Annotated in this window: 29 protein-coding genes; 8 read left to right on the top strand and 21 right to left on the bottom strand. The window is 65.7% G+C overall.

What is annotated here, in order from left to right:
- Both XARJCFBP2528_RS03440 and XARJCFBP2528_RS03435 read right to left on the bottom strand, forming a co-directional pair.
- The coding region (locus XARJCFBP2528_RS03440) for a transposase domain-containing protein (protein ID WP_211257624.1) at window positions 1–230 on the bottom strand (230 nt) is incomplete at its 3' end.
- Window positions 231–1,419: 1,189 nt separating this feature from the next.
- Window positions 1,420–2,409 (bottom strand): LacI family DNA-binding transcriptional regulator, encoded by a 990-nt coding sequence (locus tag XARJCFBP2528_RS03435; protein ID WP_024940702.1) that lies wholly within the window; start codon window positions 2,407–2,409, stop codon window positions 1,420–1,422.
- Window positions 2,410–2,571: 162 nt separating this feature from the next.
- Between XARJCFBP2528_RS03435 and ptsP the strand changes: the two genes are divergently transcribed.
- From ptsP to XARJCFBP2528_RS03415, 4 genes are all read left to right on the top strand, one after another.
- Window positions 2,572–5,091, top strand: coding sequence for a phosphoenolpyruvate--protein phosphotransferase (gene ptsP, locus XARJCFBP2528_RS03430; RefSeq protein ID WP_026064837.1), 2,520 nt, complete (start codon window positions 2,572–2,574; stop codon window positions 5,089–5,091).
- The gene (gene pfkB / locus XARJCFBP2528_RS03425) at window positions 5,088–6,044 is read left to right on the top strand and encodes a 1-phosphofructokinase (RefSeq protein WP_016904600.1); all 957 of its coding nucleotides are present in this window, start codon (window positions 5,088–5,090) and stop codon (window positions 6,042–6,044) included. The genes ptsP and pfkB overlap by 4 nt, the downstream gene beginning before the upstream one ends.
- A 108-nt stretch (window positions 6,045–6,152) precedes the next feature.
- The gene (locus XARJCFBP2528_RS03420; RefSeq protein ID WP_016904599.1) at window positions 6,153–7,883 is read left to right on the top strand and encodes a PTS fructose transporter subunit IIC; all 1,731 of its coding nucleotides are present in this window, start codon (window positions 6,153–6,155) and stop codon (window positions 7,881–7,883) included.
- Between the two features lie 185 nt (window positions 7,884–8,068).
- On the top strand, window positions 8,069–9,346 hold the full coding sequence (locus tag XARJCFBP2528_RS03415) for a carbohydrate porin (RefSeq protein WP_016904598.1): 1,278 nt from the start codon (window positions 8,069–8,071) through the stop codon (window positions 9,344–9,346).
- 343 nt (window positions 9,347–9,689) lie between these two features.
- Here XARJCFBP2528_RS03415 and secF read toward each other — a convergent pair whose 3' ends face one another.
- The 6 genes from secF to XARJCFBP2528_RS03385 form a co-directional block, all read right to left on the bottom strand.
- Window positions 9,690–10,658 (bottom strand): protein translocase subunit SecF, encoded by a 969-nt coding sequence (gene secF / locus XARJCFBP2528_RS03410; protein ID WP_016903296.1) that lies wholly within the window; start codon window positions 10,656–10,658, stop codon window positions 9,690–9,692.
- A 112-nt stretch (window positions 10,659–10,770) separates the two neighbouring features.
- On the bottom strand, window positions 10,771–12,615 hold the full coding sequence (secD, locus tag XARJCFBP2528_RS03405; protein ID WP_026064509.1) for a protein translocase subunit SecD: 1,845 nt from the start codon (window positions 12,613–12,615) through the stop codon (window positions 10,771–10,773).
- A gap of 168 nt (window positions 12,616–12,783) precedes the next feature.
- On the bottom strand, window positions 12,784–13,137 hold the full coding sequence (gene yajC, locus XARJCFBP2528_RS03400) for a preprotein translocase subunit YajC (RefSeq protein WP_016903294.1): 354 nt from the start codon (window positions 13,135–13,137) through the stop codon (window positions 12,784–12,786).
- 131 nt (window positions 13,138–13,268) lie between these two features.
- The gene (gene tgt, locus XARJCFBP2528_RS03395; protein WP_016903293.1) at window positions 13,269–14,414 is read right to left on the bottom strand and encodes a tRNA guanosine(34) transglycosylase Tgt; all 1,146 of its coding nucleotides are present in this window, start codon (window positions 14,412–14,414) and stop codon (window positions 13,269–13,271) included.
- Between the two features lie 81 nt (window positions 14,415–14,495).
- Window positions 14,496–15,566, bottom strand: a complete 1,071-nt coding sequence (queA, locus tag XARJCFBP2528_RS03390) for a tRNA preQ1(34) S-adenosylmethionine ribosyltransferase-isomerase QueA (protein ID WP_016903292.1) — start codon at window positions 15,564–15,566, stop codon at window positions 14,496–14,498.
- 165 nt (window positions 15,567–15,731) lie between these two features.
- Complete coding sequence (locus tag XARJCFBP2528_RS03385) at window positions 15,732–16,163, bottom strand: Lrp/AsnC family transcriptional regulator (RefSeq protein WP_016903291.1); 432 nt, start codon at window positions 16,161–16,163, stop codon at window positions 15,732–15,734.
- Window positions 16,164–16,284: 121 nt separating this feature from the next.
- Here XARJCFBP2528_RS03385 and XARJCFBP2528_RS03380 point away from each other — a divergent pair, with 121 nt between their 5' ends.
- The gene (locus XARJCFBP2528_RS03380) at window positions 16,285–17,781 is read left to right on the top strand and encodes an aminotransferase class III-fold pyridoxal phosphate-dependent enzyme (protein WP_016903290.1); all 1,497 of its coding nucleotides are present in this window, start codon (window positions 16,285–16,287) and stop codon (window positions 17,779–17,781) included.
- A 241-nt stretch (window positions 17,782–18,022) separates the two neighbouring features.
- Here the strand turns inward: XARJCFBP2528_RS03380 and XARJCFBP2528_RS03375 are convergent, their stop codons facing one another.
- The 4 genes from XARJCFBP2528_RS03375 to XARJCFBP2528_RS03360 all read right to left on the bottom strand — a co-directional run bounded on the left by XARJCFBP2528_RS03375 (window position 18,023) and on the right by XARJCFBP2528_RS03360 (window position 24,035).
- On the bottom strand, window positions 18,023–18,730 hold the full coding sequence (locus XARJCFBP2528_RS03375) for a glycosyltransferase family 32 protein (RefSeq protein WP_026064508.1): 708 nt from the start codon (window positions 18,728–18,730) through the stop codon (window positions 18,023–18,025).
- Window positions 18,731–18,964: 234 nt separating this feature from the next.
- Window positions 18,965–20,344 carry a purple acid phosphatase family protein gene (locus XARJCFBP2528_RS03370; protein ID WP_047124312.1) on the bottom strand — a complete coding sequence of 460 codons (1,380 nt, stop codon included), beginning with the start codon at window positions 20,342–20,344 and terminating at the stop codon, window positions 18,965–18,967.
- Entirely contained in the window at window positions 20,341–21,477 is a 1,137-nt protein-coding gene (locus XARJCFBP2528_RS03365) for a phytase (RefSeq protein ID WP_047124311.1), read from the bottom strand. The genes XARJCFBP2528_RS03370 and XARJCFBP2528_RS03365 overlap by 4 nt, the downstream gene beginning before the upstream one ends.
- The gene (locus XARJCFBP2528_RS03360) at window positions 21,474–24,035 is read right to left on the bottom strand and encodes a TonB-dependent receptor (RefSeq protein WP_047124310.1); all 2,562 of its coding nucleotides are present in this window, start codon (window positions 24,033–24,035) and stop codon (window positions 21,474–21,476) included. Before XARJCFBP2528_RS03360 ends, XARJCFBP2528_RS03365 begins: the two co-directional genes overlap by 4 nt.
- A 151-nt stretch (window positions 24,036–24,186) precedes the next feature.
- On the opposite strand from XARJCFBP2528_RS03360, the gene upp reads away from it, so the two are divergent.
- On the top strand, window positions 24,187–24,819 hold the full coding sequence (gene upp, locus XARJCFBP2528_RS03355; RefSeq protein WP_039516460.1) for a uracil phosphoribosyltransferase: 633 nt from the start codon (window positions 24,187–24,189) through the stop codon (window positions 24,817–24,819).
- Window positions 24,820–25,125: 306 nt separating this feature from the next.
- Here the strand turns inward: upp and XARJCFBP2528_RS03350 are convergent, their stop codons facing one another.
- From XARJCFBP2528_RS03350 to rsmD, 6 genes are all read right to left on the bottom strand, one after another.
- Window positions 25,126–26,883, bottom strand: a complete 1,758-nt coding sequence (locus XARJCFBP2528_RS03350; RefSeq protein WP_047124469.1) for a glycoside hydrolase family 9 protein — start codon at window positions 26,881–26,883, stop codon at window positions 25,126–25,128.
- Between the two features lie 248 nt (window positions 26,884–27,131).
- Window positions 27,132–28,910 (bottom strand): gamma-glutamyltransferase, encoded by a 1,779-nt coding sequence (ggt, locus tag XARJCFBP2528_RS03345; RefSeq protein WP_026064506.1) that lies wholly within the window; start codon window positions 28,908–28,910, stop codon window positions 27,132–27,134.
- Entirely contained in the window at window positions 28,907–29,191 is a 285-nt protein-coding gene (locus tag XARJCFBP2528_RS03340) for a YfhL family 4Fe-4S dicluster ferredoxin (RefSeq protein WP_003489796.1), read from the bottom strand. Before XARJCFBP2528_RS03340 ends, ggt begins: the two co-directional genes overlap by 4 nt.
- Before the next feature lie 231 nt (window positions 29,192–29,422).
- Entirely contained in the window at window positions 29,423–29,920 is a 498-nt protein-coding gene (locus tag XARJCFBP2528_RS03335) for a hypothetical protein (protein WP_026064505.1), read from the bottom strand.
- Window positions 29,921–29,967: 47 nt separating this feature from the next.
- Window positions 29,968–30,474, bottom strand: a complete 507-nt coding sequence (gene coaD / locus XARJCFBP2528_RS03330) for a pantetheine-phosphate adenylyltransferase (protein ID WP_016903280.1) — start codon at window positions 30,472–30,474, stop codon at window positions 29,968–29,970.
- Complete coding sequence (rsmD, locus tag XARJCFBP2528_RS03325) at window positions 30,471–31,160, bottom strand: 16S rRNA (guanine(966)-N(2))-methyltransferase RsmD (RefSeq protein WP_026064504.1); 690 nt, start codon at window positions 31,158–31,160, stop codon at window positions 30,471–30,473. The genes coaD and rsmD overlap by 4 nt, the downstream gene beginning before the upstream one ends.
- Window positions 31,161–31,331: 171 nt before the next feature.
- Here rsmD and htpG point away from each other — a divergent pair, with 171 nt between their 5' ends.
- Complete coding sequence (gene htpG / locus XARJCFBP2528_RS03320) at window positions 31,332–33,236, top strand: molecular chaperone HtpG (protein ID WP_016903278.1); 1,905 nt, start codon at window positions 31,332–31,334, stop codon at window positions 33,234–33,236.
- A 98-nt stretch (window positions 33,237–33,334) separates the two neighbouring features.
- On the opposite strand, the gene XARJCFBP2528_RS23185 is transcribed toward htpG, so the two are convergent.
- Window positions 33,335–34,663 carry a hypothetical protein gene (locus XARJCFBP2528_RS23185; protein ID WP_155410688.1) on the bottom strand — a complete coding sequence of 443 codons (1,329 nt, stop codon included), beginning with the start codon at window positions 34,661–34,663 and terminating at the stop codon, window positions 33,335–33,337.
- A gap of 492 nt (window positions 34,664–35,155) precedes the next feature.
- Here XARJCFBP2528_RS23185 and XARJCFBP2528_RS03305 point away from each other — a divergent pair.
- A protein-coding gene (locus XARJCFBP2528_RS03305; RefSeq protein WP_102596355.1) for an IS3-like element IS1403 family transposase occupies window positions 35,156–36,258 on the top strand; the annotation gives its coding sequence in 2 pieces (ribosomal slippage) (window positions 35,156–35,414 and window positions 35,414–36,258; 1,104 coding nt in all).
- On the opposite strand, the gene XARJCFBP2528_RS03300 is transcribed toward XARJCFBP2528_RS03305, so the two are convergent.
- Window positions 36,255–49,181: a two-partner secretion domain-containing protein gene (locus XARJCFBP2528_RS03300; protein WP_239684682.1), complete on the bottom strand. Its 12,927-nt coding sequence runs from the start codon at window positions 49,179–49,181 to the stop codon at window positions 36,255–36,257. The genes XARJCFBP2528_RS03305 and XARJCFBP2528_RS03300 overlap by 4 nt on opposite strands.
- Before the next feature lie 69 nt (window positions 49,182–49,250).
- The gene (locus XARJCFBP2528_RS03295) at window positions 49,251–50,951 is read right to left on the bottom strand and encodes a ShlB/FhaC/HecB family hemolysin secretion/activation protein (RefSeq protein ID WP_026064865.1); all 1,701 of its coding nucleotides are present in this window, start codon (window positions 50,949–50,951) and stop codon (window positions 49,251–49,253) included.
- Between the last annotated feature and the right edge of the window lie 479 nt (window positions 50,952–51,430).

Below are 51,430 nucleotides of genomic sequence, written 5' to 3'. Positions count from 1 at the left end.
ATGTTCAAACGACGTGCGACCTCGTGCACCGGTTCGTCACGGAACAACGCCATGCCCAGGACAAGCCACAACACCTGATCACTGGGAAGACGCCGACGCCGGATGCTGGCCTTGGAAGACAGTTCCAGCGCGCTGGCCACCCACTCCACCGGAATATTCTGCGTAAACGTGCTCAGGTCGGAGAAGTTGAACAGATCGCCAAGGTCGAACAGCTGCTGTTGAAGGGACACAAAAAATCCGATACCAGAGGTCTGATACCAGATTTTCGGTAACTCAATTGCTTAAGTGAACAGCATTACGCCGGAAGCGGGCTTTTTTTGTTTGCGCGCCCGTGATGTCCCGTAGGAGCGCACCCGGGCGCGACGGGCTGTACCGGTAACGCCCATCGCGCCCGGGTGCGCTCCTACGGGGTGGCGGGGATTGGTGACATGACGTGCTTGGGCAAAACCCGCACAGCGCGATCCGCAACGACCGCCACGCCGTCGTAGGAGCGCCCCTGGGCGCGATGAGCCTCACCGGTAACGCCCCTCGCGCCCTGGTGCGCTCCTAAGGGGTGGCGGGGATTGGTGACATGGCGTGCTTGGGCAAAACCCGCACAGCGCGATCCACAACGACCGCCACGCCGTCGTAGGAGCGCCCATGGGCGCGATGAGCCTCACCGGTAACGCCCCTCGCGCCCTGGTGCGCTCCTAAGGGGTGGCGGGGATTGGTGACATGGCGTGCTTGGGCAAAACCCGCACAGCGCGATCCACAACGACCGCCACGCCGTCGTAGGAGCGCCCATGGGCGCGATGAGCCTCACCGGTAACGCCCCTCGCGCCCTGGTGCGCTCCTAAGGGGTGGCGGGGATTGGTGACATGGCGTGCTTGGGCAAAACCCGCACAGCGCGATCCACAACGACCGCCACGCCGTCGTAGGAGCGCCCATGGGCGCGATGAGCCTCACCGGTAACGCCCCTCGCGCCCTGGTGCGCTCCTAAGGGGTGGCGGGGATTGGTGACATGGCGTGCTTGGGCAAAACCCGCACAGCGCGATCCACAACGACCGCCACGCCGTCGTAGGAGCGCCCATGGGCGCGATGAGCCTCACCGGTAACGCCCCTCGCGCCCTGGTGCGCTCCTAAGGGGTGGCGGGGATTGGTGACATGGCGTGCTTGGGCAAAACCCGCACAGCGCGATCCACAACGACCGCCACGCCGTCGTAGGAGCGCCCATGGGCGCGATGAGCCTCACCGGTAACGCCCCTCGCGCCCTGGTGCGCTCCTAAGGGGTGGCGGGGATTGGTGACATGGCGTGCTTGGGCAAAACCCGCACAGCGCGATCCGCAACGACCGCCACGCCTTCGTAGGAGCGCCCCTGGGCGCGATGGGCTGTACCGGTAACGCCCGTCGCGCCCGGGTGCGCTCCTACGACGAGGGCGGCTAGGTGCGCGGGCGTGCGCCAGTGGAGCCGCGGACCACGCAGCGGCCGGTCATCACCATGCGGCGGATCGGCAGCTGCGGATTGCTCAAACGCTCCAGCAGCAGCGACATCGCCGCGCGGCCCATGTCTTCGACCGGTTGCTCGACCACCGTGATGCCTGGCTCGACCAGGTCGGTCCAGCGCTCGTTGTCGAAGCCGGCCAGGGCCAGGTCGTCGGGGATGCGCAGACCGGCGGTGCGGGCGGCCTTGAGCGCGCCCATCAACAACAGGCTGTTACTGGTCACGATGGCGTCGGGGCGGTCAGCGCCGGCCAGCCATTGGCCGACTTCGGCGATCGCCGCTTCGGCGGTGGGCGCCACTTCGCGGTAGGCTGGCGTCAGCCCCGGCACCGCCATCGCGGCCAGATAGCCGTTGCGGCGTTCGGTCGCGGTGGTACTGGTACCGAACAGCCCGCCGATGCGCCGATACCCCTGCGCCTGCAGATGCGCGACCAGCTCGCCCATGGCCGCGGCGTTGTCCAGCACCACGCTGTCGTAGCGGCTGCCGGGGCCGGCGCGGTCCACCAGCACGGTCGGGTAGTCCAGCACCAGCTCGTGCATGCGCCCGACCGTGCTGCGGGTCGGCGCGAAGATCAGCCCGGTGATGCGTTCTTCCTGCATCAATTGCAGGTACAGCGCCTCGCGCTCGGGGTCTTCGTCGGTATTGCACAGGGTCACGCGCATGCCGGCGCGATAGGCCACCTCCTCCACCGCGCGGATCAGCGCGGTGAAGTACGGGTTGCGGATGTCGGCGACGATCACCCCCAGGATGCCGGACTGCTGCGATCGCAGGCGCCGCGCCATCAGGTTGGGCCGGTAGCCGGTCTGGCGCACCGCCGCCTCGACCTTGGCCCGCACCTCCTCGCTGACCGGGCCAGTACCCAACGCGCGCGAGACCGTCGATTTGGAAACCCCGGCCACCCGGGCCACGTCATTGATGCTGATACTCACTGGGACCGTTCCCGCTCCATTTGCGCACCTGGGGCCAGGCGCCGTGTCTGATTCGATGCTAACCCGAAAGCACTACAACGTTTTTGTGCAGCGCACATTGACCTGGAACGTGGGAACGTTCCCACTATACTGCCCAGCCCGTCCCCACCCCCGGAGTCCGTCTTGTCCTCTCCGTCGCCAGCCGCCCCCGTCACCCCCGAACTCGTGCGCCTGCGTGCGCATGCCCGCGACAAGGATGACGCCATCGCGCAGGCCGCCCAGTTGCTGGTCGCCGCCGGCTGCGTGACGCCGGGCTACGACGCCAGCATGCGGCGCCGCGAAGGCCTGGCGAACACCTTCCTCGGCCACGGCCTGGCGATCCCGCACGGCGTCGGCGAAGACCGCCACCTGGTGCGCCGCGACGGCATCGCCGTGCTGCAGTTGCCCGAGGGCGTGGAGTGGAACCCGGGCCAGACCACCCGGCTGGTGGTCGGCATCGCCGCCCAGTCCGACACCCACATCACCCTGCTGCGCCGGCTGACCCGCCTGATCCAGGACCCGGCCCAGTTGGAAGCGCTGTTCACCACCGACGACCCCGGCGTGATCGTGGCGGCCTTGACCGGCGACCGCGCACCCGACACCAGCGCCGCGCCGGCCACCGATCTGGCCGAATCCTTCGAGTGGACCATTGCCTACCCCAGCGGCCTGCACGCCCGCCCGGCCACCCGTTGGGCCGAGACGGCGCGCGGTTTCTCGGCGCGCGCCCAGGTGCGCGCCGGCGACCAGGCCGCCGATGCCAAGAGCCTGGTCGGCCTGCTGCAGTTGGGCCTGCGTGCCGGCGACAGCATCACCGTCTCGGCCGAAGGCACTGATGCGGGTGCGCTGCTCAAGCGCCTGCGCGCAGTGATGGACAGCCTGACCGCGCAGGAAAAGGCCGATGCCGAGCGTGCCGCGCAACGCCGCGCCGCCCCGGTGGCCGGCTGGACGCCGCCACAGGCGCAACCAGCCATCGTCGGCATCGGCGCCAGCCCGGGCGTGGCGATCGGCATCGTGCACCGGCTGCGCGCGGCGCAGACCGAGGTGGCCGATCAACCGGTCGGCCTGGGCGATGGCGGCGCGCTGCTGCACGACGCGCTGACCCGCACCCGCCAGCAGCTGGCGGCGATCCAGGACGATACCCAGCGCCGGCTCGGCGCCTCGGACGCGGCGATCTTCAAGGCCCAGGCCGAACTGCTCAACGACACCGACCTGATCACCCGCACCTGCCAGCTGATGGTCGAAGGCCACGGCGTGGCGTGGTCGTGGCACCAGGCGGTGGAACAGATCGCCTCGGGACTGGCCGCACTCGGCAACCCGGTGCTGGCCGGCCGCGCGGCCGACCTGCGCGATGTCGGCCGCCGCGTGCTGGCCCAGCTCGACCCGGCCGCCGCCGGCGCCGGCCTGACCGACCTGCCGGAGCAGCCCTGCATCCTGCTGGCCGGCGATCTGTCGCCGTCGGACACCGCCAACCTGGACACCGCACGCGTGCTCGGCCTGGCCACTGCCCAAGGCGGGCCGACCTCGCATACCGCGATCCTGTCGCGCACGCTCGGCCTGCCGGCGCTGGTCGCGGCCGGCGGCCAACTCATGGATATCGAAGACGGCGTCACCGCCATCATCGACGGCAGCAGCGGGCGGCTGTACATCAACCCGTCCGAGCTGGACCTGGATGCGGCGCGCACGCATATCGCCGAGCAGCAGGCGATCCGCGAGCGCGAGGCCGCGCAGCGCGCATTGCCAGCCGAAACCAGCGACGGCCACCACATCGACATCGGCGCCAACGTCAACCTGCCAGACCAGGTTGCGATGGCGCTGACCCAGGGCGCCGAAGGCGTCGGCCTGATGCGGACCGAATTCCTGTTCCTGGAAAGCGGCAGCACGCCCAGCGAGGACGAGCAGCACGCAACCTACCTGGCGATGGCGCAGGCGCTGGATGGCCGCCCGCTGATCGTGCGCGCACTGGACATCGGCGGCGACAAGCAGGTGGCGCATCTGGAGCTGCCGCACGAGGAAAACCCGTTCCTGGGCGTCCGCGGCGCGCGCCTGCTGCTGCGTCGCCCGGACCTGCTCGAACCGCAACTGCGTGCGCTGTACCGCGCCGCCAAGGACGGGGCGCGGCTGTCGATCATGTTCCCGATGATCACCTCGGTGCCGGAGCTGATCACCCTGCGCGCCATCTGCGCGCGCATCCGCGCCGAACTCGACGCGCCCGAGGTGCCGATCGGCATCATGATCGAGGTGCCCGCCGCCGCCGCACAGGCCGACGTACTGGCGCGCCATGCGGACTTCTTCTCGATCGGCACCAACGACCTGACCCAGTACGTGCTGGCGATCGACCGCCAGAACCCGGAGCTGGCCGCCGAAGCCGACAGCCTGCACCCGGCGGTGCTGCGCATGATCCGCAGCACGATTGAAGGTGCGCGCAAACACGACCGCTGGGTCGGCGTGTGCGGCGGTCTGGCCGGCGATCCGTTCGGCGCCAGCCTGCTGGCCGGACTGGGCGTGCAGGAACTGTCGATGACGCCCAACGACATCCCGGCGGTCAAGGCACGCCTGCGCGGCACCGCGCTGAGCACGCTGCAGCAGCTGGCCGAGCAGGCGCTGAACTGCGAAACCGCAGAGCAGGTGCGCGCCCTGGAAGCGCAGCGCGAGGGCCAGGCATGAACCTGCATGCCATCACGGTGACGCTGAACCCGGCGATCGACCAGACCATCCAGCTCGACAGCCTGCAGCCGGGCGCGGTGCATCGCGCCAGCAGCGTGCGCAACGATGCCGGCGGCAAGGGCATCAACGTGGCCGCCTGTCTGGCCGACTGGGGCAGCCAGGTCGCCGCGCTCGGCGTGCTCGGGGTCGGCAATGCCGGCGTGTTCGAGGCGCTGTTCCGCGAGCGCGGCATTGCCGATCACTGCCAGCGCGTGGCCGGCGAGACCCGTACCAACCTCAAGCTGGTCGAAGCGCGCAGCAACGACACTACCGACATCAACCTGCCCGGCCTGCGCCTGGGCCAGCCGCACCTGCAGGGCGTGGCCGATCACCTCGCCCCGCTGCTGCGCCCCGGCCTGCCGGTGGTGCTGTCGGGCAGCCTACCGGCCGGCCTGCCGGACGACAGCTGGGCGCAGTTGCAGGCCCAGGCCAGCGCCGCCGGTGCGCGCGTGCTGCTGGACACCAGTGGCGCGCCGCTGGTGGCCGCACTCGGTGCCGCGCGCCAGGCGCTGCCGTACGCGGTCAAGCCGAACCGCCACGAGCTGGAAGCCTGGACCGGCCGCCCACTGAGCGACCGTGCCGCCCTCAGCGCCGCCGCGCACGAACTGATCGCACGCGGTATCCAGCTGGTGGTCATTTCGATGGGGACCGAAGGCGCCCTGTTCGTGCAGCGCGACCAGCGCCTGATCGCGCGCCCGCCGCGGCTGGCGCAGGGCAGCAGCGTGGGCGCCGGTGACGCGATGGTGGCCGGCCTGGCCGCCGCGCTGCTTGGCGAGTCCACCGGTCTGGAAAGTTGCGCACGGCTGGCGACCGCGTTCTCGCTCAGTCGGCTGGAAAGCGGCGATGCGCGCCGGCTGAACCCGCAGCAGGTACGCAAGCTCGCCGGCGAGATCGTCATCGACCCGCTCTCGTAGCACCACCGCCGGCGCGAACGCTGGCAGTGCCAGCGCGCCGGTGTTTTGCGCAAGACACCACGTATCCCGCCGGCGCTTGCCGGCGACCGAACAACGCAGGAGATTTGCATGTCCTCTTCCATCGTGGTCATCGCCGCTGGCGACCGCAGCACCGAAGCCGTCCTGGCGGCCGAAGCGCTGCGCCGCGCGGCCACCGCCGCAGGGCGCAGCGTGACGATCGAAATCCGCAGCGACCAGGGCGTGCTCGGCGCATTGCCGGGCGAACTGGCCAGCGCCGCCAGCCAGGTGCTGGTGATCGGCGACGCCGATGCCGACACCGCCCGCTTCGGCGACGCGCAGCTGCTGCGCCTGAGCCTGGGCGCGGTACTGGACGACCCGGCCGCCGCGGTGAACCAGCTCGCCGCACCGGCTGCCGCCAATGCATCGGCTGCCGCAGGCAGCGCGGCCAGCAAGCGCATCGTTGCGATCACCTCCTGCCCCACCGGCATCGCGCACACCTTCATGGCCGCCGAAGGCCTGCAGCAGGCCGCGAAAAAACTCGGCTACCAGATCCGCGTGGAAACCCAGGGCTCGGTCGGCGCGCAGGACGCCCTGACCGACGCGGAAATCCGCGATGCCGATCTGGTGCTGATCGCCGCCGATCGCGAAGTCGACCTGGCCCGCTTCGGCGGCAAGCGCCTGTTCAAGAGCGGCACCAAGCCGGCCATCAACGACGGCCCGGCCTTGATCCAGAAAGCGCTGGCCGAAGCCGGCGTGCACGGCGGCGCGGCGCCGGTCGCGGGCGCCGCCAAGGCCGAAAACACCGGCAACGGCCGCACCGGCGCCTACAAGCACCTGATGACCGGCGTGTCGTTCATGCTGCCCTTCGTCACCGCCGGCGGCTTGTTGATCGCGCTGGCATTCGCGCTCGGTGGCATCTATGCCGGCGACGATGCGCACCAGGGCACGCTGGCCTGGTCGCTGTTCCAGATCGGCGCCAAGGCCGGCTTCACCCTGATGGTGCCCGCGCTGGCCGGTTATATCGCCTACTCCATCGCCGACCGCCCCGGCATCGCGCCCGGCATGATCGGCGGCCTGGTCGCGGCCAACCTCAATGCCGGCTTCCTCGGCGGCATCATCGCCGGCTTCATCGCCGGCTACGGCGTGGCCGCGCTCAACCGCTACATCCGCCTGCCGCGCAATCTGGAAGGACTCAAGCCGGTGCTGATCCTACCGGTGCTGGGCACGCTGCTGGTCGGCCTGGCGATGATGTACGTGTTCGGCCAACCGGTGGCCGACCTGCTGGCCTGGCTCACCGCCTGGCTGCGCGGCATGCAGGGCAGCAGCGCGCTGCTGCTGGGCCTGTTGCTCGGCGGCATGATGGCCTTCGACATGGGCGGGCCGGTCAACAAGGCCGCCTATGCGTTCTCCACCGGCCTGATCGCCAGCCAGGTCTACACCCCGATGGCCGCCGCCATGGTGGCCGGCATGACCCCGCCGCTGGGCATCGCGCTGGCCACCTGGGTGTTCCGCAACCGTTTCACCGTGGAAGAGCGCGGCTCGGCCACGGCTGCCGGCGTGCTCGGGCTGGCCTTCGTCACCGAAGGGGCGATTCCGTATGCCGCGCGCGACCCGCTGCGCACCATCCCGGCGCTGGTGATCGGCTCGGCCGTGGCCGGCGCGATCTCGATGACCGCCGGCGCCGAGTTGAAGGCACCGCACGGCGGCATCTTCGTGCTGCTGATCCCCAACGCGGTGACCCACCTGCTCAATTACGTGCTGGCCCTGGTGGTCGGCGTGGTGGTCACCGCGGTGGCACTGCGCCTGCTCAAGAAGCCGGTGGCCGACGTGGTCGCCTGACCTTCGGCCACCTCGCCATTGCCGCGTGCCGCCCGCGCATGCGCCACGCCTGATCGCCGCCCCGCTCCACCCCTGACTGGTTTCATCGCTGCGCTGCGCACCTTCGTGCGCGGCCAGCGGCTTACCCATCCCCTAGTTGTCGCGTTCGCCACCCGGCCACGCCTACCTTCGTTCGGAGTCCTGCCATGACCGTCCTCGCCCCCCGCCATGCCCGTCCCCGCCTGCTGTGCCTGTCGCTGGCACTGGCGCTGACCCCGCTCGCCCACGCGCAGGATGCCGCCGATGCCTTCAAGCTCAAGCTGGGTTACACCGGCGAAGCCGCCTCGATGATCGATGGCGGCCGTAAGAACGGCGATGCCTATGCCGGCCAGCTGATGGTCGGTACCGATGTCGACATGGACCGCCTGTTCGGCTGGGGCGGCGCCACCGTCAAGCTGTACGTCACCAACCGCCACGGCACCAACCTGGCCAACAGCAGCATCGGCAACAGCACCTCGGTGCAGGAGATCTACGGCGGCCAGGGCACGCGGCTGGCCAACTTCACCCTGCTGCAGAAACTGTTCGACGACCGCCTGGAACTGGAAGCCGGCCGCAGCGTGGCCAACATCCACTTCCTCGGCTCGGACCTGTGCCAGTACTTCCAGGGCAACTCGGCCTGCGGCAACCCCACCTTCGTGTTCCGCACCAGCAACTTCACCTACTGGCCGGTGTCCAGCTGGGCCGCGCATGCCACCGCCTGGGTCACGCCCAAGGTCTACGTGCATGTGGGCGCCTACGAGGTCAACCCGGTGCAGGCCCAGGACGGCCAGCACGGCCTGAAGTGGAGCACCGACGACACCACCGGCGTGGTGGTGCCTTACGCGGTCGGCTACAAGAACAAGGGCGGCGACGGCAGCATGGCCGCGATGTACGAACTGGGCGGCTGGCAGGACAACTCCGACTACACCGACCCGCTGCGCGACCGCAACGGCAACCCGGCCGTGCTCAGCGGCCTGGGCTACGAAAACAAGCAGGGCCGCTCGGGCATGTTCGCCCGCTTCGAACAACAGGTCACCAATCCGGATCCGTCCGGCGCCCGCGGCCTGACCGTGTTCGGCGCCATCCTCAAGAGCACCGGCGGCCAGGCCATCGAAGACCATTTCGTGCAGCTCGGCCTGGTGCAGAAAGGCACCTTCGCCAGCCGCCCGCAAGACAACATTGCCTTCGTGATCACCCAGCAGAAGTACAGCGACGAGGCGATCGAAAACCTGCGCCTGGCCCGCGCCTCGGCCGGCGGCACCGGCACCCCGGCCGACAACCAGATCATGATGGAGCTGAGCTACGGCATCCAGGTCACCAAGCGCCTGCGCATCGCCCCGAACCTGCATTACGTGATCAACCCCGACCAGTTCAACGAGCCGACGCGCACCAACGATCTGAAGAACGCGCTGATCGCAGGCATGCGGATCGACTGGAATCTGTGAGTCCGCGAGGATCGGTGCGTGCGTTGCAGGACGTTGCAGCGCACTTACCTAGCTCGGTAGGAGCGCGCCTGAGCGCGATGAGGCATTCCCGATAAAGCCCGGTCGCGCTCTGGCGCGCTCCTACGACGCATTGCGTTGCACGGCTGAGCTGGGTCCGGCGGGTTTTAGCCAGCCCGCTCGCTTGGCCCGGTAGGAGCGCACCCGGGCGCGATGAAGCATTCCCGATAAAGCCCGGTCGCGCTCTGGCGCGCTCCTACGACGCGTTGGGCTGCCCTGCTCGATGCGCCAAAACGAAAAAACCGCGCAGTGCGCGGTTTTTTCGTGATCGAAGATCGATGACCAATCAGGGACGACGCGCCAGCGCTTCCACGTCCTTGGCCTTGGGCAGCAGATCCTGCTTGGTGACGGCGAACGGCCCGATGCTCAGCATCGGCACTGCCACGATCACCGAGGAGATCACCACGATCACCGCGCCGATCATGTGCGTCTCGGCCAGACCTTCCATCGATTCGCCGCCGTAGATGTACAACGCCAGTGCCGACAGGAAGAACATCACCGCGGTGATCACCGTGCGCGACAGCGTCTGGTTGATCGAGCGGTTCAGCACTTCCAGCGGCTCCACCCGCAACGCGCGGAAGTTTTCGCGCACGCGGTCGAACACCACGATGATGTCGTTGATCGCAAAGCCCATCACCGACAACAGGCCGGCCAGCACGGTCAGGTCGAACTCGCGGCCGGTCAGCGACACGAAGGCCACGGTGACCAGTAGGTCGAACAAGGCGGTCAGGCTGGCGACCACTGCGAACTTCCACTCGAAGCGGAAGGCGATATAGATCAGAAAGCCCACCAGCATGAACACGGTGGCGTACACGCCGTTCAAGGCCAGATCCTTGCCGACCTGCGGGCCGACGAATTCGCCCGGCTGCACAGTGGCGGGGTTCTGCGCGGTGCTGACCGCCTTGCGCACTTCTTCGGCGACGGTGGTTGCGGCATCGTCGCGGTTGTTGTGCTGCTCGCGCGCCTGCAGGCGGATCATCACTTCGTTGCCGCCGCGCGCGTTCTGCACCTGGGCGTTCTCGAAGCCGGCCTTGGCCAGCTGCTCGCGCACCTGGTCCACGTCCACGGTCTTCTGGAACGAGGTCTGCACCAGCGTGCCGCCGGTGAATTCCAGTGCGTAGTTGAAGCCCTTGCCGACGATGACGCCGACCGAGGCTACCGCGATCACCAGCATCAGGATCAGCACCGGCTTGCGCAGGCGCATGAAGTCGATCTTGGTGTCGTTGGGAATGAGATGGAGCGGGAACAATTTCATGGAAAAGATCTTCCGTTTAGACGTTGCGCACCGTCAGGATGCGCAACGCTTGCGAAGGGATTCATCCCCCGCCGCCTGCAGCGCGCTGCGGGGGCAAGGCCGGACTCGCATCTCAGATGGCGACGGTCTTCAGCTTCTTGCGGCGGCCGTAGATCAGCACCGCCAGCGCACGCGACACGGTGATCGCGGTGAACATCGAGGCGAAGATACCGATCATCATGGTCAGCGCGAAGCCCTTCAGCGGGCCGGTGCCGAACGCGTACAAGGCCACCGCCACGATCAGACCGGTGAGGTTGGCGTCCAGGATGGTGCCGCCGGCCTTTTCATACCCGGCGGCAATCGCCGATTTGGCCGGCACGCCCAGTCGCAGCTCCTCGCGGATACGCTCGTTGATCAGCACGTTGGCGTCCACCGACAGGCCCACCGACAAGGCCAGGCCGGCAAACCCCGGCAGCGTCATGGTGGCACCGAACAGCGACATCACCGCCACCACGATCAGCAGGTTGAACAGCAGCGCCACCGAGGTGATCGCGCCGAACACGCGGTAGTAGACGGTGAAGAACACCAGCGTGAACAGGAACGAGTAGATCACCGCGGTGACGCCGCGCTCCACGTTCTCCGCGCCCAGGCTCGGGCCGATCACGTATTCCTCGACGAAATCCATCGGTGCCGCCAGCGAACCGGATTTCAGCAGCTTGGCCAGGTTCTCGGCTTCGGTCTTTTCCAGACCGGTGGTCTGGAAGTTCTTGCCGAACACGCCGGCGATGCGGGTCGGCGACAACGCCTCTTCCTTGACCCGCACGCTGCGCACTTCCTTGCCGTCGACCATGCTGACGGTGGGAATGCGCTCGATGTAGACCACCGACATCAGCTTGCCGACGTTGGCGCTGGTGTAGTCGAGCATGCGCTGGCCGGCGACGTTGTTGAGCGTCACCGCCACCGCCGGCATGCCGTTCTGGTCGGTGCTGACGCTGGCGCTGACCATCTGGTCGCCGGTCACCAGCGCGCGCTTGTTGAGCAGCACCGGCGCGCCGGTATCGCGCACGCGGTAGACCTTGGCTTCGGGCGGGATGCTGCCGCTGCGCACGGCGTCTTCGGCATTGCCTTCGACCACCGCGCGGAATTCCAGCGAGGCGGTGGCGCCGATCAGGCGCTTGGCCTCGGCGGTGTCCTGCAGGCCGGGCAGTTCGACCACGATGCGGTCCTCGCCCTGGCGCTGGATGGTCGGTTCGGACACGCCCAGCGCGTTGACGCGGTTGCGCAAGGTGGTGAGGTTCTGCTCGATCGCGCCACTGGCGATCTGCTTGAGTTCGGCCTCCGGCACCTTGACCGAGATGTTCTGGCCGCTGACGTCGTAGGTCAGGGTCGGCTGCGACTTGGCCAGCGCGGTGCGCGCGGCGTCGACGCTGGCGCCCTCGCTCAGGCTGACCTGGATGCTGTTGTCGCCGCGGCGCTCGACCGAGCGGTAGGCAATACGGCCATCGCGCAGCGTGGTGCGGATGTCTTCGGCAAAGCCGTCCAGGCGCTTTTCCAGCGCGGCCTTCTGGTCCACCTGCATGGCGAAGTGCACGCCGCCGACCAGGTCCAGGCCCAGCACCATCGGCCGGCCGCCCAGCTTGGCCAGCCAGTCCGGCACGGTCGAGGCCAGATTCAGCGCTACCGTGTAGTTCTCGCCCAGTTGCTGGCGCAGCACGTCGTTGGCGCGGGTCTGTGCCTGCAGGTTGGGCAGGCGCACCATCAGGCTGTCGCCTTCCCGGGTGACGGCCTTCGGCGTGATGCCGGCGGCCTTGAGGTCGGCGTCGATGCGGCTGCGCAAGGCGTCGTCGAGCTGGGCACCGCGGCTGGCGGTGATCTGCACGGACGGGTCCTTCTGGTAGATGTTGGGCAACGCGTACAACGCGCTGACCGCCAGCACCAGCAGGATCAGGAAATACTTCCAGCGAGGAAATTCGAGCATTGCGACAGTCCCGCGCGACACCATCCCGGCGGCGCGCCTAGCAGTGAGAACGACTTCAAGCGGCCAACACAACGTCGCCAGCGGTCGTCAGGTGGATGCGGCGGTCAACGCCGGTTCGCGGCACCGACTGCGCCCACCTGACAGTGGACGCAGCGGGTTGGTTGCCGCTTAGTTGGCAGACTTCAGCGTGCCCTTGGGCAGCACGTGGCCCACGGCACTCTTCTGCACGCGGATGCGCACGTTGTCGGCCACTTCCACGGTGATGAAGTTGTCGCCGATATCGGTGATCACGCCCGCCACGCCGCCGGAGGTGATGACTTCGTCGCCGCGCGCCAGCTTGTCCAGCAGCGACTTGTGCTCCTTCTGGCGCTTCATCTGCGGGCGGATCATCAGGAAGTACATGACCGCGATCAGGATGATCGGCAACGCGAAGGTGGACAGGCCTCCCATCGGGCCGGGCGCCGGCGCGCCGCCAGTGGCCTGCGCCTGGGCGACGGGGATCAGGAAATCGAGCAGATTCATTCAGTGCATCCTAGTTTGGGTGCCAGCGCGCCAACCGGCCGCTCGCTATTCAGGTACCGCCGGAGCGGAACAGCCGGGAATTATGCCATGCAGGTTCCAAACCGTCCGCGCAAGGGCGCGGACGGCCGGTCTCAGCTGGTTTCCCCCGGCAACGGCGGCGTGATGGCGCCGCGTGCCGCATAGAAGGACCGCCGGAACTCGGCAAAGGTTCCCGAGGCGATCGCCGCGCGCAGGTCGGCCATCAACTTCTCGTAGTACCAAAGGTTGTGCAGGGTGCCCAGCATCGGCGCCAGCATCTCGTTGCAACGGTCCAGGTGGCGCAGGTAGGAACGTGTGTAGCCGCTGCTGCAGGCATGGCAGCCGCAGCCCGGCTCGATGGTGTCCAGGTCGCGCTCGTACTTGGCGTTGCGGATGCGCACGGTGCCGAAGGAGGTGAAGTAATGCCCGTTGCGCGCATTGCGGGTGGGCATCACGCAGTCGAACATGTCCACGCCACGCGCCACGCCTTCGACCAAGTCCTCCGGCCGGCCCACGCCCATCAGATAGCGCGGGCGGTCGGCCGGCAGGCGCGGATGCAGGTGTTCCAGCATCGCGTTGCGCTCATGTTCCGGCTCGCCCACCGCCAGCCCGCCGATGGCGTAGCCGTCGAAACCGATGCCCTGCAGTCCGTCCAGCGAGCGGCTGCGCAGGTCCGGATGCACCCCGCCCTGCACGATGCCGAACAGCGCCGCGTCGTTGCCCAGCCCGTCATGCGCCTGCCGCGAGCGTTGCGCCCAGCGCAGGCTCAGCTCCATCGAGCGCCGCGCCACCTCTTCGGTGGCCGGGTACGGCGTGCATTCGTCGAAGATCATCACGATGTCCGAATCGAGCACCTTCTGTATCTGCATGCTCTCTTCCGGGCCCAGGAACACCCGCGCACCATCGGTGGGCGAGGCGAAGGTCACGCCCTGCTCGGTGATCTTGCGGCGATGCGCCAGCGAAAACACCTGGAACCCGCCCGAATCGGTGAGGATCGGCCCGTCCCAGCGCGCAAACCCGTGCAACCCGCCGTGATCGCCGATCACATCCAGGCCCGGGCGCAGATACAGGTGGAAGGTATTGCCCAGGATGATCTCCGCACCCAGCGCGCGGATCTGCTCGGGCAGGATGCCCTTGACCGAGCCATAGGTGCCCACCGGCATGAACGCCGGCGTCTCGACGGTGCCACGCGGAAAGGTCAGACGCCCACGCCGGGCATGGCCGTCGGTGGCTTGAAGCTGGAACTGGAGTCGGGACATTGAAAGGCCGGGAATGGGGAATCGGGATTTGGGAATCGGAAGAGCGGTTGGCAGGTGGCTGATCGTTCGGCGGATGCCGCTCTACGATTCCCCATTCCCGATTCCCGATTCCCTGCTCCACAGCAACATCGCATCGCCGTAGGAAAAGAAGCGATAGCGCTGTTCGATGGCGTGTTGATAGGCGGCGAAGATGCGCTCGCGGCCGGCGAAGGCCGAGACCATCATCAGCAGCGTGCTTTCGGGCAGATGGAAATTGGTGACCATCGCGTCGACGCTGCGGATGCGGTAGCCGGGCAGGATGAAGATCTGGGTTTCGCCGGCAAACGGCAGCAGTTCGCCTTCGGGCGCGGCATCGCTGGTGCGCCAGGCGCTTTCCAGCGAGCGCACCACGGTGGTTCCCACCGCGATGACGCGGCCGCCGCGGGCCCGGGTGCGGCGCACCTGCTCGACCAGCGCGGCGCCGACATTGAGCCACTCGGTGTGCATCACGTGCTGGTCGAGCGCATCCACGCGTACCGGCTGGAAGGTGCCGGCGCCCACATGCAAGGTGACATGGCCGAACTCCACCCCACGCTCGCGCAACCGCGCCAGCAACGCCTCGTCGAAATGCAGGCCGGCGGTGGGGGCAGCCACCGCGCCGACTTCGCGCGCGAACACGGTCTGGTAGCGCTCGCGGTCTTCCACCCCCGGCTCGCGGCGGATGTACGGCGGCAGCGGCAGGCGCCCGGCTTCCAGCAACCAGTGCTCCAGCGGCGTGGGGATCTCGAAGCGCAGCAAATAGAACTCGCCGTCGCGGCCCAGCACCTCGGCCTGGCCACCGGCATCCAGCGCGATCCGACTGCCGGCCTTGGGCGACTTGCTGGCGCCGATCTGCACCCGCGCCTCGCGCTCGCCGAGCAGGCGCTCGATCAGGATTTCCACCCGCCCGCCACTGGCCTTCTGCCCGAACAGCCGCGCCGGGATCACCCGGGTATCGTTGAAGATCAGCAGATCGCCCGGCTGCAGCAGCTCGGGCAGATCCCGCACCTGCCGGTCGACCAGCGCCTGCGGCGACGGCGGCACCACCAGCAAGCGGCTGGCCGCCCGCTCGGCCAAAGGCGCCTGGGCAATCAGCTCGTCGGGCAGCGAATAGTTGAAATCGGACTTCTTCAAGGCCGCAGGATCGGATGGCTGAGGAGCCGGATATTGTAACTGCGGCCGGGAATGGAGAATCGGGAATCGGGAATCGTAAAAGCGGGCCGCTTTGCGCAGTAAGGGCTTCGGTCACCGGATCATGCTCTCCCGATTCCCGATTCCCCACTCCCGATTCCCCGCCCCTCACCGCTCAAATTTCGTTGACAAAATGATCGACGTCGTCGTGCGCTCGACACCGTCGATCGCGCCGATGGCGTCGGTGAGTACGTCCATCTCGTTGACGCCGCCGACCACGCCCAGGGCGATCAGGTCGTAGGCGCCGCTGACCGAGTGCAGCAGGCGCACCTGCGGGATGTCGCGCAGCGCCTTGACCACGGCTGGCATCTTCTTGGGCAGCACGGTGATCAGGATATGCGCGCGGATGCGACCCTGTTCGTAGGCGTCGTGGGTGCGCACGGTGTAGCCGCTGATCACGCCGTCGCGTTCGAGTTTTTCGATCCGGCTCTGCACGGTGGTACGCGACAGCCCGAGCCGGCGCGCAATCTGCGCGGTGGAGGCGCGCGCGTCCTCGCGCAGCAGCGACAGCAGGCGTTCGTCGGAGGGAGTGATTTTCACTTTTGCCCAATTGGTTCGTCGATTCGACGAAAATACCCGACTTCCTGCCCGGATTCACGCTGCCAAACGCCGATCTTCTGCCGATAATAGGAAGGGAACGCCACCTTGCAGGAGATGCGCCATGTCCGTCCCCGCCCCGCTCGCCCCGCTGCGTGCCCACGCCGGCCGCCGCCTGACCGATGGCCTGGACGATGCCAGCATCGTGCGTCTGGCCGCCAACCACCCGGATCTGGCACGCGCCATCGACGCCGCGGCCGCCGAGTACGCGCAGGTGCGCGCGGAGGCCGCCGACCTGCTGGACCTGGACGAAGACGCCCAGATCAGTGCGGTGCAGGACGGCTTCATCAATTTCTACGCCGACGATGCGGTGACCCCGTACGTGGCGCTGGCCGCGCGCGGGCCCTGGGTGATCACGCTCAAGGGCGCGGTGCTGTACGACGCCGGCGGCTACGGCATGCTTGGCTTCGGCCACACCCCCGCGCCGGTGCTCGAGGCGATGGCGCGTCCGCAGGTGATGGCCAACGTGATGACCCCCAGCCTGGCGCAGCGCCGGCTCGACCGCGCCCTGCGCGCCGAGATCGGCCATACCCGCGGCGGCTGTCCGTTCGCACGCTTCATGTGTCTCAATTCGGGCTCCGAAGCGGTCGGCCTGGCCGCGCGCATCGTCGACACCAACGCCAAGCTGCACACCGACCCGGGCGCGCGCCACGCCGGTGCCAGCATCAAGCGCGTGGTGGTCAAGGGCAGCTTCCATGGCCGTACCGACCGCCCCGGCCTGTATTCCGATTCCAGCCGCAAGACCTACACCAAGTACCTGGCCAGCTACCGCGACGAAGACTCGGTGATCGCGATCGCGCCGTACGACGTGGCGGCGCTGCAGCGCGCCTTCGACGAGGCCGCGCGCAATCACTGGTTCATCGAGGCAGTGTTCCTGGAGCCGGTGATGGGCGAAGGCGACCCGGGCCGCGCATTGCCGGCCGCGTTCTATGCCGCAGCGCGCGAACTGACCCGCCTGCATGGCAGCCTGCTGCTGGTGGATTCGATCCAGGCCGGCCTGCGCGCGCACGGCGTGCTGTCGGTGGTGGATTACCCCGGCTTCGAGCAGCTCGACCCGCCGGACCTGGAGACCTATTCCAAGGCGCTCAACGCCGCGCAGTACCCGCTGTCGGTGCTGGCGGTGACCGAACACGCCGCGCAGGTGTACCGCAAGGGCACCTACGGCAACACCATGACCACCAATCCGCGTGCGCTGGATGTCGCCTGCGCCACGCTGGCGTTGTTCACCCCGCAGGTGCGCGAAAACATCCGCACCCGCGGCGCGCAGGCGATCGCCAAGCTGCAGGCACTGCAGTCCGAGCTGGGCGGTTTGATCACCAAGGTGCAGGGCACCGGCTTGCTGTTCTCCTGCGAGCTGGCGCCGCAGTTCAAGTGCTATGGCACCGGTTCTACCGAAGAGTGGCTGCGCCATCGCGGCGTCAACGTGATCCATGGCGGCGAGAATTCGCTGCGCTTCACCCCGCACTTTGCGATGGACGAAGACGAACTCGATCTGCTGGTCGGGTTGATCGCACGTGCACTGAAGGAAGGTCCGCGCCAGGCCCAGGCCGAGGCGGCCTGAGATCCACCCGCAGAAGATGGCGGGCAGTCCGCAGGTAGTGGACGGTGCGCAGTATCCGAGCGGTGCACGCCGATTCCGAGTACCGGCTGCGCTCACTGATCGGTGAGCGCCGTGGTTTTGTGAGGCGCTTGAAGTCAAGGCGGCGCAGGCAGTACTTGCGCGCCTCGGACAGGTGCGCGGCCGCCCCGAAGCTCACCGCGCGTCCCTGCCGTCGCGCGCGGCGATGTACTGCCCGGCCGGGTCAGATCGGCACGGCGCTCAGCTTGCGTCGCAGGTAATTGGTCACGGCCCGGCGTGGCGACTTGCCGCGCCAGGACGCCCAGCACAGGTGCGAGCCCACCGCGACGGTGCCACCACGGTGGCCGAGCCCGAACCAGGTGCGATCCGGATGGAACGCATCGCGCGCCGGGAACACGATGCCGGCAAACTCGCCGGCGTGCGCGTTGTAAAAACGCGTCAGCCCGCGCGGGCCGGAGATCATCGGAATCTGCCGGTGGTCTTCCAGCGTCTCAGGCGCATGCGTGGTGAAGATGTGCTCGATGAAGGCGCGCCAGAACGGATGTCCTGCCTCCGAGCCGAACACGGCATTGCCGATCTTGAACTGCTCATTGCCGGGCGCGCCCTCTTCGATCGGCAGCACGCATTGCTGTGCCAGTACGTCCGCGCCAAGCGTGCGCAGCAGCTTGTAGTCGGTGTCGAAATAGAACCCGCCGTAGCTGTGCATATAGGCGCAGCGGGCGATGTCGGCCTTCATCACGCCGAAGCGTATCGCCTCGTAGCGGTCGGCGAATTCCGGGAACGCGCGACGCATCAGTGCGGAGTTGTCGGCGTCGTCCCAGACATTGCAGGTCCAGCCCGGCAACAGCCGCTGCAGGCGGGCCCGGATCTTGCGCTCTTCCCAGAGCAGGTGCTTGGTCGGCGCAGTGAGATGGAACACGTGGGGAATCATGGGGGGCTCTCGGGGCTGGGGGAACCAGACCTCCACCGAAGCACCGCACCGAAGCCGGCTACCCGGATGGAGCTCCGGTCAGCCGTAACAGTAGTCCCATTATTGGTGTGACGTAATTCACATTTTTAAATGGTTACGCCTACCGCCGATTCGCACAATCAATCCAGAACCGAAGTTCGCTCACAGCCTCGTCATCCCGCACGGCTGGCCTCGCCACGCTGCTGTCATCTCACCTCACTCCCAGCACCGGTCCGCGCGTCCCTTCGGGGTTGCGCTGCGCGGGCAATCGCGCGGTGCGATGCGTCCGGCCTCCTGCTCCACCAGCCGCTTGCCGCCATCGCTGCCGCGCTCCAGCTCGAACGCATCGTAGAGACGTCCGGTGGCGGTGCGCGACTCGTAACGCAACTTCTGGTTGTCGATGCGAAGCACCTGATAGAGCTGGGTGTCTTCGCCGACCGGACGCATGGTCTTGCGCGCCATGTCCGAGAGCCGGTACTGCTTGGGCCCGGCCACCGAGACCACGAACACCGGCGTCGCCTGCCCTGCTTCATCGCCGCGCCGGCCGTAGGTGTGGTCGTGGCCCTGCAGCACCAGATCGACCTTGTGGCGGCGGATCACCGGCAGCACCTGCTCGACCAGCTTCTGATTCTCGCGATCGGCGCGCGGGGAAAAGAACGGCTGGTGGATCAGCACGATCGACCACGGGTGCGGGTTGTCGGCCAGCACCTTGTCCAGCCACTGCGCCTGTGCCGGGCCGGTGCCCAGATCCAGCACCGAGGTGCCGTCCAGCACGGCGATGCGTACGCCCTGATAGTCGAACCAGTAGCTGGTGCGCGCCGTGGCCGACGGCCCGTTACGCGGCAGGGCGAAGGTCACCGGCCAGTGGTTGCCGAGCGTGCGCGTGGCCTGCGGGGTATCTTCGCCCTCCTCGTGATATTCGTGATTGCCCGGCGCCGGCGCCACTGCGGTGCCTTCCAGCAACCAGCGCCCGGCTTCGAACCATTCGGCCCATTCGTTGTCGTCCTGGCCGTCCTTGCCGCTGACCAGATCGCCGGCGAACAGGGCCAGCCGCGCGTCCGGTGCCGAGCGCCAGGCTTGGCGGATCACCCGCGAGACCAGGCTGAGGTTCTTGTTCTGGGTGTCGCCGAAGTACAGCAGCGTCAGCGGCGTGTCGGGGCTGGCGGCGGTGCGGAAATGATTCCACGCGCCCCAGGTGCGGTTGCCCTGCACGCGGTAGGCGTACAGCGTGTCCGGTTTCAGCCCGTCGATATCGGCGCGATGGTGGTGCGAGCTGCCGTTTTCGCTGGCCAGCGTGGCGGTGCTGGCGCGGATGCGGCGCGGCGTACCTACGTCGGGCGAGTCGCCGGCAACCACCAGTTCCAGCCACGGCTGATCGACGCTGGCATCGGTACGCCAGGCCACCGCGAAACCGGTCGCCGCATCCTGCGCGGGCGTGGCGACGATGCGGTCCGGGAAGCCATCGGCAACATAGTGGCTGGAACCCGCCGGCACCTGCGTATTCGGTTCGGCGGCGCGCTCGGCGGCGAACGATCGCGTGCCCGCCATCGCCACCAGCAACAGCGCTGCAGACAGCGCCGCACGTGCAGCGCTCATGGCGCGCACTCTTTCAGGCGCAGCGTGCGTGCGATATCGCGCCAGTCGAATGCCGCCACCGCCTGGTCGTCATGCAGTGCGTAGAACACCCCGCCCGGAAAGCGCGCATCGCCGCGTTGATCCAGCCACACGCCGTCGGTATTGGCGGTCACCCGGCCAGCGAAGGCACCGACATGCGCCAGGCTCTGGCGATCGAACACCTGGAACACGCTGCGGTCCTTGAACTGATCGGTGGCGATCCAGTAGCCGCTACCGTCCTTGCATGCAAACAGCGTCATGCCTTCGGCCTGCGCCTTGAACAGGCCGCTGCCGACATTGCGGCCGCGATAGCGTCCGTCCATGCCGTATTCGCGCAACTGCGTACCCACGGCGACATCTTCTTCGGCAATCATCAGGCGCGCATGCGCTTCATCGCCGAACACCGACTCGGCGATCCGGATCGCGCCCGCGTCGCTGGTATCGCCGAAGCTTTGCGTCAGCCGCGATTGCCAGCCCTGCCCTGCGTTGTTCAACTGATAGCGACGGAAACGCTGACCGAGTTCGGCCAGCGGCGGCGGCACATCCTTGTTGGCCGGCGACATGTAGTTGTCGCTGACCACCACCTCGTAGCCGCCGTCGTGCTTGCGCACCCACAGGCCGTAGGGTTCGCGCAATTCGTCCTGGCCGAAGCTGGTCAGCGGCGTGAAGTCGGGCAGCGCAAACACCTGCACGCGGCGGTTGTCGCGCTCGACCACGAACACCAGATCGTCGACCACCGAAATCCCGTTGGGGCGATCCAGCTTGCCCAGCGCCTTGCCCTTGCCGCCGACCACGCGCAGGCGCTTGCCGCTATCGCCATCGAACACCACCAGCGCATGCGTGGCCTTGGCGGTGGCGATCAACCAGCGGCTGCCATCGGGCGCACTCCAGCTGGCCGGCGAATCCAGATTGTCGGCCGGGGTCAGCGCGGTGATGAAGGCCTCCGGCACCACCTGGTGCGCCACCTTGGCCTCGCTGAGCAAGGGGTCTTTCAGCAATGCCTCGTCGGCTTCGCGATCGACCGGTGCGCTGGCGCAGGCGGTCAGCGCCAGCGCGCTGGCGAGCAGCGTGGTGTGGAGTAACGTTGTGTGGAGCCGCGTGCGCGTTGCGATCACAGTGCCACCTTCAGGCCGAGCGCATAGGTGCGGCCGTATTCTTCGTTCTGCAGCGTGCGCGAGGGCACGCCCTGGTACAGCTCCAGCGGTTCGTCCAGCAGGTTCTGCGCTTCCAGATACAGGCTGACGTGGCTGTTGAATTGGTAGTTCATGCTGAAATCCAGCTGGGTATGCGGGGCGACATAGATATCGTACGCGCGGCTTTCGCCGATGGTGTCCAGGTACTCGCTGCGGTACACCGCCGCAACCCGCGCACTGAAGCCGTATTTTTCGTAGCCCAGGTGGCCGCTGTAGATGCGCTTGGACGAGCGCGGCAAGGTGAAGTCCTCGCCGGCGCGATCGCTCAGGCCGGGATCGAAGTCACTGTCCAGCACGGTGGCGCTGGCGCCGACCAGCAGGCCGTTCCAGCCTTCGGGCAGGAAGTCCAGCGCCTGCTGCCAGTTGAATTCGGCGCCGCGCACCTTGGCGGTGTCGCCGTTGATCGAGCGCGTGACCTGCAGGTCGGGGAACTCGGCATCGTTGGTGCTGATGGTCTGCACGATGTAGTCGTCGATCGACTTGTTGAACACGCCCAGCGAGATCAGGCCGGTGCTGCCGATGTACTTTTCGAACGACAGGTCCAGGTTGCTGGAGCGATACGGATCGAGATCGGGGTTGCCGACGTTCACCTCGTTGTCGCCACGATTGATGCTCACGCGCGGGGAGACATCGCCGAACGCAGGCCGCGACAAGGTCTTGTTGGCGGCAAACCGCAACACCCAGTCGTTGCCGGTGTCGTAGCGCAGATGCAGGCCAGGCAGCACATTGGTGTAGCTGCTGGAGGCTTCGCGCGGCGTGACCGTGGCGGTGCGGCCGTTCTCGGCCACGTCGACCTGATTGCCGATGGCGTCGAACTGGGTGTTTTCCACGCGCACACCGGCAATCGCGCGCAGTGCGCCGATGTCCCAGGTGCCCATCACATAGGTGGCGAACACGTCTTCGGTGGCCTTGTAGTCGTCCTGCAGCGAGGTCTGCAGATTGCCGCCGACATCCTGCGGGCGCGCACTGTACAGATTGCCGGAGGTGTTCCAGTAACGGCGCATGCCGTCCGAGCCGATGCTTTCGCCCAGGGTGCCGCCACGGTGTTCCGGCGCGGCGGTGGTCCAGTCGCTCAGATCGATCGCCGGCCCGCGACGCAGCTCGCTTTCGTCCACATTGACATCGCGCTCGCGCCAGCGGCCGAGCACACCCATCTTCAGGCTGGAATGCTCGCCGTCGAAGCGCACGTTGATCTGCGCGCTGCGCTCGCTGTCGTCCACCCGCTTGGGCGCAAGCACGAAGCGGTCGAATACGAAATCGTCGTTGCTCTGCCAGCCGTTGTCGGAAAAGCCCAGGCGCGGAATGCCGCTGTTCTGGTCGACCGTGGCCGACAGATCGTCGCCGTCGTAGTTGAAGCGCGCTTCCATCTCGTCGTTCACGCGCTCTGTGGTCTTGGTGTAACCCAGCTTGTAGTCCACCGTGGCGGCGCTCAGACGGTTTTCACCGCCCACGCTCAAGGCCATGGTGTCTTCCTTCTTGGTGCGATAGCGCACGCGCTTGGAGATGGAATCGGCCGGCAGATCGGCCACCTCGTAGGTGCCATCGCCATTGGCGCTGACCTGCCCATCGGCCAGGCCGAAGATGGTGCGCTGGCGCGTTTCGGCATCGTCGAAGCGGCTGTACAGCGTGCGCAGGTAATAGCGGTTGTCCGCGTCGGGGCGCCAGTCCAGATTGAGGTTGGCACCCATGCGGGTGCGCTCGATGAAGTACTTGCGGCGCTGCACCTCGCCGGCGAACAGATCGTCGGCCGCACCGCCGTCGAAGCTGTCGTAGGCCACTTCGGTATTGTCGGATTCGAATTCGCGGTCCTGGTAGTTCACACCCACTGCGACGCCGAACGTGCCGTCGAAGATATCGCTGTAGTTGAACGCGCCCTTGGGGCTGGTCTTGCCCGACAGCGACTGGTGGCTGCCTTCGACCGAGCCGCGCAGCGTGCGGCCATCGCGATCGAACGCGGAGGTGGACTCGACCTGGATCGCACCGCCGATGGAATCGCCCGGCATGTCCGGCGTCGGCGACTTGACCACCTTCAGGCGTTCGGTGGAGTCGGACGGAATCACGTCCAGCGGTGCCGAGCGCGTGCCGTCTTCCGGCGTGCCCATGGTCATGCCGTCGATGGTGACGCTGTTGAGCGCCGAATCCAGGCCGCGGATCACCACGAAGCGGCCTTCGCCCTGATCGCGGGTGACGCTGACGCCGGGCAGGCGCTGCAAGGATTCTGCAACATTCTTGTCGGGGTAGCGGCCCATCGCATCGGAGGCCACAGCATCCTGGATCGCATCGGAGCCACGCTTGAGATCGACTGCGCGCACCTGCGATTCCACCTGCGGGCGCACTTCCAGGCGCTCCAGATCGATCGCCGCCGCGCCGGACGCACCGGTTGCAGCTGCCGCACCCTCGGCCGCCTGCGCAAACGGGCTCCGCGCGGCCACCGCCAACGTCAGCGTGATCGCCAGGCACAGCGGAGTCTTGTTCAACACGGGTGCTTCCCCAATCGGTTAAGAATGGGTGGGCACACTATGTCTACGACGTTTCACTGACATGACATATGCAAGCGCGATCACGCGCAATGTGTGGCGACGCTGCCGCTGGCTGCGGCACACTGTGGGTCTCTCCCGCCTGTCGCTGCCCATGAAAATCGTCGAAGTGCGTCACCCCCTCGTCCAGCACAAGATCGGTCTGCTGCGCGATGCCGCCTTGAGCACCAAGGGCTTCCGCGAACTGGTCACCGAGCTGGGCACACTGCTGGCCTACGAGGCCACCGCCAATCTGGACACCGAATCGCACGTGCAACCCGGCTGGGCCGGCCCGGTGACCGTGCAGCGGATTGCCGGCGCAAAAATCACCCTGGTGCCGATCCTGCGCGCAGGGTTGGGCATGCTGCCCGGCGTGCTGGCGCTGATCCCGGCCGCGCGCGTGAGCGTGGTCGGCCTGCAGCGCGACGAAGAAACCCTGCAGCCGGTGCCCTACTTCGAACGCCTCACCGGCCGCCTGGAAGAGCGCGATGCACTGATCCTGGACCCGATGCTGGCCACCGGCGGCACGCTGATCGCCACCATCGACATGCTCAAGCGCGCCGGCGCGCGGCGGATCAAGGGCATCTTCCTGGTCGCCGCACCGGAAGGCCTCAAGGCACTGGAAGCCGTGCATCCGGACGTGGAGGTCTACACCGCCGCGATCGACGACCGCCTCAACGACAAGGGCTACATCCTGCCCGGCCTGGGCGATGCAGGCGACCGGATCTTCGGAACGCGGGTGGAGTGAGCTGCGGCGGCTTGAAGCCCCTCTGACTGCGGGGCGAGAAGACTCCGCTTGCGCGCCATTGGCGCGCGTGCCTTGAAGCGCCGGCGCCGCAAACGCGGGCCGGGGGCGCGCAGTGGGGATTGGGGTGAAGGTCCGTCGAGCGAAGCAGTCGGGGAGTCACTTCTGACGGCGCGTGGCGACGCGTTTGTCATTGCCGGCATTGGTAGCTCCCCTGAGGCGCACCCTCATCCGGCGCTGCGCGCCACCTTCTCCCGGTGGGAGAAGGAACGGCGGCGGCATCGGGCATTGCGTTGAAAAACGCCCGACCTACCGCGTCGATGCCTGGATCGCCGCACTCACATACACCAGCGGCGCGTTCCAGTTGATCGCCACCTCGTTGCTGGCGTAGCTGCAGGTGTTGTCCAGATACGACAGTGCCGGCAGCCTGGAGGGATACGCCACCTTGCAGTCATTGGCGTCCTGCTGGCCCGGTTGCGGACCACCGGCCAGCCAGCCCGGCACAGGTGCGTCGATGCCGTCGGCCTCGGAAGGGCGATGGTGGATATGCATCGGGCTGCGCAGCCCGACGCCGGTGACGAACGACAGGCCCAACGGATTGCGCCCCAGGATGTAATCCAGCTGCGACTGCGCGGCATCCAGATACGGCCGCTGCCGGGTCAGCCGATAGCCCTGCATCAACATCATCGCGCGGTTGAGCACCACCGCATTGCTGCCCCACACGAAGTCGGTGTCGGTCATCGCCAGACGCCAGGGCGAGGCCTGCCACTCATCGGCAAGACGCTGCGCCAGACTGGTGATCTCACCCGCGATGCGTGCGCGATCGGCATGCGGGGTGAGCGTGTCGCGATGTTCGGCCAGCGACATCCAGGCCAGGCCGCCGACGTTGCTCCAGCCCGGCACGCTGGCCGGTACGTTGCGCGCAATCATTGCGTCGTAGAAGCCATCCTCGCGCGTGCTCACATACAGTTCGGCCGCGGCCCAGGCGAATTCGTCGTTCACCTGCGCATCGTCATAGCCGCCGGTGCGTACGTCGTCGGGCTGGCGATAGATCACATCCGGGTGTTGCTGCGCCCACGCCCAGGCACTGCGCGCGGCGTTCAACATGCGCGCCGATGCGCCCGGATACTGCTTGTCGAACGGCGCATAGACGCGGCTGGCTGCCGCCATCACTGCGGCGAAATCCAGCGTGGCGGCGGTGGCCTTCATCACCACATAGCGTTGTTGCGTGGCCTGCGCGGGCATCACCAGTCCATCGAACTGCTTGTCGGTGAGCTTGTGGTACACGCCACCATCGGCCGGGTCCTGCATGGCCAGCATCCATTCCAGATTCCACCAGGTCTCCTGCAGGATGCCGGGCACGCCGGGCGCATCGTCGGGGATGGTCAAGGCCTGCGCCTTGAACAGTGCCGGGTACTGCTCGTAGGCGGCCAGCAAGGTATAGGTGCTGATGCCGGAATTGACGATGTACTTGTTGTAGTCGCCGGCGTCGTACCAGCCCTTGGGCGCACTGATCACGCTGTCGGCCGGGCGCGTGGCCGATGCCGCCGAAGGGTGGATACGCACCTGCGTATCCGGATGCCCGGCTGCACGCGCATACGGCCCGGCGAACTGCGCCGGCAACGCGGTGCTGGCGCGATTGAAATAGAACGCCTTGAGCGATGCTTCGAGTACGGGCCGATACGCGCTGGCCGCGATCGGGAACGGATCGGACGCCGGCTGCCCGTCGATCTTCAACCGGTAGGTACCCGGCGCGCGCAGGCTGGAAAAATCCGCCACCCGCGCCTGCTGGCCGGCCGGCGCCCACAGCGCGGCGGCCTGCAGCTTGCCCTCCAGCACTTGGCGGCCCTGCGCATCCTCGACCGTGAAACGGTCCGCAGTGGGCGCCGCGCCTTGCGGCAATCCGAGCACCGCAAGCTTGGCAGAGCCGGGCAGATAGCCGAGCTGATTGACGTGGATGGCAGCGCCCGTTGCCGCTGCGGCCTGGTCGCCGGTGGTGTCGGCCGCGCAGGCGGCGATGGGCGATGCGATCACCATGCCGGTGAGCAGAGTCTGGAAAATGTTCATGCCGCGATGGTCGCTGCATTGGCGCAGGGCGACAAGTCCAATCCGGGCATAGGCAACCGCGTGGAAATGCATCGCTGCGGCCGCGTGCCTGCATCGATGGTGGCGAGCACCTGCGGCCCACCGCGTCATCGCGCAGGCCATGCCATGACACGGCGCGGCAGATGCGACAGGCAACACCCGCTGCCTTCCGGCCATGCCTGCCCTCGCCTACGAGGACAGGCACATCTCGATCAATCAGCGATCAGCGATCAGCGCGCCGCCGCATCCAGCTGCACCTGCGCCTTGCCCACCGGGTTGCGCGGGTCGCTCCCGCCGGTGAGCACGTTGCTGCGCTTGTCCCATTCCACCGTCTGCAGGTTGCCCCAGACGTGGCTGGAACCGCGACCGCCCTCGGCGGTATCGCCCGGCAGCTTGAGCGCGTGGCCCATCGCCTGCAGCGCCTTGGCGGTCTGCGGCGAGAACGCGTTGCTCTCGGCCTCGATCACGTCCGGCAGCCACTGGTGGTGATAGCGCGGCAAGGCGCTGACCTGCTGCGCGTCCAGGCCGGCGTCGTAGCCCAGGATGCCGAGCAGCACCATGGTGATGATGCGGCTGCCACCCGGCGTGCCGATCACCGCGACCTTGTCGGCCGATTCCATGAAGGTCGGCGTCATCGAGCTGAGCATGCGCTTGCCCGGCTTGGGGGCGTTGGCCGCGTAGCCCATCACGCCGAAGGCATTGGGCGTGCCCGGCTTGAGCGCGAAGTCGTCCATCTCGTCGTTGAGTAGCACGCCGGTGCCCTTGGGGATCAGGCCCGAGCCGTACAGCAGGTTGACGGTCTGGGTGGCGCCGACGCGGTTGCCCTCGCCGTCGATGATGGAAAAGTGCGTGGTCTCGTCGTCCTCCAGCGGGGTCGGATTGCCCGACAGCAGGTCGCTGGGGGTGGCCTTGTCCGGGTTGATCGTGGCGCGCAGGCCTTGTGCGTAATCCTTGCTGGTCAGCACGCGCTGCGGCACGGCGACAAAGTCCGGGTCGCCCAGGAAGAAGGTACGGTCGCGGTAGGCGCGGCGCATCGCTTCCACCACCAGATGGGTACGGTGCGCATCGTCGAGCGTGTCCAGTTCCCAGCCTTCCAGGATCTGCAGCATGGCGGCGAGTGCGATCCCGCCGGAGGACGGCGGCGGTGCGGTGGTGATCTTCCAGCCGCGGTAATCGAACTGGATCGGCGTGCGCTGCTTGACCCGGTACCCGGACAGCTCGGCGGCCTTCCACTGCCCGCCGGCCTGCTTGACGCCGGCCAGCAGTTTCCTGGCGGTTTCGCCCTTGTAGAAGCCATCGAAGCCCTTGTCGCCGAGCAGCTGCAGGGTATGCGCCAGCTCGGGCTGCTTGAAGATGTCGCCTTCGGCAATCGGCTTGCCGCCGCGCAGATACACCTCACGCGTGCCGGGGTAACGCTCCATCACCTCGCGCCGCGAGGCATAGCCCTTGGCCATGCGCGCGTACACCGGGAAGCCTTCGCTGGCGATGCGGATCGACGGCGCCAGCGACTGCTTCAACGGCAGCCTGCCGTGCTTGGTGGCCAGTTCCACCAGCGCTGCAGGCAGCCCGGGAATACCGGCCGACCAGGGGCCGTTGACCGAGCGGTCGCGGTCCAGCGCGCCCTGCTTGTCGAGGAACTGCGCCTCACTGGCCGACTCGGGCGCAGTCTCGCGCGCGTCCAGCATCACATCCTTGCCGGTCTTGGCATCGTGCAGCAGGAAGAAGCCGCCGCCGCCCAGCCCCGAGCTGATCGGCTCGACTACCGCCAGCGTGGACGACACCGCAATCGCCGCATCGAACGCATTGCCGCCCTCGCGCAGGATCTGCAGGCCAGCGTCGGTGGCCAGCGCGTGACCGCTGGCAATCGCCGCACCGGGCGGGTGCCCCGCCACCGGCGAGCTCGTGGCTGCTGCAGGCTTGGCGCCATCGGCAGCCCAGGCCGGCGGTGCCAGCACCAGGGCCAGCAGCAACAGGCCGCGCGAAGAGAAACGTCGGGAAAAGATGCTCACGGGGCGGGAGGCTCCTGTTCGTACAGTTCGGGGTGGTCGCGCTGCAGCTGCATGAGCTTGGCGAGCAGTTGATCGTGGGTTTCCGGTATCGCCGGATCCGGGTCGATGCATTCGACCGGGCACACCACCACGCATTGCGCTTCGTCGAAATGGCCCACGCACTCGGTGCAACGTGCCGGATCGATCACGTAGATGGTTTCGCCCATCGAGATGGCCTGGTTCGGGCACGCCGGCTCGCAGACATCGCAGTTGACGCAGAGCTCGTTAATCTTCAGCGACATATCGGCACCACCATGCGATGCGGCGCAGCGCGATGCAACGCCGGGCGCTGGAACGCAACGTACTGCCGGAAGCGGACGCACGGGGCGTAGCGCGATGCACGGACAACGCCATGCGTGTGGCCGGCAACCGGTCCGAGCGGACCGGCGCCGACGGCGTGCGGGATCAGCAGCATGCTGCGGTCCCGCACGGCGGCCGGACGCGCCCTCCCGCGCCTCCGGCCTGGTACGGCATTACTTGGCTTCAACGAAGGTGTATTCCACGCCCTTGGGCTGGACGATGCCCTGCACCCGCGCATTCTCGGCCGCATTGCCGATGAACAGCACGCGCACACCCTTCATCGAATCGGCCGGCACGTCCTTGAACGCGGCGTCGATCAGGTCGGCCATCTTGGTCGAGGCGGACGAACCGAAGGCCAGCATGTTGCCCGGCTGCACACCACGCGCGAGTGCGGTCTTGACGCTTTCCAGCTGACGCTCGTAGCTGCCGGCGAACTCGGCATCGGACTCCGGCGGCAAGTAATACAGGAACGGGCTGTTGGTGGTGGTGCCCAGGTTCTGGCCGACCACTTCCTGCAGGTACTTCTTCCAGCCGGCGTTGTCGTCCTTGGCCGGCGCAGTCAGCGCAGCCGGGGCGGCGGCGGCGGTCGGTGCCGGCTCTTCCTTCTTGCAGGCGGTGACGGCCAGAGCAGCGATCGAAGCGAGCACCAGCGCGCGCATTGTGTGTTTCATGAAACTCCTCCCTTTGAAAAGCATGTGGTGATGTGACTGCTAGAGAATCAGGCCTGCGCGCGGGACTCGCGCACCTGCCGCAAGGCTTCGACGACCGAAGCCGGAACGAAACCGGACACGTCCCCGCCCAGCCGCGCGATTTCGCGCACCAGCGAGGACGAGATGAAGCTGTACTGCTCGGCCGGGGTGAGGAACAGCGTCTCCACCTCCGGGATCAGATGGCGGTTCATGCTGGCCATCTGGAATTCGTATTCGAAGTCGGACACCGCGCGCAGGCCGCGCAACAGCACCCCGGCGCCCATGTCGCGCACGAAGTGGGCCAGCAGCGTGTCGAAGCCGCGCACTTCCACATTGGCGTGCGCGGCCAGTGCTTCCTGTGCCAGCTCCACGCGGCGCTCCAGCGGCAGGGCCGGGCCCTTGGAGGGGCTGTAGGCCACGCCGACCACCACGCGCTCGAACAACGGCGCGGCGCGGTTCACCAGATCGATATGCCCGTTGGTGATCGGGTCGAAGGTACCGGGATAGACGGCGGTGCGGCTATTGGCCACGCTCATACGGAAACTACCGGGGTCGGATCGTTGTTCAGTGTAGCAGCGGCCCGGCGGTACAGCGCATAGCGCACCTGCTGGGTGGCACCTTCGCGATGCAGATGCCAGCCGGCCGGCACCTGCGGCGGGACCTCGGCCGGGCCTTCCAGGTACAGCCAGGCATCGGCGCTCAGATGCGCGGGCAGGCGTTCCAGCACGCTGGGCCACAGCCCGGCGGCAAACGGCGGGTCGACGAACGCGATGCTGGCCTGCGCCACCGGCGCACGCTCCAGCCAGCGCAGCGCATCTTCCTGCAGCACCTGCACCTGATCGGCCGCATCCAGCCTGGTCACGTGCTGGCGCAAGCGCTGCACCAGGCCAGGGTCGCGTTCGATCAGGGTCGCGTGCGCGGCGCCGCGCGACACCGCCTCCAGGCCCAGCGCACCCGACCCGGCAAACAGGTCCAGCACACGCGCGCCGGGCAGGCGCGGCATCAGCCAGTTGAACACCGTCTCGCGGACGCGGTCGCTGCTCGGGCGCAGGCCGGGCAGGTCCGGCACCGCCAGCTTGGTATTGCGCCAGCGCCCGCCGACGATGCGCACCTGCCCTTCCGCGGCGCGTGGCGCCGGCCGTGCGGGGCGGCTCATCGCCACGCGCCGGGTGCGAACGAACGGGTGCAGGACGGCGGCAGCGCAAATGGCGACATGGCTCAAGGCAGGACGGTTGGCCGGTCATGATACCGCCGCGATCGCCGCGATCGCCCTCCTCGATCGCCATGGACGCAGGCGATCTGGCGCACGCCCGCCTTGAAAAATCCCCACACGGCCTCATCCCCCAGGCCATCGGCCGCGTTGCGGCCTGGGCCACCATGGAGCACGACCCCAATGACCGTTGATACCGACAAGCAGACGCTTGGCTTCCAGACCGAGGTCAAGCAGCTGCTGCAGCTGATGATCCACTCGTTGTACTCGAACAAGGAAATCTTCCTGCGCGAGCTGGTCTCCAATGCCGCCGACGCTGCCGACAAGCTGCGTTTCGAGGCATTGGTGAAGCCGGAGCTGCTGGAAGGCGGCGGCGAGCTACGCATCCGCGTGGACTACGACAAGGACGCGCGCACCGTCACCATCGACGACAACGGCATCGGCATGAGCCGCGAGGATGCGGTCTCGCATCTGGGCACCATCGCCAAGTCCGGCACCGCCGACTTCCTCAAGCACCTCAGCGGCGACCAGAAGAAGGACGCCAACCTGATCGGCCAGTTCGGCGTGGGCTTCTATAGCGCTTTCATCGTCGCCGACCAGGTCGACGTGTACTCGCGTCGCGCCGGCCTGCCCGCCAACGAGGGCGTGCACTGGTCCTCGCGTGGCGAAGGCGAGTTCGAGGTCGCCAGCGTCGACAAGCCCGAGCGCGGCACCCGCATCGTGCTGCACCTGAAGGACGGCGAAGACAGCTTTGCCGACGGCTGGACGCTGCGCGGCATCCTCAAGAAATACTCCGACCACATCGGCCTGCCGATCGAGATGCGCAAGGAGCACCACGGCGAACAGGCCGACGCGCCCGCCGAGCCGGAGTGGGAAGCGGTCAACCGCGCCAGCGCGCTGTGGACGCGGCCCAAGTCCGAGATCAAGGACGAGGAATACCAAGAGTTCTACAAGCACGTCGCGCATGATGCCGGCAACCCGCTGGCGTGGAGCCACAACAAGGTCGAAGGCAAGCTGGAGTACACCTCGCTGCTGTTCGTGCCCGGCCGCGCCCCGTTCGACCTGTATCACCGCGATTCGGCCAAGGGCCTGAAGCTGTACGTGCAGCGCGTTTTCATCATGGACCAGGCCGAGCAGTTCCTGCCGCTGTACCTGCGTTTCATCAAGGGCGTGGTGGATTCGTCCGACCTGTCGCTCAATGTGTCGCGCGAGATCCTGCAGTCCGGCCCGGTGGTCGACTCGATGAAGTCGGCGCTGACCAAACGCTCGCTGGACATGCTGGAGAAGCTGGCCAAGGACAAGCCGGACGACTATGCAACGTTCTGGCGCAACTTCGGCCAGGCGCTGAAGGAAGGCCCGGCCGAGGATTACGCCAACCGCGAAAAGATCGCCGGCCTGCTGCGCTTCTCCTCCACGCATGACACCACCGGCGCGCAGAGCGTGGGCCTGGCCGATTACGTGGGTCGTCTGGCCGAAGGCCAGGACAAGCTGTACTACCTCACCGGCGAGAGCTACGCGCAGATCAAGGACAGCCCGCACCTGGAAGTCTTCCGCAAGAAGGGCATCGAAGTACTGCTGCTCACCGACCGCATCGACGAGTGGCTGATGAGCTATCTCACCGAGTTCGACGGCAAGTCGTTCGTGGATGTGGCACGCGGCGACCTGGACCTGGGCAAGCTGGATTCGGAAGAAGACAAGAAGGCGCAGGAAGAAGTCGCCAAATCCAAGGAAGGCCTGGCCTCGCGCATCAAGGCCGCCCTGGGCGACGACGTGGCCGAAGTGCGCGTCTCGCACCGCCTGACCGATTCCCCGGCAATCCTGGCCATCGGCCAGGGCGACCTGGGCCTGCAGATGCGTCAGCTGCTGGAAGCCAGCGGCCAGGCCGTGCCGGAGTCCAAGCCGGTATTCGAATTCAACCCGGCCCACCCGCTGATCGAAAAGCTGGATGCGGAAGCCGACATGGACCGCTTCGGCGATCTGAGCCGGGTGCTGTTCGACCAGGCGGCGCTGGCGGCGGGCGACAGCCTCAAGGACCCGGCTGGCTATGTGAAGCGGTTGAACAAGTTGTTGTTGGAGTTGTCTGTTTAGGACTTTTTAATCCAAAGGAAGAAATATAAAAAAACCGGCTCAACGCCGGTTTTTTTATATAGAGGAATTTAATCAATCACGAATTCTCAACACAGCTACTACTCAGGGAGAGAAGACGCCGCAGAATCGACAGACGTCCCCCCTGAGGTCTTAGCCTCGCGCCGGAAAATGGCATCAAGCCGTCTGCGCAGACCAGGCACAGCGTCCATTGCTGCAGAAAATTCAACAGACTTTATAAGCTCATGAAGAGGACTACCAGCAACATGATTGTCAACTAAACGCAAAGGAAGCTCATCGAGTCTAGTCAAAGCTATGGAAAAAAGCTGCCCTTCCATTAAAGGATCCAATCGGGCAGCTTCGCTACGATAGCCTTCATACGCTGCGGCAAGAGCAGCTTTGTAAGCGTAATCTTCAGCCAACCTGAAACGCTGTCCGATCTGAGTGGTTGCCACCCAAGCTAGCCAAACTGGCGCCCCTAGCGACAAGGCCGCTAAAATAACCTGCACTAACACCGCACTTATATTTATAGACTGACCCGATTGATTAACCGAAGCGGCCAATATCGATGGGAACCTTGTCGCACCAATGCATATAGCACCAACAAGCCCAACCAATAATGCAAAAATCCACAGATATATCGACTTATTTAGATTTTCAGCTTTTCTTGAAAAAGCTTTCGCAAGCCCTTCAGAAGTCGACGCACGGTAAGCTGCTGCGACACGTGCCATCGTTTTCTCAGCCTCTGCAAGATGCTCCTTCAACTCGACCGATGCTGCATCTGCATGTTCCGCAGCAGCCTTAGCCGCCTGCTCATGCCGGAGCGAGCTAGTCTTAGCAGATTCCACCTCTTTCAGAGCAGCTTCCAGATCTTCTTGAGTAGTCCCGAGATTTTCAGCAAGCTCTTTAGCGGATGCAATTTTAGCCAAAACCGCCTCAATACCCTCAATTTTACCAGAAGCATTTGACAGACGATCCGCTGCACGCGATGCATCTCGCTGGATTTTTTGGGGTAGTTTCAGCATCTCATCTACGACCGATAATTCGACCAGAGAATCAACATGAATTTTTATAGTTGTCAGTAGAGCCTGAATTCCCTCAGCAACATGCGCAGAACTAAAAAGATTTGGAAGAACAGTCTTTGCTAAATCAACCTTGGCCGCTAGATCGTTAAACCACTCTGCCGCATGCTCGTGATTACAGGCCGCCCAGTTATAAGATTCATAACGCTCTGCAAGTGCAGTCGCACTGATCTTTAAGTCAACCGGCTGTATGACGGAGCCATTGTAGTTGAAACCAGCATAAAAGGACTGGGTGCCACTAGGATGGCGGGCGCCCAATTCTTCTGCAAACTCGCGTAGCGAATTGCATAGCTTCGCTGCCATCACAGAAACGTCTTCGTTATCGCTGACAGCTACGGTTTCCGCCATTTTTTTCTCCCCGTTCGAAATGATGATCCTAGTTCGATCGCGCGTTCACAGCAACAAGCACGCTCACGGATGTGATCGCTTTCCTAGGGAAGTCTGGAACAATGCGCCAGATGCCTCAATCCCAACCTGCGGTACGTCGCTGGCGCGTAACTTGACTACATACGAACTGATTTCTCAGATTTCCTCGAGGATTTTGGTGCCGCCCATCAGTGTTTATCCCTTGGTCGGCAACAACTGCCGGCGCATCACCCACAGATTGCGACGCCCACGCCTCTTTGATTAGTTGTCGAGTTTAGGCTCTTGGGTTGCTGATATCGCTGTTGGCAACCGTTGGGCACAAGCAGCCGGTGTTATGGCCCCGATCGTTTTCTTGAGTTGGCGCTCGTTGTAGTCGCATCGCCGGCAATCGATTTCGGCGCGGGGACGACGTCCCCCCAATTTTGAGTAGCACCTCAGTTTGGAGTCCAATTCCCTACCCCAAGGAGATTGGACGTGAAGAAGCGTTTTACCGAAGAGCAGATCATCGGCTTCCTGCGCGAAGCCGAAGGCGGCGTGGCGATCAAGGATCTGTGCCGGCGCCATGGCTTCAGCGAGGCCTCGTACTATCTGTGGCGTAGCAAGTTCGGCGGCATGAGCGTGCCCGATGCCAAGCGGCTCAAGGACCTTGAGGCCGAGAACGCGCGGCTGAAGAAGTTGCTGGCCGAGCAGTTGTTCGAGAACGACCTGATCAAGGATGCGTTGCGAAAAAAGTGGTGAGCGCACCGGCGCGTCGTATGCTGGTGCGCGAGTGGATCGGGCGTGGTGCCAGCGAGCGTCGTGCGCTGGCAGTGATCGGCATGAGCGCCAGCGCGCTGCGCTATTGCCCACGCCAAGACCGCAACGGCGAACTGCGCGAGCGCATTCTTGCGCTGGCGCATCGCCATCGTCGCTATGGCGTGGGGATGATCTATCTCAAACTGCGACAGGAAGGGCGCATCGTGAACTACAAACGCGTGGAGCGGTTGTACCGCGAACAGCAGCTACAGGTCCGACGGCGCAAGCGCAAAAAAGTGCCAATAGGCGAGCGTCAGCCGCTGCTGCGGCCAGCGCAGGCCAACCAGGTGTGGTCGATGGACTTCGTGTTCGACCGCTCCGCCGAAGGCCGAGTGATCAAGTGTCTGGTGATCGTGGACGACGCAACGCACGAAGCGGTCGCCATCGAGGTGGAGCGCGCGATCTCTGGGCACGGGGTTGCGCGCGTCCTGGATCGGTTGGCACACAGTCGCGGCCTGCCGCAGGTGATCCGCACCGACAACGGCAAGGAGTTTTGCGGTAAGGCAATGGTCGCCTGGGCGCATGCCCGTGGCGTGCAGTTGCGGCTGATCCAACCAGGCAAACCGAACCAGAACGCCTACGTCGAATCCTTCAACGGCCGGCTACGCGATGAATGCCTCAACGAGCACTGGTTCCCGACGTTGCTGCACGCGCGCACCGAGATCGAACGCTGGCGACGCGAATACAACGAGGACCGACCCAAGAAAGCAATTGGCGGCATGACGCCGGCTGCGTATGCCCAACATCTGGCAAACACCGATATCATTAACCCGGGACTCTAAACCAAGCCGCTACTCAGGGCGGGGGGATGTCGGGCTATACCATCGCCATCCAAGCCCTTATTGATGCTTGCTGATAGCTTGGTCAGGAATCCTTCGTTGGCAGCTACACCAGCAGCAGCGCCTAGAGCACTGCCCCCGCCTAGACTGGCCTGGAATACGCCTGCCAGTACCTGCGTTGCCATCTTGGCATTACCGCCATCGGACCACTGCTTCAGACTGGACTGAGCGGCGTCACGCCGCACCGCTGCTGCCGCACGCTCCTCATCGGTTGTAGCAGCTTGATAATCCTCGGCTGCGGCTTTGAGCTCTTCTGTTGCCGCATCACGCCGTGCAGCAATCACTTCCTTGGCAGTACGGAATCCGACTTCGCCTGCAACCTGGCTCAGCTCGACCTGTTCCTGCAACTTGTTCGTATCAATCGCTTTGACGCTATTGCCGTCAAGCATTGAGGCGCTACGTTCCAGACCTTCCAGGGCACTGAAATCCTTATTGCGTATCTCAATAGCACCAGCAGCAATGTCACTACGAGTAGTACTCGTTGCATTGCTATTGGCGCTGCCCAGAGCACTGAGTCCTGCACTTGCGGCGGATTGCGCCAATCCAGCACCACTGGTTCCCGCGCCGACACCGATGTTCGATGCCTTTGCCTTTGCTTCGTTTTGAAGATCTTCTACCGTCAGGCTGTCCGTGGACAGGCGATTGAGTGTCGCATCCGCGGCACTTGCAATTGCGCCGCCAACAAGGTGCGTATTGCCACCAACAGTGATATCAAATCCACCCTTGCCGGCCTGAATGCCGCTTTGTTCATTGACACTGGTGTAACTGTTGTTGACTTTCTGTTGGCTGTAGTTCGCACTACTGCCGCTAAAGCCCCACACCAGCGTCATGCCCGCCTGTTGCTGCTTGCTCTTGTAGTCGCTGGTGTCTTGCTCACTTTGGATCAGCAGGTTACCGCCAACGTCGGCAAGCACTTTGTCGCCGATTGCTTGTGCGCCCTTGATCGTAGTGTCGTTACCACTGATCAACGTCAACCTGTCGTTGGCGGTCACTACGCTCTCAGCGTGTACGTCACTATTGCCCTTGGCACTACCTTTACCCGCATAAGCAGTGAGATACACACCCGTCGTGGTACCAACGCTTACACCAATCTCACCACCCGCGTTCTTGTTCTCCGATTTATTGGTGTTGGTCTCCAGGTTGCTCAGCAAGTTCAGGTCGTTCGCCGCAGACAGCACGACATTTTCACCATTGATCTTGCTACCAATGACATTCAGATCGCCGCCTGTCGCTGCGATGGTGACGTTGCCGTCGCTCAGGATGCGACTACCGCCAGTGGTTTCCTCATGTGTTGTCGTCTTACTCGACGCACTGCTAGCTCCAATACCGATGCGTAAACTCACGCCCCCCATACTGCTGCCAGCGGCCGCAGCTGCCTGATACTCGGCCACGCCGTCGCTGACGGCGTAACCCGCCTTGGCGGCATAGAGTGCTTTTAGACGGTCATCCTCTACCTCTGAACCACGTTTAGTCGCGCTGTACGCCGCTTCCGCTGCTGCAACCACGCCCCCGGTCAGCCCCAACGTGATACCCGCACTCTGCTGCTTGGACGTCTGCACCGTATCCACGGTATTTTCTGCCGCGGCAATCGTGACTTCCTTGCCCACGATCGTAGTGCTGGTGGCACTCAGCACATCGCTGCCGGTAATGGCAACCTTGTTGCCGGCGGTCATTGTCACCGAGCCATCTGTACTGCCGACCAGGCTGCCGCTGTTGGTCACCTCGGTGACGTCCAGCCCATCGGTCTTTTTGGTGACGCCCAAAGCGACGCTGAATCCACCGCCGCCGTAGAGACCCGACTTCTTGACAGTCTTTTCGTGTTCCTCGCTGTGCGTGTTCTGCACCGTGTCCAGCGTGATGTTGTTGCCTGCGGCCAATACCACATCGCCGGTGCTGGCGACCTGCGCGCCTTGCGACAACAAATCGTTACCCGCCGCGATCTGCACCGTGTCGCCACTGAGCGTGGTGGTGACTGCTACATTGTCGTGCCACTCATCATGCGTGGTTGTGGTCTTGCTGGAGAACGTGCCCTTCTTCTTCTTGGTCATGTCCTGCACGGCGTCGTGCTGCTCGCTAGCGGCGAGCAGGTTGACGTCGTTGCCGGCAGCCAGGGTGATGCCTCCTTCCTTGGTGGCTGCCGATGCGGCGGTGAGGGTGATGTCGTTGCCGGCCTGCATCGCCAGGTTGCCGCCAGCGTTGAACTCGGTGCCGTGGACGGTTTCGTCGCTGGTCGCGGTGGTCTGCTTGAAGCGCTTGCGCGTTTCCAGCGTGTTGCTGGTGTCCACCGTGGTCAGCGTGCTGGCATTGATGTCGTTGCCGGCGCTGATGCCCAGACCCTTGCCGGCGTCCAGCTTGGCCGCGACCAGATTGACGTCGTTGCCGGCGCTGAGGATCAGGTTGCCGCCGGCAGTGAGCGCCTGCTGGTCGATGCTCTGGGTGGTCGTGGTGGTGGTGACGCGGGTCTTGCCGTTGCGGCTCTTGTAGCTGTTGGTTTCGGTCTCGTTGAGGACGGATTCGACGTTGAGGTTGTTGCCGGCTGCGGCAGTCAGATCGCCGCCGGCCTTGACGTCGGCCTGGCGGATGGTCAGGTCGTTGCCGGCGGTCAGTTGCAGGCTGTCGCCGGTGCTGATGTTGGTACGGGTGGCGACCTTGCCGTCGAGACCAGTGGTCGGGGTCAACGAGAGGTTGTTGCCCGCCTGCAGTGCGGCGCTGCCGCCGGCGTTGATGGTCACGCCATGCAATTGCAGGTCGTTGCCTGCAGACATCACCAGATCCTTACCAGTGGTCACCGACACCGCATCGCCGCCGCGCAGCAGGCCGTTGTCGTCGCGCAACGCGCTTGGGGTAAGGCTGAGGTTGTTGCCTGCGATCAATGCCGCGCTGCCGCCGGCCTGCACGCGGGTGCCGGTCAACGTCATGTCATTGCCTGCAAACAGTTGCAAGGTGTTGCTGGCGCTGATGCCGGACAGGATGCCGACACCGTTGATGGCCTTGGATGCTTCGCTGACCAGGTTGTTGCCGGCCACCAGTGCCACATCGCGGCCCTGGATCTGGCCCTGGTTGAGCAGGTCGTTGCGCGCTTCCAGGGCAACGCTGCCAGTGCCGCTGATGCGGCCCTGGTTGAGCAGGTTGCCGGCGGTGACGCTGACGTCGGCGCCTGCGATGACGCCCTGGTTGCTCATGGCGTTGGTGGCGTTGAGCTCGACGTTGCCGCCGGCGATCAAGGCGCCATTGCCACGCAACTGCAGCGAGTTGGAAGCCAGATACACGACGGGCACCAGCACCTTCTGGCCCTGGTAGTCCTGCTCCACCATCCAGACGATGTCCTGCGTCAGCGCGGCCGCTTGTGCAGCGGTCAAGCCCACGCCCATGCTCAGCTGCAGCTGACCTGCGGCGGCCACGCCCGACTCCAGCAAGGCGCGGTACTGCGCCACGCCATCGGCGTAGTTGCCCAGATAGCGGCGGCCGGTGAGCTGAGTGATCTGGTCCAGCACCAGGCGCTGCTCGTAGAAGCCATCGCCTAGGCGGGTCTGGGTCCACTCCGGGTCAACACCCAGCTTGTCCAGCAGGAAGTCGCTGCTGATGAAGTTGTCGTAGTTGACGAAGCGCGGGTCGGTCTCGATCAGGTAACGACGGCCCGGGCCATTGCTGCGCCAGGCGTTGATGCCGCCAAGGCCGGTGGCTGCGCGGCCCATGGCGGTGAGATCGGTACCGGTGCCGCCGGATAGGCGATACAACCCGCCAATGGGCAGATCGATCTGCGTCAGCGAGGTTTGCCCGCCACCCACAATGTTGGTCACCGGAATGGTGGCCGGGTCGACGCGGGTACGGCTGCCGGTTGCGACGGCCGTGACGCCGGTACCGGCCGCGGTGGCCTGCACGTCTGCCTGATCGACGCTGCTGTGTACAAGCCCACCGTCGTTGGACGCGACAGGTGCGACCGACATCTTGACGATGCCAGCCGATGTGGCCAGTGTGGCGTCCTGCGTGTTGGCGCCCACCTGGCTGCCTGCACTGCCGGTCGTACCGGTGGCCACCCTGATGCTCGACACGCCGCCGTTGGCACGGCCGATCACGGCCTGGCCGCCCACTCCACCGGCGCTTTGCGTGGCGCGACCGGTCAAGCCACCTTGTGCGCCGACACCGCTCAGCGAGGCGCCGCTGATGCCACGACCGTCGCTGCCGACGGCACCATTGCTGATGTTGGCGCCGTTGATGCTGACGCCTTGGCCACCGGTCATGCTGGCGCCCAGGGCAATGTAGCTGCTACTGGTCGTCGAAGAACTCAATTGTTGATCTTCTTCCTCGTAGTAGCAAACGACCTTCTGTCCAACCGGCTGCATGCAGTCATTGGTAATCGCGGTGACGATGTGCTCCACATCGCTTTGCCGGACCACCTGATTCAATGCCAGCGCTTGGTTGAGCAGTTGCTCACCGCCATTGATCATTGCATCCGAGAGCCCCCCAAGACCTCGCTGATTGGCAGCAAACAGACCGGCTGCAGCGATGGTCGACGCATTATTTGTGACACTGCCCGACAGCAAGATGTTTCCACCCGCTGCAATCTTCCCCTCCGCACTTGCGGATGACAGCTGCTCCTGCTGGATCACCTGATAGTTGCGATAAATACCAGGTGCAAGTCCTTTGTAGGGATATGGCGCCCGCGCGCCCTGCAGATTCCGGATCGCCTTGCCTTCGATGAGCTCGCCGCCGGAGTAGATATTGTCGTTACCAGGATCGGTCGACACGCTGGTCGTATTGATCACTCGCCGCCGATTATTCAGCTGGTTGGCCGCAATCAAGATGCTCCCATCAGCCTCGATGCTGCCCGACAGGTTATTGACCACACCGGTCCGCGAGACCAAGGTACCGCCGCCATCCTGCGCGCCACCGATGGCGATATTGCCCAGGCTGAAGATACGCGCGTCGCGATTGAGCAGTTGATCGCGCACGATCAGATTCATGTTGCCGGTGGAACCGAGCAAGGCCGAGCCATAGGCTGCGTTGTCGGTCGCGCCGCCGAAGTCGGCGCCGTTCACCAATGTGCCGGTGTTCACCGAGACGTTGCCGCCGACGATGCTGCCGGTGTTGTTGATGCTGTTCGCCACCAGCGACAGTGCGCCATTGCCGGAGATACTGCCGGCGTTGTCGATGATGTTGCCGCCGTTGAGGCGGGTGTCATTGGACAGGATGGTGGCGCCCGCACGGTTGGTGATGCTGCCGGCCGTAATGTCCAGGCTGCGCGCAGCCTTGAGCGTGGACTCGTTGACCAGGCTCCCCCCGACGCGCAGGTTGAAATTGCCGTTACTGGTCAGGTCTGCACCGGCGCGATGGGTGTAGTCGCTACGCAAGGTCAGGTCCAGCAGGTTCTGCGCCAGGATGCTGCCGCCGCCATCGAACCCAACGGTATCGATCACCACATCGCCGGCGCCACCGGTCATGCTGCCGGCGCCAATCTTGCCACCCGCGTTGTTCAAGTTCTGCAGGTTCAGGCGGACTGCCTGCTCGGCTTTGATGGTGCCGTTCTGATTGTCTAGCGTGGCGCCTGCGCGCTGCAGCAGGAAGCTTGCGCCGGCATAGACGTTGCCGCCCTGGTTGTTCAAGCCATTGGTGTTGGCGATCAGGTCGCCGCCGGCGACCAGCTGGCCGCTGTTGTTGGCGATGCTGGCGGCATCGATCACCACGCTGCCGCGTCCACCGAGATTGCCGCCGCTGTTGGTCAATGCACCGCCGGTAGTGATGCGCGTCAGTCCGCCACCGTTGTTGACGATGCTGCCCTGGGTATTGTCGATGAGGCCACCCGATGCGGTCAGCGTGTTGCCGGCATCGAGCTGGCCGCCGCTGTTGAGCAACGCGCCGGCAACGGCAACGTTGAGATCGCGCCCCGCACTGAGCTTGCCGCCTTGGTGATTGTCCAGCTGGCCGCGTGCAGTAACGCTGAGGTCGCGCGCCGCTTGCAGACTGCCGCCGCTGCTGCCGATGTTTTCCGCAGTAATCACTGCGTCGCTGCCGGCACCGATCGTGCCGTTGCCGTTGTCCAGGCCACGATTGAGTTCGACGCGCAGGCTGCCACCCGCACCAGCGTTCGCGACCGCCTGCACAATGCCGCCGGCATTGCTGAGGCTGTCGGCACGCAAGGTCAGCGCACCACCGCTGGCCTGCAGCAAGCCGTTGCGGTTGTCGGCCGCGCCGGTACTTTGCACGTTCAATCCACGTGCCGAGACCGAACCACCGATGTTATTGAGGCCGGCAACGGTGAGTGCCGCATCGCCCGCTGCGGCAATCGCGCCGCCCTGGTTGTTCAACGCGCCACTGGCGTCCAGGTGCAGTTGCCCTTGCGTGAGGATGCGCCCACTGCTGTTGCCCAGCGCACTGCGGCTGGTGACCGACAGGACGCCGGTGCCGGCGTGTTCGATGCGCCCTTGTGAATTTTCCAGACTGGCTGCAGTGATGGTCAGATCCTGCGCATTGCTGGCCAGCGTGCCACCGGTGTTGTCGATCGCGCCGCCGATGCTGACGCGGGTCAGTCCATTGCCGCTTTGCACCAACCGCCCGCCGGCATTGCTCAGGCTGGCGCCGTCGATACTCAACTGGTTGGCCTGCATCTGGCCGGCGACGGCGTTGAGACGCCCGTTGTCGATGTTGCCGCCGGCCTGCACGGTGAGCGTGCCGCCGGCAAGCAGATCACCGCCACGATGATCGAGGTTGCCGCCGGTGGTCAGTGCGACATTGCCGGTTGCGCGTGTGCTGGCGCCCGCCAGCTGCAGTTGGCTGCCCTGCGCTGTGAGGTTGCCGCCAGCCAGCAGCTTGCCGGAGGCGCTGAGCTGGCGATCGGCGATCAGGCTCAGCGTGGGTCCGCTGCCGAGGCTGCCATCTGCGTTGATACCGGCGCCCACCGTGCCGGCGATGCTGATCTCACCCGCACGCAGGCTCAAGTTGCCCGAAGCGGTGGTCTGCCCGGCGTTCTCGATGCGTGCGCCCTGCAGATCCACCGTCGTACCGCTGACGGTGCCCTGCTGACGCAACACGGCGTCGCTGGTCAAGGTGAGCTGCTGAGCGCCGAGCTGGCCGGCCACACCCAGGTCGCCCCTGGAACGTAACTCCAGCGTGCTGCCAGCGCTCAAGTTGCCGCTCTGTGCCAGCGCGCCATCGGCCTGCGCCGAGAAGCTGCCTGCCGATGCGAGGCTGCCGCCGAGTTCCAGGTTGCCGCGGCTGATCAATGCGACATCGCCGCGCTCGCTGCCCAGCTGGCCGCTGCTGCTGACTTGCGCCGCTTCCACGCGCAAACCATTGCCGCCAATCAGGTCACCGCGATTGTCCACCGCTCCAGTGGCAATGACACCCAGGCGTTGCAAGCCGTAGGCCTGGCCGGTCTGGCGCAGCGACCCGACGCCCAAGGCGAGTTGATTGCCGGCGCGCACGGCGCCAGCATTGTCGAGCAAGCCGCCGATGGCGACCGTGGCGTCGCCCTGCGCGAGCAGCACGCCGCTGGCGGCATTGCTTGCGCTGGCTGCGGTGACGTTCAAGCTCTGACCAGCGACAACTTGCGCCGTATTCGTTAACACGCCACCTGCGCTCAGCACCACATTACGGTCGGCCTGCGCGACACCGGCAACCGCCAGGTCGCCGGTGCTGCGTAGATTCAAATCAGCGGCTGCATCGAGTGCGCCACGGCTGTCGATCGCGGCGCCGTCCAGGCTGATTGCACCGCCGCTTTGCAGCACGGCAGCCTGACCGGTGCCGATCTGCGCGCCGCGCAGGGTTGCATCGCCCGTCGCCACCGCCTGCCCGTTCATTGTCAGTGCGCGCTGTGCCTGCAGATCCAGTTGCGTTGCCGACTGCAGCGTGCCTGCGGCGGTGAGATCGCGCCCGACCTGTAGCGCGATCGATTGCGCCTTGAGTGAGCCGGCCTGCTGCAGATCGCCAACTGCAGTGGCCTGCAGTGTGGTCGCTGCGGCGACAACGCCTTGCAGCGTGATGTCGCCTTGGCTGATCAAGCTGACGTTGGCAGCTTCGCTACCGAGCTGGCCGCTGCTGCGTAAGCTGCCTGTCTCCACCTGCAGCGCATCCTTGGCAATGAGGTTGCCGCGGTTGTCCAGCGTGCCGGTGACCTTTGCGGTCAGTGCCTTGCCTGCAATCGCGGTACCGCCCTGGTCCATGTTGGCGGCGGTGATGCGCAGATCGCCGCCGCTCTGCAGGCTGCCGGCGTTCTGCAACGCGCCAGTGGTCAGCGTGACGCTGCCATCGGCCACCAACACGCCGGCCGCCACGTTATCGATGTTGCCGGCCTGCACCGAAAGATCACGGCCGGCAATCACCTGGCTCGCGTTACTCAAGGTGTCGGTTGCGCTCAACACAACATCGCCATTGGCTTGCGCCACGCCTGCGAGCGCAAGCGCGCCCGTGCTGCGCAGGCGCAGGTCCGTGCCGGCGTCGAGCGTGCCACGGCTATCGATTGCCGCACCGCCGTCCAGGCTGATCGCGCCGACGCTTTTCAGCACGGCGTCGCGGCCGGTGGCGATGCTGTTGCCGCGCAGGTTGGCGTCACTGCCCGCCTGCGCCTGGCCGTTCAACGTCACACTGCGCTGCGCCTGCAGATCCAACACCGACGCGGACTGCAGGGTTCCACCGGCAGTGAGATCGCCGCCGGCCTGCAATGTCACGGCCTGCGCGTTGAGCGAGCCGGCCTGCAGCAGATCCGTGCCAGCGGTGGCTTGCAGCGTGGTCGCCGCAGCCACCACACCGTGCAGATCGATCGCGTTCTGGCTGGTCAGCGTCAGTGCGCCGTTGACCGAGCCGAGTTGCCCGCTGCTGACGATGCTGTCGGCAGCGATGGCCAGGTCCTTGCCGGACACCAGCTGGCCAGCGTTCTCGAATGCGCCTGTCGAAGCGATCGACACCGCGTCGCCGCTATAGACACGTCCGCGTTGAAGCAATGTTCCGGTGTTCAGTGCAAGGCCACGCTCGCCATGCAGGCTGCCATTGTTTTCCAACACCCCGGCGACATCGACGCGCAGGTCGCGTAGTGCACCCAGGGTTGCCGTTGCGGCGTTGTTGGCACTGGCAGCCTGCACGTGCAGATCGCGGGCTGCGACGACTTGAGCGCCATTGTTCAACGCGCCCGCAGCGTTCAGCGCAAGGTCGCGCCCGCCCTGGACCACGCCAGCCAGTGCAAGATCACCGGCGCTACGCACGTTCAAATCGGTCGCCGCATCGAGCGAACCGCGGCTATCGATGGAGCCGCCATCCAGGGTGATGGCGGCTCCGCTCTGCAGCACTGCTGCAGCGCCTGTCAGAACCGATGCGCCGGTGACGGTTGCCTCACCCGTACTCGATGCGTGTCCATTCAGGGCGAGCGTGCGCTGCGCCTGCAGATCTAACGTGGATGCCGATTGCACAGTGCCATTTGCAGTGAGGTCGCGCCCCGCCTGCAACGCGATCGACTGTGCCTTGAGCGAACCGGCCTGCTGCAAATCGCCGCCAGCAGTCGCACGCAATGCAGTGGCCGCTGCAACCACACCCTCGAGTTGCAGCGCATCTCGGCTGTTCAACGTGACATCGGCCCGCTCGCTACCCAACTGCCCACTGCTACGCAGCGTGGCCGCATCGACCTGCAACGCATCCTTGGCGATCAGATTGCCGCGATTGTCGAGCGTGCCTGCGATCGTCGCACGCAACGTGTTGCCCGCAGACGCGCTACCGCCCTGGTCCAGGCTTGCAGCGTTGATCTGCAGATCGCCACCGGCCTGCACGCGCCCGGCGTTGTTGAGCTGTGCCGTAGTGGTCAGGGCGATGTTGCCCTCGCCCGCCAACACACCGCTCGTGGTGTTGTCGAGGCTACCTGCCTGCAACGATAGATCGCGGCCTGCAAACACCTGCGCCGCGTTACTGAGCGCACCGGTGGCGTCCAAGCCCACGTCACGGCCGCCTTGTGCCACACCTGCCAGTGCCAGATCGCCCTGGCTGCGGATCTGCAGATCGCTGCCCGCGTCCAGCTTGCCGCGGCTGTCGATGGCTGCGCTGTCCAGCGCGATCGCTCCCGTGCTCTGCAACACCGCATCCTGGCTGGTTGTCAGTGTGGTGGCGCGCATCGAAGCATCACCGCCAGCCTGGCCCTGGGCAGCAAATGTCAGAGCACGTTGTGCCTGCAGATCCAGCGTGGACGCTGATTGCAGGTTGCCAGCAGCGGTGAGATCACGCCCGGCACTCAATGCCAGCGACTGCGCTCTTAGCGACCCTGCCTGCTGCAGATCGCCAGCGGCGCTGGCCTGCAGCGTGCTCGCAGCGGCAACCACGCCTTGCAGCGCGATATCGCCCTGGCTGTCCAGACCAACACTTGCCGCTTCGCTGCCGAGTTGACCGCTGCTGCGCACGCTGCCGGCATCGATTTTTAGCGCGTTCCTGGCAATCACAGTGCCAGCGTTGTCGAATGACCCGCTCACAGCTGCCGAAAGCGTGTTGCCCGAGCTGGCGCTGCCGCTTTGCGTGAACGCGCCTGCGGTCAGCTGCAGATCGCTCGCCGCATACAGGCTGCCGGCATTGTGCAATGTGCCGGCCGTGCGCACGCGCGCACCGGCATCCGACGAAAACGCGCCACTTTGCGCGTTGCGCAACGAGGCTGCCTCCACATCCAGCGCGCCAGCTGCGATCACCTTCGCGCGGTTCTGCAGTGTTGCACCCGCCTGCAATGTGGCTGAGCCAGCGCTCTGCACGGTGCCGTCCAACGCGAGCTCGGCAGCACTGGTGATGCGCAGGTCGCCACCTGCATCGATGACACCGTTGTGCTCGACCGCTGCGCCACGCAATTGCACCGCGCTATCGCCGCGGAGCTGACCACGCTGACGCAGCGCGCCGTTCGCCTGCAAATCGATCGTGCCTGTCGAACCCACCACGGCATCGTTGACGAGTTCACCGCCTGCGGCGATCACCAACCCACCGGCGGTGGTCTGCAGGGTGCCGGAGAGTGCGGTGTCGCCGCCGCTGCGAAGATTCACGCTACCGGCGTTGACGATGCCCGAGACCTGCGCATCCGCTGCGGCGTCCAGGCCCAGGGCAGTACCTGCCACGGTGTTGCCGCTCAGCGCCAGAGCGCCGCGGCTGCGCAGCAGCGTCTCCCCACGCTGGCTGCCGATATCGCCACGACTGTCCAGCTGCGCCGCATCGACGGTCAGCGCATTGCCTGCAACGAACGTGCCGCTATTGACCAGACTACCTGCAACCGCCGCCTGCGCATCGCGTGCGGCCGCCAGACTGCCTGACGTGGTGACGGACGCTGCCTGGAGACGCAGATCGCGGCCGGCGTAGCCGCTACCGGCATTGTTCAACGCACCTACGCTGCGCAGTTCAAGATCGCCACCGGCAGACATTGCGCCGCGCTGTGCGATGTCGATACTCGCCGCATCGAGCGCCACTGCATCCGCTGCAATCAGCTGACCCTGCAGTTCCAGCCGACCGCCGGCTTGCACATCGGCACCCTGCCCGGCCTGCGCCAATCCACCCAGGCGCGCGTCGCCGCTGCTGTTCACGCGCAAGGCGGTGGCCGCGTCCAGGGTGCCCAGTGCATCGATCACGTTTGCATCCAGGCCAATGGCGTCGCCGCTCTGCAGCGTGCCGGTCAGGCCAATCTGCCCCGCACGCAGGGTTGCAGCGGTTGCCGCATAGGCCACACCGTTGCCCCGCAACACGCCATCGGCGCCCAGATCCAGCGCACCAGTCGTATGCAGGCTGCCATCGGCATTCAATTCCGAACCGAACAGACGGATGGCGCCGGCGCTGCTGCGGCCGCTGTGGCTCAACGTGCCGCTGGCTTGTGCATCCAGGGTACCGGCGGCGACCAGATCGCCTGCCAGGGTCATGCGCACGCCGCGCAGACGCACATCGCCTTGCTGCGAGCCGAGCACGCCGCGCTGGTCGAGGTCACCGGCTGCACGCACACCCATTCCATCGCGCGCCACCGCGGTCCCGCCCAGGCTCACCTGGCCCGCGCTGTCGATCTGCAGATCGCCACTCTGCGCCGCCAGGGTGCCGCGACTCACCACGCCGACACCGGCTTCGGTCGCAATCAGGCGAATACGGTCGGCATACATGCCGCCCAGCTGCGCCACGTCGATGCCGATCGACGGTGCCGCGCCATCGGTGCCCGGCACCACCTCCAGCAGCATGCCGTCATAATTGACCCGCCCTGCACCCGCGGCAGCGACCAGTTCCCTGGTCCAGATCGAGCCCTCCACGCTGAGCTGACGCGACAGCAGGTCCAGGCGATCCACATTGAACGCATCCAGACCGTTACTGCCGATACCCAGCGCACCGCCGGTGATGCTGAAGCCGTTCAACGCGCCATCGCTGCCCAGGTTTGGCGTGCCGGTGGTCAAGGTCACGCGCGAGGTGTTGAGAAATCCGCAGCCATCGCAGGAAATACCGTTCGGGTTTGCGATCACCAACTGCGCCTTGGCACCGGCGATTTCGGTGTACCCCTGCAAGCGGCTGCTGGCCGAAGTGACCTCGTTGAGGATCAGCGAGGCGGCACCGCTGCGTTGCAGATTGTCGTTGCCGGCGACATAGCCGCCCAGCTCGGTCTTGGAGATCTGCGCGCTGTTGTTGAGGATCAACCCGTTCGGGCCGACGTTGAAATTGCTGTAGCGGTTATGCGAGATGCCGCGCGCATTGGGCGCGACGATGTCCACCACCGGCACGCCATTGGCGGCGACCTGTTGACCGGGCGTCTGCCCGCCGGGATTCGGCGTTGGCGCCACCTGTGCCCAGGCCGGAAACGATGTCCAGGTGACCGTGCAGCACAGCAGCAACGCAAGCGCACGCTTGCTTTGTTCGGCCAGGTAAGCACGCATGCCCGTCGCTTCGGTGTCCATCGTTTCTCTCTCGCCACTGCTGGGCGTCATCAATCAACAGCGCGCTGCCGGCTGGCGGCGCGATCCATGTCAGAACTGGTAGATCACACGCGCGCCATACGCCGGCTGCGCACTTCCAAATCCGTCCGGGCGATGGATCGCCCAGCCTGCAAACGCATCGATGCTGGCACCGAACCAGCCGCCGCGCAGACCCACTGCGCCGCCCACCAGGCTGCGGCCGCGCAGGCCGCTGGCACTGGTGCCATCGATGCGACCGGCATCCAGGCCCAGGTACGGTGTCAGCCCGATCTGCTGGATCGGAAAACTCAAGGTGTTGCGCCAATACGCGCCTTTTTCCGCGCCCAAGGTCGCTTCGCCATCGAAGCCGCGCACGCTGTAGCGGCCCCCGATGGTGACGAATTCCGAGCCAAGCAACAGCTCGCCTGCGGTTTGCGCACGCAGGCTGCTTTCCCAGGCCATCGGCACCGGGCCCAGCTTGAACGGCGTGGCGGTGCTCACGTCCAGCGTGGTCACGCCATAACGGAATGTCGGGAACCCGATCTGCGGGTCGTAACCGGTCCACTGGCTGTTGAACCACGGCGTGCCACGCCGATGGGCGATGCGCACGTCCAACTGCATCGCCCCCAGATAGCGGCGATGAGTGAAGTAGAACTCCGCGCTGCTGGTATCACGACGCTGGATGCCGATCTCCACGCCATCCAGATAACTGCGCGCACGCCGCCGGCCAACCGTGACACCGGCCGAGGTCTTGCTGGTGCCGTTGCGATGCAAGACGCGCTGGATATCCAGCTGCGCGTTGCTGGATTCGCCGCTGGACTGGAAGGTCTGCAAGAATCCGTCCACGCGCTGGTGATAGCGGTACGACGAGGCCGACAACGCAAACGTCCACCAGCCCCACGGCAGGTTGTAACTAAGGCTGTTGCCGCGCGTGCCGCGCTCTTCGTCGCGCGTGGCCAGGTCATGGCTGTAGCCGACGCTGAGCAGATCGTTGAGGCCCAACGGGTTGTCCAGCGAAAAATCCAGCCCGCTCTGCACGCGCCCGGTAGCCTCCACGCCAGAGTCGTCGGCATTGGCCACGCCACGCCAACGCCGACCATGCTGCAAGGTGATAACCAGATCCGATTCGCCCGGTGCCTCGCCCGGCGCGATGTCGATCTTGGCGTCCTGCGATGGCAGTCGCTTGAACTGCTCTACTGCCTGCTCGATCGCACGCAGGTCCAGCAGGTCGCCGTGCCGTAGCGGCAGCGCGCTCTTCCAGTGTTCGCCGCCGGTGTCGGAGACTACGCGCACCGCGCGCACGCGGCCGGGCATCAGTTCGAAACGCAGTTCGCCGCGCGAAAGATCCTGTTCGGGCACGCCGATGCGGGTGGTGACCAGGCCACGCGCGACCAGCTGATCCAGGGCGCGACGGCGGATGATGTCGATAGCCGCGCGACCGATGCAGCGGCCCTCATAACGACGCAGCGACATCCACAACCACGCAAAGCGTGCACCATCGTTCCCTGCACCGGACAGGCGCACGCGGGCGATCGGGAAACACAGTTCCTCCTTGGGCAGCACGGTGCTGCGGGCGTCCACGCGCTCGGCATCCTCGCGCGGGCCGGCGAAGGGTGCCTGTCGCTCCTGTTCCTGACGCCGCTGAATCTCCTCGGCCTGGCGCAATTGCTCCTGCCGATCCAGCGTTGTCGGTGCCGTCTGTTGTGCAGCCGCCAGCCCGGCGACAGCCCATAGGCAAGCCGCCAGCGCCGTTGGCGCCGAACGCATCCACATCTGTCCTGCCCCCTGTGCGGCGGGCCGCGCCTTGGCGCGCCGTCGCTCACACCGCTGTGCCTGGCCACCAAGACGGCGACGCAATCCTTGGGCACAACGAATGCGGCGCAACTGTGATGGAACGTGAAGAACCGGTCAACGCGCCATGTAGGGGCCACCCTGTAAGAAAAACCCGACCCATTTCAATTATGTGATGAATATCACTTAAAAAGTGGGCAAAAAATCTGGTCCCCGGACTCGCTGCAGTATTCCGTCTCCGTCTCTTCCCGCGAACGTCCGTCAACGTGTCGCTAACATAGGTCATTGGAGCAATGACTTTGAATGCATATCTGACTGCCACTTCCACTTGCCACGCATCTGCCGTCGCTCGTACGTGTTGGGTGGTGTCCGCCTGCCCAGACCTCAGCGGCCAGCAGCCCAATTGAAAGCCGATCCGCTGGCTTCATCAGATTCCCAGGAATAATTTATGTGACATCAAT

This window comes from Xanthomonas arboricola pv. juglandis (assembly GCF_001013475.1).
Classification (GTDB): domain Bacteria; phylum Pseudomonadota; class Gammaproteobacteria; order Xanthomonadales; family Xanthomonadaceae; genus Xanthomonas; species Xanthomonas arboricola.
Note: the sequence above shows the minus strand (reverse complement) of the source record. Positions and strands in the feature narration are given on the sequence as shown.

What these genes read in the sequence shown, in the direction of transcription:
- pfkB (WP_016904600.1), top strand. Translation starts at nt 5,088, where the DNA reads ATGAACCTGCATGCCATCACGGTGACGCTGAACCCGGCGATCGACCAG.
- XARJCFBP2528_RS03420 (WP_016904599.1), top strand. Translation starts at nt 6,153, where the DNA reads ATGTCCTCTTCCATCGTGGTCATCGCCGCTGGCGACCGCAGCACCGAA.
- XARJCFBP2528_RS03415 (WP_016904598.1), top strand. Translation starts at nt 8,069, where the DNA reads ATGACCGTCCTCGCCCCCCGCCATGCCCGTCCCCGCCTGCTGTGCCTG.
- secF (WP_016903296.1), bottom strand. Translation starts at nt 10,658, where the DNA reads ATGAAATTGTTCCCGCTCCATCTCATTCCCAACGACACCAAGATCGAC.
- secD (WP_026064509.1), bottom strand. Translation starts at nt 12,615, where the DNA reads ATGCTCGAATTTCCTCGCTGGAAGTATTTCCTGATCCTGCTGGTGCTG.
- yajC (WP_016903294.1), bottom strand. Translation starts at nt 13,137, where the DNA reads ATGAATCTGCTCGATTTCCTGATCCCCGTCGCCCAGGCGCAGGCCACT.
- tgt (WP_016903293.1), bottom strand. Translation starts at nt 14,414, where the DNA reads ATGTCCCGACTCCAGTTCCAGCTTCAAGCCACCGACGGCCATGCCCGG.
- XARJCFBP2528_RS03380 (WP_016903290.1), top strand. Translation starts at nt 16,285, where the DNA reads ATGTCCGTCCCCGCCCCGCTCGCCCCGCTGCGTGCCCACGCCGGCCGC.
- XARJCFBP2528_RS03375 (WP_026064508.1), bottom strand. Translation starts at nt 18,730, where the DNA reads ATGATTCCCCACGTGTTCCATCTCACTGCGCCGACCAAGCACCTGCTC.
- XARJCFBP2528_RS03370 (WP_047124312.1), bottom strand. Translation starts at nt 20,344, where the DNA reads ATGAGCGCTGCACGTGCGGCGCTGTCTGCAGCGCTGTTGCTGGTGGCG.
- upp (WP_039516460.1), top strand. Translation starts at nt 24,187, where the DNA reads ATGAAAATCGTCGAAGTGCGTCACCCCCTCGTCCAGCACAAGATCGGT.
- XARJCFBP2528_RS03350 (WP_047124469.1), bottom strand. Translation starts at nt 26,883, where the DNA reads ATGAACATTTTCCAGACTCTGCTCACCGGCATGGTGATCGCATCGCCC.
- XARJCFBP2528_RS03340 (WP_003489796.1), bottom strand. Translation starts at nt 29,191, where the DNA reads ATGTCGCTGAAGATTAACGAGCTCTGCGTCAACTGCGATGTCTGCGAG.
- XARJCFBP2528_RS03335 (WP_026064505.1), bottom strand. Translation starts at nt 29,920, where the DNA reads ATGAAACACACAATGCGCGCGCTGGTGCTCGCTTCGATCGCTGCTCTG.
- coaD (WP_016903280.1), bottom strand. Translation starts at nt 30,474, where the DNA reads ATGAGCGTGGCCAATAGCCGCACCGCCGTCTATCCCGGTACCTTCGAC.
- htpG (WP_016903278.1), top strand. Translation starts at nt 31,332, where the DNA reads ATGACCGTTGATACCGACAAGCAGACGCTTGGCTTCCAGACCGAGGTC.
- XARJCFBP2528_RS23185 (WP_155410688.1), bottom strand. Translation starts at nt 34,663, where the DNA reads ATGGCGGAAACCGTAGCTGTCAGCGATAACGAAGACGTTTCTGTGATG.
- XARJCFBP2528_RS03300 (WP_239684682.1), bottom strand. Translation starts at nt 49,181, where the DNA reads ATGGACACCGAAGCGACGGGCATGCGTGCTTACCTGGCCGAACAAAGC.
- XARJCFBP2528_RS03295 (WP_026064865.1), bottom strand. Translation starts at nt 50,951, where the DNA reads ATGTGGATGCGTTCGGCGCCAACGGCGCTGGCGGCTTGCCTATGGGCT.